Raw genomic sequence first — 57,671 nt, 5'->3', positions numbered from 1 at the left:
ACCAGCAATACATTCTGGCATGGTGATTTTCGCTTTTACTGCCTCTGTTTTCATACTGTCTTTCATCATAGAAAGTATGGTTCTTCGTTTTAAAAAGATAGCATCTTCTAACATAATTAAAATAAACGCTAACATTAGCATGATTATTGTTTGAATTAAAGCAGCTACTTCAAATCCTATAGATGCATGAATGTGTAAATGCATCAGTTTTATTAATATTGAAAGCAATAATTTTGAACCTAAAATACCAATAATAACGCCAATAATGCCTGTACTAATAAATAAAGTGATTTGTTCGATAGCAAGCATTCTAAGAATGTTACCACGTGTTAGTCCAATGAGTTCGAATAATGCAAATTCGCGTGTGCGACGTTTAATAAATAGATGGTTCGCATACATTAAGAAAATGATAATCGTAATGAATAAAAAAACTGAACCAACTTTTGCACCTTGATTGATTATTTTTGATGAACCATTATTTAAGCTATGTGTGTATTGTAATGTGACAAAACTAAAATATAAGATGATACTTAAGATTAATGAAAAAAGATATAATATATAATGTTTGATATTACCTTTTAAATTCTTTAATGTAATTTGATTAAACGTCATTTGCCACACCACCTAGGGCTGATTGTAATTGAATGATTTCATTATAAAATTTAGATTTTGTTTTACTTTGTTGATGAATGTCTGAATGAATATCGCCATCTTTTAACATAATGACACGTTGTGCAAAACTTGCTGCTGAAGGATCATGGGTAACCATAATAATCGTACTATTAAATTGTTTGTTCATATCTTCTAAGCGATGAAGTAAATCTTGTGCACTTTTTGAATCAAGTGCACCTGTTGGTTCGTCTGCAAAAATGATGGATGGTTGATGTACAAAAGCACGTGCAGCAGCTGTACGTTGTTGTTGACCTCCAGAAATTTCACTAGGATATTTATCACTTAAATCATAAATACCAAGTGCCTCTGTGACGTCTTGATAGTTTTTTTCCATTTCATCTTTTTTCATTTTTTGGACAGATAATGGCAACATAATATTTTCTTTAACTGTTAATGTAGGTAAAACGCTATAATCTTGGAAAATAAAACCAAGTTCTTTCTTACGAAATTGTGCTAATTTTTTATTAGATAACTGGTTTATCTCATTGCCACTGATTTCTACAGTACCGCCTGAAATGCTATCAATTGAACTGATAACATTAAGGAGGGTTGTCTTACCTGAACCAGATGGTCCCATAATTGCAACGAATTCTCCTTTATCGACTGAAAAGTTAATATCGTGTAGTGCTTTAAATTTTTGTTTCGTTCCATAAATTTTTGATACATGATTAACGTTTAAAATAGGCATGATTATCATACTCCTTGTAAGTTTTATAATTTTTCTTTCGCTTTAGTTGGAATGTCTGATTGTTTTACTTCTTTATATGATGTAATTGTGTGAGATTTTTCGCTTACAACTAAGTAATGATGTTGTTTTAATTTTTTAGACGCTGTATAATCAATGTTTTTAGCTTTACCATCTTTGGTGTAACCTGTTTGATTGTAATGGTAGATATAGAAGTCTTTTTCCTTATCAACGACTTCCACTTTTGATGGTTTTTGAGTCTTAACATAATACTCATGCGTTGGTGCTAAGGGATTTAGTTTATTCCAATCATTGATAGAACGATTGTTAGGATGTTGGTCTGAATATGCGTTTAATCCAAATAAACCACCTATAATGACTACAATAATGACAAGAATAGTTAATATGATTCTTAATAATAATTTCAATCTCATCACTCCTTATCTCTATTACACTTCTTATTTTAAAAGGGTGAATGAAGCGGTGCCTTTATCTAACCTTACAAAGTAAGAGGTGTATCTTACGAATGTGAAAGATTTAAATAAAAATCAGTCGTAAGAAGAATGAAACGTGTTTGAAAAGTATGTATGATAGAGTAGAAGTAATCGAGAATAAGAAAAGATGATAGGCGGGATGAAATGTGAAACGAGAAATCATGGAGTGGGTTATATCCATTGTAGTGGGGCTACTGGTTGTTATTGTAGTAACAAAGTTTATTGGCGAATCTTATACAGTATCTGGATCTTCAATGCATCCAACGTTTCAAGATCGCAATAAAGTGATTGTAAGTAAAATTTCTAAATCTATGAATCACATTGATAATGGTGATGTCGTTGTATTTCATGAAGATTCAAAACGTGATTTTATTAAACGTGTGATTGGCACACCAGGGGATACAGTAGAATATAAGGGAGACCAATTATATGTAAATAATAAAAAAGTGTCTGAACCGTATTTAGATTACAATAAGAAACATAAACAAGGTCAATATTTAACAGGCTCATTTAAATCAAGTCAAATTAAAGGTTCAAATGGTGAAATGAAACTTCCTAAAGATAAATATTTAGTTTTAGGAGATAATAGACAAAATAGTATAGATAGCCGATTTGATGTTGTAGGTCTAGTAGATAAAAAACAACTTGTAGGTAAAGTCGTTTGGAGATATTGGCCATTTAATGAATGGAAAACTAACTTCAATCCAGGAACATTTTAAAAATAAAGTCACAACGAATGTCTTCAATTCGCTGTGACCTTTTATTTTATAGTAGAGTTTTTATCCTATACAAACTACAAGAGTAAATAGAATTTATTTTGAATTTGTCGTCCCCAAAAAAGAGAACTAAGCTTGAAAAAAGCTTGCGACAAATGCATTTTTCAATTCAATCATCGACTACTAATATATATAAAACCGGAGACATTTAATGATGTCTCCGGTTCTGTCCTATTTCATTTTAGATTGTTGGTTTGTGTTATGTTTAATATAGTCCTTTTTACGTTGATGATCAGGTTGTAAGGTTAAACCTAAGAATTTTCTTTCTTGATTTGCATCTTTGAAAAATGAAATCATCATTAAAATAACAACAAAACTAAATGGTAATGCTGAAATAATAGCAGCTGATTGCAGAGCATCTAGACCTGTCGATCCACCAGATAGTAAAAGTACGTAGGCAATCGCTGATAACATGACGCCCCAAACAATCTTAACAAAACCGGATGGATTTAAACGACCAAATGATGTTTGCATACCTAATACAAATGTAGCTGAGTCTGCGGATGTAATAAAGAATGAGCCTACTAAGATAATAGCGATAAACGATAAAATTGCACCCATAGGCATCTCATTGAAAATACCAAATAATTGTGTTTCAGGTGGCATACTAAAGATATGTTTAGATTGCTTACCAATTTCAATACCAGTAATACCGAAGGCTGTAAACCATAGCATACTAATAATTGTAGGAACGCCTAATACTGCGATAACGAATTCACGAATCGAACGACCTTTTGAAATACGGGCAATGAAGATACCTACAAATGGTGACCAACTCATCCACCAGCCCCAATAATAAATCGTCCATGACTGTAACCATTCATGTTTTTGTGAGTTAAGTGGAGCAACATCAAAGCTATTAAAAATAAGTGTATTCAAATATTCACCAATTGAGGATGTAAACATATTCATAATTAAAATTGTAGGACCTACAATTAGAGTAATAATAAGTAACATCGCAGCTAAAAGCATATTTAAATTACTTAAATACTGAATACCTTTGCTTAAACCACTCCAAGCACTAATTAAGAATAAAACTGTAACAATAAGAATAATAATGCCTTGAATAAGTTTATTGTTTGGCACTCCAAATAAATAATTTAAACCACCGTTAATTTGCATGGCGCCAACACCAAGTGACACTGCAACCCCAATAATAGTAGCAAAAACGGCTAAAACATCTACAACAGTACCTAATGGACCTTCTACTTTATTTCCGAAAATAGGACGTAATGTACGAGAAATGAGTCCTAAGTCATTTTTTCTAAACTGTGTATATGCAAGAGCTAATGCAACAATACCGTAAACTGCCCAAGGATGTAGTCCATAATGTAAGAAACTTGAACGCATGGCTTCAGCTAGAGCAGCTTCTGTTTCTTTACTCGCTGTTGGTGGCGATAGATAATGTGAAATGGGCTCAGAAGATCCATAGAATACAAGTCCAATACCCATACCTGCACTAAATAGCATTGTTAACCATGAAATGGTATTAAATTCTGGTTTATCATCAGGTTTTCCTAACTTAAGCTTTCCAATTGGATGAAAAATAAGTGTGATACAAAATATCAGAATAATGCTAATAAGTAGCATATAGTACCAACCAAACGTTTCTGTAATAAAACTTCCGATTGCTCCAGAAATTGAACCAAATTGATTAGGGAAGATGGCTCCAATAATTACCAGTAACCCTACAATAACTGAAGCAAAAATAAATACATTTGAAAACTGTTTAGATTTGTTTTCCATGTATTTAACTCCTTTCAAATTTAATAAAACAGATGTATAAAAGCTTAACATATATCGTTAAAAGAATAATGAATAAGTTTAAAATTTTACAAATATTTAATAAGTTTATGTTTTTAATGTATGTAATTATGTTATTATACTTATAATTTATCGAATATTTTGAAAATATAGGAGGTTTTAATTATGTTTGGATATCAAATTAATGACCACTTAAAATTAAAAATATTAGAAGAACGAGAAGCGGATCAACTTTTTAAATTAGTAGATAGTAATCGTGAGTCTCTAGGGGAGTTCTTGCCATTTGTAGCGTACACAACTGAGGTTGAACACAGTAAGAAGTTTATTCATTCGGCCTTACAACAATTTGCGCGTGGAGATGGATTCCATTGTGGCATTTGGTATGACCAAAAACTTGTAGGAGTCATTGGCTTACATTATTTAGACTTGGTTAACAAACGCACGTCGATTGGTTATTATTTAGCTGAAGATTTCCAAAAGAAAGGCATCATGACTAGATGCACTAAAGCACTTATTCAATATGTATATGAAGAATATGATATTAATCGAATCGAAATACGAATGTCTACTAAAAATAAGAAAAGTCGAGCTATACCAATAAGACTTGGATTCACACAAGAAGGTATATTGAGAAGTGATGAACGTGTACAAGGGAAATTCTCAAATAGTTATGTGTATAGTTTGCTTAGAGAAGAATATGATGATTAATTCTATTGTAAATACACATTCAAATTTATCTTCAAGACGATTTTATAATTATTTTTTAAGTAATCAATAAACGTATGATATCCACTTATAGATTCATTCCGAACATAATAGAGAATAGAATCATCTCTTTCTATTTTAAGCTTATTGTTTAGTAAACCTATATATAATAAATTAAAAAAACCACTTTCAATTTACGCTCCAGAATAAATTGAAAGTGGTTAAAATTTTTATGTTAGATTAAGAGTAATACAAGCATAGGATAACACAATAAAACCTATTGTAAAGATAGAGTCAATTATAGGTTATAAATTATAATATTACAATATTTAAGTTTTAAAGTGATAATTTAATGAAGTTTTAGCTAATATGTGGACAATTATATTTAATAGATTAATAATGGAAGTGTAGAGAGAAATCAATTTTTTAAGCAACTTAATCTTTCTTTTGATTCTTATTTTTCGTATTGTAATGGTAAATACGCTAATATGTATTTTCTATATCATATATTTGTGAGCGTAATTTACTGAAGAGTTATTAAATGATGCAGTATAAATATTTATTATGGAGGGAAAGCTCTATGGCAAAAATTATTTATCAATCTCCAGGAAGATATGTACAAGGAAAAGGAGTTATCGAATCTATCGCAGATGAAACACAACGTTTAGGTTCACATGCATTAATAATCTCAGATGAAGTTGTTTGGAATATAACTAAAGATCAAATTGATCAAAGTTTTTCAAATAATTCAGAAGTTAATTATGATTACGAAACATTTAAAGGCGAATCTTCAGAAAATGAAATTAATCGTATCGTTGATGAAGCTAAGACAAAAGGCATAGATGTAGTCATTGGTTTAGGTGGTGGAAAGGCACTTGATACAGGTAAAGCAGTAGCCAATGCTTTAAATGCAAGTGTTATCGATTTCGCTTCTACTGCATCAATGGATGCACCTACGGCAGCCGTATCTGTTATTTATGATGATAATGGCGTATTTAGTGGTTATGAATTTTACCCTAAGAATCCTGATACAGTAATGGTGGATTCACAAATTGTTGCGCAAGCGCCTGTACGTTTATTTGCTTCAGGGATGAGTGATGGATTAGCTACTTTAGTTGAGGTAGAATCTACGTTACGTAGACAAGGAAAAAATATGTTTAGTGGAAAACCATCATTAGCTAGCTTAGCGATTGCGCAGAAATGTGAAGAAGTAATTTTTGAATATGGACATAGTGCATATGAAGCAATTAAAAATCATATTGTATCTCCACAAGTTGAAGCAGTGATTGAAGCGAACACATTACTTTCAGGTTTAGGATTTGAAAATGGAGGACTTGCAGCTGCTCATGCAATTCATAATGGTTTTACAGCACTTGAAGGCGATATTCATCATTTAACGCATGGTGAAAAAGTGGCCTATGGTATTTTAGTCCAATTAGTATTGGAAAATGCGCCAACAGAAAAATTTGTAAAATATCAACAATTTTTAAGTAGTATCCATATGCCAACGACTTTAGAAGAACTCCACATTGCCGATAAAAGTTATGAAGATTTGGTTCGCGTAGGTGAGCGTGCTTTAGAACCAAATGATACTTTTGCAAATTTAAGTGATAAGTTAAATGCAGATGACATTGCAGACGCTATTTTAACAGTAAGTGAATTATCTAAAAGTACGTTGAATTCCAAAGGTTAATTTTCGTAAAGAAGATAACTAAGAATAGATAAGTAATTAGAAGGATAAAGATAAAACTTATGTCTTTATCCTTTTTTGAAAGAGTATTTTTATATTTACTAATATGAAAATTCCAAGTTTAAATAAAGAAAATGATGTTGATATTTAATCTTAGATAAACTTACTTTGAATATGCCAAAAGGAGTCGCTTTTTGATGAAAAAATTAATTAAAGAAAAAAATAATATTTTAACAGACATGTTAGAGGGTCTCGCTTTAACGAATGATAATATTGAAATTATTTCAGAAACAGTTGTTGTTAAAAAAAATAAAAAAAATTCAGGAGTTGCCTTGGTATCAGGCGGTGGTAGTGGTCATGAACCAGCACATGCGGGTTATGTAGCTAATGGTATGCTTGATGCGGCAGTATGTGGTGAAGTTTTTACATCTCCGACTCCAGATAAAATTTTAGATGCTATTAAAGCAGTCAATACAGGCGACGGTGTATTATTAATCGTTAAAAATTATGCTGGAGACGTTATGAACTTTGAGATGGCTCAAGAAATGGCACAAATGGAAGATATTAAAGTTGAACGTGTCATTGTGAATGATGATATTGCTGTTTCAGATGTAGAAAAACGTCGTGGCGTGGCTGGTACGGTATTCGTTCATAAATATGCAGGTTATTTAGCGGACCAAGGCCTATCTTTAAAAGATATTAAAAACAAAATTGAAGCGTTTATTCCTAAAATTAAAAGTATTGGGATGGCGCTTACTTCACCAATGGTGCCAACAACTGGGAAATATAGTTTCGATATTGATGATAATGAAATGGAAATAGGTATCGGCATTCATGGTGAAAAAGGGTTACACCGTGAAGCGATTCAATCGGTTGATGTTATTATTGAGCGTTTACTAGATGAGTTGTTAAAAGAAGTGAAAGATCAATCATTAATTGTTATGGTAAATGGTATGGGAGGCACGCCTTTATCTGAATTAAGTATTGTGGCGAAGTATTTAAATCAACAATTCCAAGAACATGACATAGCTGCTAAACAATGGTTTGTTGGTGATTATATGACATCACTTGATATGCAAGGTTTCTCCATTACAGTGGTTCCTTATAGTGAAGAAATAGAAAAAGGTCTTTTAGCTCCAACAACAAGTCGTTATTTTTAAATAAAAATAGAGATAATGAGGTGACTTTTCAATGAATGTACAAGACATGAAAACAAGACTACTTAGTTTAGTTGAAACTTTTAAAGAAAAAGAAAGTGAATTAACTGATTTAGATCGTGCCATTGGTGATGGCGACCATGGAGTGAATATGGTCAGAGGATTTGAAGCGTTAGAACAAGGTCTGGATGACACAGATATGAAGTCATTATTTAAATCAACAGGAATGACATTAATGTCTAAAGTGGGCGGTGCCTCAGGTCCTTTATACGGTTTTAGCTTTGTTAAAATGGCAAATGTCGTTAAAGATGATATTGACAAAGAAAATTTAAAAGAGATGATTGCTGCTTTTTCAGAAGCCGTTAAACAACGTGGAAAAGTAGAATTAAATGAAAAAACGATGTATGACGTAATTGAACGTACAAGAGAAGCATTAGATAATGATGAAAACATTGATTTTAACACATTACAATCATATGCTGATGAAACTAAAAACATGATAGCTACGAAAGGACGAGCATCATATTTTAAAGAAGATTCAAAAGGTTATATCGATCCAGGTGCTCAAAGTAGTGTTTACATTTTAAATGCGATGATAGGAGGAGAGGTAGAATGACTTCAATAGTAATTGTGAGTCACAGTTATAAAATTGCTGAAGGTGTCAAAGATTTAAATTTACAAATGACAGATAATGACGTCAATATTATTGATGTTGGTGGCTTAGATGATAAAGGGATTGGCACATCTTTCGATCGTATTCTTTCAGTCATAAATGAATTAGATGATGATGCAATATGTTTTTATGATATAGGGTCTGCTGGGATGAACCTTGATATGGCAATCGAAATGTATGAAGGCTCTCATCGTATTGAAAAAATGGAGGCGCCCGTCGTAGAAGGTAGTTTTATCGCGAGTGTGGCACTTAAATCGAATATGACGATGGATGAAACTATCGCAGAAGTCAAAGAACAATTAAAAAATGATTAAGTGAATATATTATGAGGTCAAAGATGTGTAGAGGTCTTTGTCCTCTTTTTTTATTAATTTAAACTGCAGTGATTGAATGTCAATGTTCATAGTGGTTTTATATAATAAATAAATTATCTTTCAAGTTTTTTGAAATACACATTATAAATGAAAACTAAAATAAAAATTACTATAATATAGCAATAGAAAGGATTAAAAAGATGGCTAGAAAATATAATGCGATTAAATACGTCATTAAGAAAAATAATGACGATCTTGAATTATATGGATTAAGATTGTATGAGTTTAATATAAAGGATGGAAAAGCTATAAATATTAGCCAACCGATTTTTGTGAATAGAGATATTTTAATTGATAAAATACAAGATGGTGAAGCATTTACTCGTGCCTTTAGAGTAAGTCAAAATGATTATTATGCAGGCCAATCGATTGCTCTATCGGTTAATAAGCATGGATATATTAATAATAATTTTGAGGTTTCGCGAGATGTGATTAGAAACGTTGAAGAAAGTATCTTAGATTATAAATAAAGTCATCAGTTATAGAAAAGCGTTAAATTAAAAAGGAAGTATAGTACTCCCTTTTTAATTTAATATATAAGTGACTTATTTTTTTAATAAAATTTTAATTCCTCTGATAATGTTGAGGATATATAATATTAAAGCAATTAAAAAGAACACAATAGCAATGATTAAAGCAATAACAAATATTAATAATTGATGATCGAATGGTTTATCAAAGACCTCTTTTGAAAAAATAAATGCCGCTCTACCTATAAAAAAACTGATCCACGTTATAACATGGTTCCCTAATGCTTTTTTACCATGCTCAGACGTTGGCTCTTCCGCAAGTATCCATACCAATAAAGGTAAAATGATAGGTGCAAAAAAGATACTTAAATAACTCAATGCTGATAAAACATAACTATTGTCATTTTTATGCATTTTACTATTTGTATTTTCCACTTTTTTCACCTTCTTTCTCTTTACTTATTATAAAAACATCAATAATAAAATATTACAACAATTAATAGATAAACTTACAACACTGTAAGTATTGAGAAAAGAAAAATATCGTTTGTATACTTTTTCTAAATAAATAACTAATAAGTTTGTATTTAGGATTTTATATAACTAAAAGTATCAATTGTGTATTTATAAATATTAAAATTAATAAAATATTATATTTGAAAATTACTTGTTTGCTATATAAAGTTTTGATAGCATTAAATAAGTAAGCGTTTTCACTAATTTTATAGGGAGGTGCATAAAATGAATAATTCCTCAATAAAACAATTTATTGAAGCGGGTAATTTAACAATTGGTATTGAATTTGGTTCAACTAGAATTAAAACGGTAGCAATTGATGACAACTGTAAAACATTAGCTACAGGAACGTTTGGATGGGAAAATACATATCAAGACGGATATTGGACATATTCTATGAACGATGCATGGATAGGTCTACAAAAAAGTTATAGTGAAATGACTAAAGTTATAAAAGAACAGTATGGGACTACAGTGAAAAAAATTAAATCATTAGGCATTAGTGGGATGATGCATGGTTATTTAGTATTTGATCAACAAGAAGATTTGCTCGTTCCATTTCGAACTTGGCGTAATAACAATGCTAATCAGGCGGCTAAGATTTTAAGAGAATCATTTCAAGTAAATATTCCAGAAAGATGGAGCATAGCTCAATTATATCAATCAGCTATAAATAATGAGTCTCATGTTGCTAAAGTAGATTACATGACAACACTTGCTGGTTATATTCATTGGTACTTAACAGATGAAAAAGTATTAGGTATAGGCGATGCCTCAGGCATGTTTCCCGTTGATGTAGAAACTAAAGAGTATCGAAAAGATATGGCTAAAAAATTTAATCAGCTTTTTTCTGAAATGGGATATCATCAAGATATTTTAGAAGTATTACCAAAAGTTGTGGTAGCAGGTGAAAATGCAGGTTATTTAACAGAAACAGGAGCAAAACTTATTGATCCAAATGGTCAATTAGAAGCAGGCTGTCCTATGTGTGCTCCAGAAGCTGATGCTGCAACTGGAATGGTAGCTACAAATAGCGTAGCACCAAAGACTGGTAATATATCTGCAGGAACAAGTATCTTTTCAATGATTGTATTAGACAAATCTTTAAAAAATATTTATCCAGAAGTGGATATTGTCACAACACCAGATGGCTATGAAGTAGCCATGATACATGCGAATAATTGCACATCTGATATTAATGCATGGGTTGATTTATTTGGAGAAGTATTAGAAGTAATGGGTGTCAAATATGAAAAAAGTGAACTTTTTACAAAATTATTCGAAAACGCTTTAAATGGTGATGATAAACTTGGGAAATTACTTTCATATGGATATATATCTGGAGAATTTATTACAGAGGTTCAACAGGGTTACCCTATGTTAGTACGATCGATAGATAGTTCATTCAATTTAGCTAATGTAATGAAGACTCATATATATAGTGCATTTAGTACATTAAAAATTGGTATTGATTTATTAAAAGAAAATGAAGATATTGAAATTCATTCAATATATGGGCACGGAGGTATATTCAAAACCAAAAAAGTTGCTCAAACATTTTTAGCAGCAGCAATGCAAAGTCCTGTTAGTGTTATGCAAACAGCTGGTGAAGGTGGAGCATGGGGGATTGCTGTTTTAGCTAGGTATCTTATAGCAGAAAACGATGTAAATTTATCTAGTTATCTTAATGAAATTGCTTTTAAAGATACTGAGTCCATCAAAATTGAACCAAATGAAAAAGAAATAGAAAGCTTTAATCGTTATATTGAACGTTTTAAAAAAGGTCTTCCTATAGAACGTCTTGCTAATGAACAACTTTAAAGAAATCACAAATAAGCAAAGGGAGAAAGTGGAATTATTGTGACTAATGATTTAACTAAACAAAATCGTCAGCTTTTAGGATTACCTAGAGTATTAATTGGGGTTATGTAGCGGTAGCTATATTTATGACAGGTGATAGATTTGAACAAGCGTTTTTGTCTAAGTATATTATCGATCTTGGATATAGTGATTCACAAGCAGGTAGAGTGATAGCTATATATGGATTAATAGTAGCACTGGCTTCATGGATGTCTGGAGTACTAGCAGAAGTATTTAGTCCACGTCGACTGATGACTTTAGCATTTATAATATGGATTATTTTTCATGTTGGATTTTTAACTTTAGGTTTAGCTCAACAAAATTAAGCAATGATGATAATTATGTATGGTATTCGTGGATTCACACAAGAGGGTATATTGAGAAGTGATGAACGTGTAGAAGGGAAATCCTCAGATAGTTATGTGTATAGTGTGTTGAGAGAAGAATATGAAAATGAATATAAATAACAACACATCCTGATACTTCGTCTTGCTCAAGTACTTTAGTATCAGGATGTTATATATTATATAGGAAAGTGATAAATTTGATCGCTCATTATCAACATATCACTTATATTTAAGATGGTTTGATAGCAAATGCACGGACAGGGAAACCTGGCGCATCTTTCGGTTTGGGACTAATTGCATAAATGACTGCGCCACGCGTAGGCAATTGGTCTAGGTTTGTTAAGAGTTCAAGTTGGAAGGTATCTTGTCCAAGTATATAACGTTCTCCAACAATATCGCCATTTTTAGCTGTATCTACTGATGCATCTGTATCGAATGTTTCATGACCAATCGATTTTACACCGCGTTCTTCAATTAAGAATTTTAAAGCATCTAGTCCCCAACCTGGTAAATGTTGGTTACCATCAGCATCTCTATTTTCGAATTGTTCAATATCTGGCCAACGTTTTGACCAATCTGTACGTAAAGCAACAAAGGTACCTTCTTCAATGCGCCCATTCTCCGCTTCCCACTGTTCTAAATGTTGGCGTGTCACGATAAAGTCATCATTATTTTTTACTTCTTTTGAATAATCTAACACGATAAGTGGTAAGACTAATTCTTTTAAATCAAGATCCTCAAGATAACGTTTATTCTCTACAAAATGTATCGGTGCGTCAATGTGTGTGCCGTATTGTGTAACGATATTCCAACGTTGTACATAAAAGCCATGTTCTTTGACTGTAAATAATGTGGATACTTGGCCTTTTTCAAATTCACTAAATCGTGGAATGTCTGGATCGAAAGTATGGGTTAAATCTACCCACTCTGCTGTTTTTAATTGTTGTAATTGGTCCCACAATGGATAATTTGTCATATGTTTCACCTCGAAAGTCTAATATAAGAATAAAAGAGGGAGAAAACTCAATTTCTCCCTCACATGTTTATCTGTATCTTATGCGACAGGTTTATTTTTTTCTTCACGTTTTTTACGAACAGTATTTACAAGTACTGTTAAGGCATCTTTCACTTCGTCTTCTTTACGTGTTTTTAGACCACAGTCAGGGTTAACCCAGAATAAAGAACGGTCGATTTGTTGTAAAGAACGATCAATTGCTGTTGCAATTTCTTCTTCAGTAGGGATACGTGGACTATGAATATCATATACACCTAATCCAATACCTAAATCATAGTTAATATCTTCAAAGTCTTTGATTAAATCACCATGGCTACGTGATGTTTCAATTGAAATAACATCTGCATCTAAGTCATGAATTGCATGGATAATTTGACCAAATTGAGAATAACACATATGCGTATGAATTTGTGTTTCATCTTGGACTGAAGAGGTTGCAAGTTTAAATGAATTTACCGCATCAGCAAGGTATTGTTCATGGTATTCAGAACGTAATGGTAAGCCTTCACGTAATGCGGGTTCATCTACTTGAATGACTCTAATACCTGCTTCTTCAAGTGCTAATACTTCTTCGTCAATAGCTAAGGCAATTTGATCTTGAACGACTTTACGAGGAACGTCTACACGTTCGAATGACCAGTTTAAGATAGTGACTGGACCAGTTAACATACCTTTCACAGGTTTATCAGTTAAGCTTTGTGCATAAACAGTTTCTTTAACTGTTAAAGGTGCAGTCCATTTTACATCTCCATAAATAACTGGTGGTTTTACAGCACGTGAACCATAAGATTGAACCCATCCAAATTTTGTGACTAAGAAACCTTGAAGTTTTTCACCGAAGAATTCAACCATGTCATTACGTTCGAATTCACCGTGTACAAGTACATCTAAGCCAATCTCTTCTTGGATTTTAATCCAACGTGCGATTTCATTTTCTAAGAAGTTGTTATATTCTTCGTCTGAAATTCGATTATTTTTCCAGTCTGCACGGTATTTACGTACTTCTCTTGTTTGAGGGAATGAGCCGATCGTTGTTGTTGGTAAATCTGGTAAATGTAAACGAGCGTCTTGTGCTTTTTTACGGTCTTTAAAAGCAGATTTACGACTGGTTGGTACGCTATCAAAATCATATTCAAGGTTTTTGAATGATTGACTTTGGAATCGTTCATAGCGTGCTTTTAACTCATCATATTTTTTACTATCATTATTATTAAATAATCGACGTAATGCATCTAACTCATCTAATTTTTCAGTAGCAAAGCTTAAGCCTTCTTCAATTGATGTATCTAATGTTTCATCATCTAATGATACCGGAACGTGTAATAATGAAGAGGAAGGTTGAATTGCAATTGCTTTAGTATAAGGTTGTAAAGTTTCGATTAATTCTTTTTTCGCTTCAATATCTGCAGCCCAAACATTACGACCGTCAATAATACCAGCATATAATGTTTTAGATTTATCGAAATCTCCTGCTTTAATTTGTTCTAAGTTATAACCGTGATCATGAACAAAATCTAAACCAAGACCAGCCACTGGTAAACGGCTTAAGAATTTTACATTAACACGTTCAAAATAGGTTTGTATGACTAATTTTTCTCCTAAACCAGCATCAGCAAAGTAGTCATAAGCCTCTTTAGTAATATTTTCATAATTTTCACTTTCATCTGTTACAAGAACAGGTTCATCGACTTGAATGTATTCAGCACCTGCATCTACTAAAGATTGTAATACTTCTTTATATAGTGGAAGTAATGTTTGAACTTTTTCTTCAAAAGATTGATTACCACCTTTAGAAAGTTTCACAAAAGTGATTGGACCAACAATGACAGGATGTGCATTTACATTAATTGATTTAGCATAGTTAAAACGGTCTAATAATACATTGCGATTCACCTTAGGTTCAACATTATCCCATTCAGGAACAATATAGTGATAGTTTGTGTTAAACCATTTAATTAATGCACTTGCAACATGTTCTTTATTACCACGTGCAATATCAAACAATAAATCATCATCTACTGTACGTCCTTGGAAACGTTCAGGAATAATGTTGAAAAGTAATGATGTATCAAGAATATGGTCATATAATGAGAAATCACCAACAGGTACACTGTCTAAATTATAATTCTTTTGAAGTAATAAATTTTCTTTATGTAAGTCTGTTAATGTTTGATCTAATTCAGTTTTATCGATTTTTTTAGCCCAATAGCTTTCGATTGCTTTTTTCCATTCTCTTTTTCTACCTAATCTTGGGAATCCTAAGTTTGAAGTTTTAATTGTTGTCATAATATTGCCTCCTTGTTTTGGGTAATTGCTTTAGAATATGCTGCGAGCTCTAATGAATAATCAATACGTTGGAAAGGTGTAATGAGATATAAACCATTAAAGTATTCATGTACCGTATCGATTAATTCTTTAGACAGTCTCAAACTTAATTCTTTTGTTTTTTCTTTATCATCTTTTACTGCTTTAAATTGATTTAATACATCTTCTGACATTTTAATTCCAGGCACTTCGTTATGTAAGAAAAGTGCGTTATTGTAGCTTGCAATAGGCATGATACCGATAAAAAGTGGGGTATCAAGATGTTTGGTTGCTTCATATACCTCTTTGATTTTTTCTTTACTATATACAGGTTGGGTAATAAAGTAACTCATACCTGCCGCTACTTTTTTCTCAAGGCGTTTAACTGCCCCGTCTAATTTACGAACGTTTGGATCGAACGCCCCGGCGATGTTAAAGTTGGTATGTTTCTTCAGCGCATCACCATCAACATTAATACCTTGATTAAATCGTAGCGCAAGTTCTGTTAAGCCTTTTGAATTAACATCATAAACATTCGTTGCGCCTGGTAGATGACCTACTTTTGAAGGGTCTCCTGTAATGGCTAAAATTTCACTAACACCGATGAGTGAAAGGCCAAGTAGATGAGATTGTAAACCAATTAGATTACGATCGCGACATGTGATATGAACAAGAGGTTCGATATCATATCGTTGTTTGATTAAACTTGCAGCAGCGATATTGCTGACTCTTACAGTAGCGAGAGAGTTATCTGCAAGTGTAACTGCATCAATATTTGCTTCATCTAGCTTACCTATATTCTCAAAGAACAATTCCGTATCGAGATGTTTTGGAGTGTCTAATTCAACAATCACAGTAGGTCTCTGTTTTACTTTTGATGTTAAATTTTGTTTTAATGTACGTTTTGCATTTGTATTAATTGTTCGATGAATTGGAATAACTTTTTTAGTTTTAACTGGTTTTAAATCTTTTACAGATTCTTTAATGTAAGAGATATGTTCCGGTGTAGTACCACAACAACCACCAATTAAACGAATGCCTTCGTTAATTAATTCTTGTGCAACATCACCAAAATATTTAGCATTGTCGCTATATTTAAACTCACTATTTTCAATATCGAGTAGGCTCGCATTAGGATAACATGAGAGATAGGCATGTTCTGGTAGTTCGATATGTGAAAATGAGCGTTGCATGTGATGTGGGCCATGGTGACAATTTAAGCCCACCACATTTGCGCCACATTCAATGAGATGTTTTAACGCCTCGTTAATTTCTGTACCGTCAACGAGATAATTCGTATTGGAAGCGGTCAGTTGTGCGATAATTGGAATATCGTACTTTTGACGTGTCGCTGTTATCACACTCGTTAATTCATCTAAATCGTAGTAGGTTTCAAATAGTAAACCATCTACACCTTCTTCAATTAAAGTATCAATTTGATTGTCTGTATGATATTGAATAGTAGAAAGCGATAAGTCTTCTTGTTTTATTCCCCTGAAGCCACCCACCGTTCCTAAGATAAATGTCTCTTTATTGGCTGCGCGTTTTGCAATTTGTACAGCGGCTTTATGAATTTCTTTTACTTTATGCTCTAAGCCAAATACTTTTAATTTTTCAAAGTTAGCGCCATACGTATTTGTCTGAATGACATCAGCTCCTGCTTCTATATATGAACGATGAATACGTTCAACTTTATTGGGATGTGTAAGATTATATGCTTCAGGACAAGTATCTAGGCCCTCGGAATAGAGGATTGTTCCCATTGCGCCATCAGCTACTAAAACGTTGTTCTTCAAATGATTCAATAATCGACTCATTAAATGCCTCCTTCAATGCGTAGTCAATATCAGCTATGAGTTCTTCAGGTTGTTCAAGACCTACGCTTAGACGGAATAGACCAAATGTAATGCCACGTTCGTTTCTCACTTCTTCTGGAACAGCTGCATGAGACATTGTGGCTGGATGTGAGAGAATCGTTTCTACTCCTCCTAAACTTACCGATACAAGTGGTAAAGTTAGCGCATCTACAAAGGCTTGAGCTTTTGTTTCATCTTTTAGACGAAAGCCAATGACTGCACCGCCACTTTTAGCTTGTGATAAATGTAAATCACTATTTCCCGGATAATATACTTCAGCAACTTCATTTCTTTGACTTAAAAAGTCTACAAGTTTTTCAGCATTCGATGTAGATTGTCTAAAACGAACAGGTAATGTTTTTAAATGTTTGGCTAAAGTCCAACTATCATGTGCAGATAGGGCAGTTCCTGTTCCATTTTGGAGTAGATAAAGTGCCTCAGCGACGTCTTTGCGATTTGTAATAGCAGCGCCAGCAATAATATCACTATGTCCACCTAAGAATTTTGTTGCAGAATGAACCACTATATCAGCACCAAGTGAAAGTGGAGATTGACCTAATGGAGTCATAAATGTATTATCTACTGCTAAAAGTAGATCATGCTTTTTAGCGATATGAGCAACTGCTTTAATATCAGTGATTTTAAAGCATGGGTTCGATGGTGTTTCTATATAAATTAATTTTGTATTAGGTTGAATGGCTTGTTCAATTTCTTCAGGATGAGTCGCATTTACCGTCGTAAATTTAATATTAAAACGATTTAAAATACGTTCAGTTAGTCTAAATGTTCCGCCATACACATCATCTGGTAAAATGACATGATCTTCAGCTTGTAATGTGAGTAATACGGCTGATATTGCTGCAATACCTGAAGCATAAGCAAATCCATATTGGCCGCCTTCAAGTTTAGCTAATTTTTCTTCTAATAATTGACGATTAGGATTACCACTTCTGGCATAATCAAATTTTGCGTTACCACCAAGTACTTTTTGATGGAAAGTTGAAGAATCATATAATGGTGGGTTTGCTGAATCGTAATCTACACCTCTATGTTCATCAAATATCACTTCTGTTTCTTTAGATAAGCTCATGAAATCACTCCTACTTTAGAATTTTCTAATGCTTGAATAATATCTGCTTCAACATCCTTATAATCTTCAATACCAATGGATAAGCGAATTAAATGTTCATCAATACCGCGTTTGTCTTTTTCATCATCTGGCATGTCGACGTGTGTTTGTGTATATGGGAAAGTAATAAAGGTTTCAGTTCCTCCTAAACTTTCTGCAAAAATACAAATTTCTAAATTTTCTAAAAATTTAGCTACGCTATAAGCCTTATTAAGACGTAAACTTAGCATACCTGTTTTTCCACTATAGAGTACTTCATCAATAGAATCGGATGTTTCACAACGTTTTGCGAGACGACGTGCATTGTCTTGAGATCGTTCTATTCTGAGATGTAGTGTTTTCAAACCTCTTTGAAGTAAGTAACAATCAAGTGGAGACAATGTGGCGCCAATCATATTGTGAAATTGACCTAATTGTTCAGCAAGTGTGTCATCTTTAACTGTCACTACACCTGCAAGTACATCATTATGACCACCTATATACTTTGTAGCTGAGTGTAAAACAATGTCAGCACCTTGTTCTAAAGGTGTTGATAAGTATGGAGTTAAAAACGTGTTGTCGATAATGGTTAATAGATGATGTTTTTTACTTAGAACATAATATGGTTCTACATCAATTTGAATCATTTGAGGATTCGAAATTGGTTCGATAAAGAGTGCTTTCGTGTGTTTATTTATACTATTTTCGACTTCTTCATAATTTAAAAAATCAACGTATTTAAAATGAATACCATATTGTTGTTCATAATAATCAAATAATCTAAATGTTCCTCCATATAAATCAAAAGCTACTAAAATTTCATCACCAGGTTTAAATAAGTTACAAATAAGTTGAACTGCTGCCATACCACTTGAAGTTGCAAATGAAGCTGTACCACCTTCTAATTTGGCAAATGCTTCTTCAAATGAAGAGCGCGTTGGATTTTTCGTTCGTGTGTAATCATATCCTGTAGACTGACCTAGGTGAGGATGTTGATATGCCGTCGATAAGTAAATTGGATTAGCAATTGCGCCAGTCAAATCCTTTGTTAATGAAATTTGTGCTAATTGAGTATCTTTCATTTCAAATCCTCCTATCATTTTCTAAATAAAAAAAGCTTCCGTCCTTTAAACCCGATATGTATCGGATGTAAAGGACGAAAGCTTGTTTCGTGGTACCACCTTTGTTTGCTACTTTATTGCTAAAGTAACCTCAAACAGTACGCCATCATGTTTTAGGAGTACTTGAAAAAGTGACACACATTATCGTAAAATATCAGATATATCTGTAATAAAAAAACTCATTTAACTTTTAATGATAAATGAGTATTAACGATAATTTAGTGACGTCGGTGATTCCAGTACGCCATTAAACAATAAATGTTAATACTGTATCGCTATAACGGGCGAACCCGTTGATACCTCATATTGGCATCAACACTCAAAGGCCATTTTCAAACTTTCTTTCAATGTCTCTTCTCAGCTTACAAGACTCTCTGTATCTGCAGTGTAAGTTTTACTTTCCTTATTACCGTGTGTAATTTGTGTTTTTTTAAGTTAATTCATAGCTTACAGACATAAATTACATTTGTCAACAACTTTTCTGAAAATTATGATTAAATAATAAATTCAGAAAGCGGTTGAATGATTGATATATATACTTTCTACCTAGTAAAATTTTTCTTAAAAAAGTTTATAAGACTTGTAGATATAACACGCTTTTTTTAAAATTAAGTAATGACTTTAAAGATAAGGGAGGACTATGAGTGGACCATATTGAAGATCAACGTATTCAATTAAATAATGATGAACACGTACAACATATTAAAATTTCAAGTATTAAAGTTAATCCCTATCAACCTAGAAAAACATTTGATGAGGAGAAACTTCAAGATTTAGCAGATTCTATAACAACTCATGGTATACTTCAACCTATTGTTTTAAGAAAAACGATCAATGGATATTATATCGTTGTAGGAGAACGACGTTTTCGAGCTTCTAAATTAGCTGGGTTAGAGGAAGTTCCTGCAATTGTAAAATCCCTTTCTGATTCTGACATGATGGAATTAGCCATTATAGAAAACTTACAAAGAGAAGATTTGAATGCAATTGAAGAAGCTGAAAGTTATCAACGATTAATGAACGATCTTGGTCTGACACAACAAAAAGTTGCTGAAAGGTTAGGAAAATCACGTCCTTACATTGCTAATATGCTAAGATTACTAAATTTACCCTCTGATATTGCTAAGCTTGTAAGAGAGCATCGCATGTCAGGTGCCCATGGACGTACTTTACTTGCATTAAAAGATGTAAATACGATGAAACGTATAGGTAAACAAGCAATCAAAGAGGGGTGGAGTGTACGTTATTTAGAGAAAGTTGTTTCTGAAATTCAAGACGGTGGGCAGTCTAAAAAAGAAAAATTAAATACTCCAAGTAAACCCAAATTCATACAGAAACAAGAACGTGCGCTTAAGGAAAAATTTGGAACTCATATAGATATATCTGTATCTAAAAATGTTGGGAAAATTGTGTTTGAGTTTAAATCCGAGGCTGAGTTTAGACGTATTATAGATAAACTTAATAAATAGTATCCTATTAATAAAATAAAAAAGAAAATGATAAATCAAAAGACTGATACAATTTTAGAAGAATTTTTGTATAATAAATAAATTGGAATACAAATTTAATGTGGACTAAATGGAAAAGGAGGGGGCTATATGAATCAGTTGAAGAACGTGTTAACATCGCTATTTCAACCATTAACAGAACCCGAAGTATATACAAATTTAGCAACTAAATTAGCAATGGTTATTATTTATATTTTAGTAGGCTTAATTGTAATTGGAATTATTAATAAAGCGATAGAAGAAGCATTTAAATTTCAAAATAAAAGTAATAGAGGAAATAAAAAACGCTCTAAAACGCTCGTGTCCCTTATCAAAAATGTTGTAAGATACATTGTGTGGTTTATCGTGCTCACAACAGTATTAAGTAAATTTGGAATTAGCGTAAACGGAATTATCGCCAGCGCCGGTGTTGTAGGTATCGCTGTTGGTTTTGGAGCCCAGACTATAGTCAAAGATATTATTACTGGATTTTTCATTATTTTTGAAAATCAGTTTGATGTAGGTGATTATGTTAAAATTAATAGCGGTGGTACTACAGTTGCTGAAGGAACAGTAAAATCTATAGGATTGAGATCAACGCGTATTAATACCATCACTGGGGAGTTAACTATTTTACCAAATGGTAGTATGGGTGAGATTACTAACTATTCTATTACTAATGGTACGTCAATTGTAGAAATTCCAGTCTCAGTTGATGAAAATTTAGATAAAGTTGAAAAGAAATTAAATAAATTATTTACAGCAATGCGTAGTAAATACTACTTATTCATTACTGATCCAGTTGTTTTAGGAATTGATGGGTTAGATGAAACAAAAGTTATCATAAGAATATCAGCAGAAACTATTCCTGGAGAAGGTGCTTCAGGTTCTAGAATTTTACGCAAAGAAATTCAAAAAATGTTTGTACAAGAAGGTATTAAATTGCCACAACCCATGTACGTAAGAAATACCGATAAACAAGACGCTTAATAAATGTTGGGGGTAATGTTGTGACACCAAAATATGGTATAAATGATATAGTAGAAATGAAAAAACAACATGCTTGTGGAACAAATCGATTTAAAATTATTCGCATGGGTGCAGATATACGAATTAAATGTGAAAATTGTCAAAGAAGTATTATGATTCCACGACAAGTGTTTGATAAAAAAATAAAAAAAATATTAGTATCTCATCAAGATACAGAAAGTTAGGAGAATGATTCATGGCTTTAACAGCAGGTATCGTAGGTTTGCCTAATGTTGGTAAATCTACTCTATTTAATGCAATTACAAAAGCAGGTGCGCTCGCTGCGAACTATCCCTTCGCTACGATTGACCCGAATGTCGGGATTGTAGAAGTACCAGATACACGTTTAAATAAATTAACAGAAATGGTAGAACCTAAGAAAACGATTCCTACCACTTTCGAATTCACAGATATTGCAGGTATTGTTAAAGGTGCTTCAAAAGGTGAAGGTTTAGGAAATAAATTCTTATCACATATTCGTGAAGTAGACGCTATTTGTCAGGTAGTACGTGCTTTCGATGATGAAAATGTGACACACGTCGCTGGCCGTGTAAATCCATTAGATGATATTGAAGTCATTAATATGGAACTTGTTTTAGCTGATTTAGAATCAGTAGAGAAACGTTTGCCTCGAATTGAAAAAATGGCACGTCAAAAAGATAAAACAGCCGAAATGGAGTTCCGCATTTTATCTAGAATAAAAGAAGCGTTAGAAGAAGGAAATCCAGTTCGTAGTTTAGATTTTAACGAAGAAGATCAAAAATATGTAAATCAAGCTCAATTATTAACATCTAAAAAAATGTTATATATTGCAAACGTTGGCGAAGATGAAATTGGTGACGATGAAAATGATAAAGTGAAAACCATTCGTGAGTACGCAGCAAAAGAAGATTCTGAAGTTATCGTCATTAGCGCAAAAATCGAGGAAGAAATTGCAACACTTGATGATGAAGATAAAGAAATGTTTTTAGAAGACTTAGGTATTGAAGAACCAGGCCTCGATCGTCTTATCAGAACAACATATGATTTGTTAGGATTATCTACTTACTTTACAGCAGGTGTTCAAGAAGTACGTGCTTGGACATTTAGACAAGGGATGACGGCACCACAATGTGCAGGTATCATTCATACAGACTTCGAACGTGGTTTCATTCGTGCCGAAGTAACAAGTTATGACGACTATGTTGAGCATGGTGGTGAGCAAGGTGCGAAAGAAGCAGGTAAACAACGTTTAGAAGGTAAAGATTATATTATGCAAGACGGAGATATTGTTCACTTCCGATTTAATGTATAGGAATATAAAAAAGCGCGACATCTATTTATTATAGACGTCGCGCTTTAGTTATATCATTATGGTTATATCTTAAAAAAACGGTATAACTTTACTTGCTTTAACAATATCTTTGGTGCTAAAAAACTGTTTACCTTCTCCAGTATAAGCTGGCTCAAGAATCATATTGGCTTTTGCACAGTATAGCCACTCTGGAGTGATACCGCAATTTAAGATTTCTTGAAACTCTTGAAAATCTTTATTCCAATCTAAATCTAATTGCATAGTTACACCTCAAGGATATTATAGAATATCAGTTCTCTTTTGAAAAGATATGTTTAAAGTTTGAATATAAATTTATAGGCCAATACGATAAATCTTATCCACTTTCAGACAAAATATTTCAAATAATATTTATTGTAAAAAGTAATCACCTATGCTATAATTCTTGATTGTGAGTAATGAAAATTATTCCTTGCCTATGGATAGGATTCGATAGGCCGCATAGACCACAAGGAGGTGCAATTATAAAATGAGAACATATGAAATTATGTATGTCGTACGTCCTAACATTGAAGAAGATGCTAAAAAAGCAGTTGTTGAACGCTTTAACGGTATCTTAGCTTCAGAAGGATCAGAAGTTTTAGAAGAAAAAGACTGGGGTAAACGCCGTCTTGCTTACGAAATTGAAGATTTCAAAGAAGGCTTCTACTTCATCGTACGCATTAAAACAGATAATAACAAAGCTACAGACGAATTCCAACGTTTAGCTAAAATCAATGACGATATTATCCGTTATATCGTTATCCGTGAAGACCAAGATAAGTAATAATTAAATGGGGGCGTTGAAATGATAAATCGAGTTGTATTAGTAGGTCGTTTAACTAAGGATCCAGAATACAGAAGTACTCCCTCAGGCGTAAGTGTAGCGACATTTACTCTAGCAGTTAATCGTACTTTCACGAATGCTCAAGGGGAACGCGAAGCTGACTTTATTAACGTTGTTGTATTTAGAAGACAAGCAGAAAACGTAAATAACTATCTTTCAAAAGGTAGTTTAGCTGGCGTTGATGGTCGCATACAATCACGCAGTTATGAAAATCAAGAAGGTCGTCGTATATTTGTCACTGAAGTTGTAGCGGATAGTGTTCAATTCCTTGAACCTAAAAATGCACAAGGTGGACAACGTCATCAAGGAAATAATGATTTCCAAGATTATGGCCAAGGATTTGGTGGTTCACAATCAGGACAAAATACATCTTATAATAATAACAATCGTGCATCAAACAATAATCAATCAGATAACCCATTTGCAAATGCGAATGGTCCAATTGATATTAGTGATGATGACTTACCATTCTAACGAAAGAATGAGATTAAAAATATAAAAGGAGGTAATTAACCATGGCAGGTGGACCAAGAAGAGGCGGACGTCGTCGTAAAAAAGTATGCTATTTCACAGCAAATGGTATTACACATATTGATTATAAAGACACTGAATTATTAAAACGTTTTATCTCAGAACGCGGTAAAATTTTACCACGTCGTGTAACTGGTACTTCAGCTAAATATCAACGTATGTTGACTACAGCTATTAAACGTGCTCGTCATATGGCTTTATTACCATATGTTAAAGACGAAAACTAATATATAATTAGTGTTAAACCCCGTAAGCTCAAGGCTTGCGGGGTTATTTTTATGTCGAGTAATAAAAAATGAGCAGATTATACATATTAAGTTGATTTTAAAATGTATTGGGTAATATCTTTAAGGGATGCAATATAAAATGTTATCATTAAAAGAGATATACATAAGGAGTTTTGATGATAATGAGAGGAAAATATTTATTAGCAGGTATTGTTGCATCTACTTTACTTTTGGGTGCTTGTGATTTAAATATTCATTTACCAGGCGAAAATAATGATAGTTCAGAGGATAAACAAAAAACTGAGAAGAGTGATAATAATAACAAAACGCCTAATAGTTCAAATAAAAATAATAATACTAATAATGAGAAGAATATAGATTCATCAGATACACAACAAAATGATAATGATGAAAATACTAATTATAATCAAACTGAAGATATTCAACCAAATGATAATAATAGTATTCAGTCATCCGAACAGAATACTCAAAACCAATCTGAAAACGGAATCAATGGAAATAATGAAACGACTACAAATGAAAGTCATTCAACTAGTGACAATCAATCAAACGATTCTTCGAATAAAGAACTTACACCTCAGCAAGCAGAGGATGTTGTCTATGATTGGTATAAAAATCAAGGATTTGGACATCGTTTAAGAAATGAATTTAATTACAATCCTAGTAAAAGTACTGACGATATGTATTATATAGATTATGCAGCAAGTGACGCTTATGGTACTGGTACACCTTATGTAGCTATTGTAGATAAACATACAGGTAGTATTGTTGATAATTATAATAATATGACAGATGAAGAAAAAGCTAAAAGAAAACAAATGAATGAAAGTAAATTAGAACAAAGTAACCGACAACGAAATAATGATGTACAAAATAATGAAACAAAGAATAATAATGAAACGCAACATACATCATCTAATGAAGAAAATCAAAATAGCGCGCAATCTGAAACTCAAAATGATGTCCAGACATCGAATCAATCCGAGAACAATCATTCAACTTCAACAGACGCTTCTACACAAACTAAAGAAGAACCCACAACTTCTCAAATGGATCGTAATGAACAAGCACAACCAAATCATCAAAGTACAAATACCGAAGAATAAAAACAAAGGAACAAGACATTATATTCAACATGAATATGTTTTGTTCCTTTAAAGTTGTTTATAGTCGAATATCAACATCATCAAATTGTTGTTGATATTCTTTATATTTACTTTCAACTAGAACTTGATAAGATGTATTGAAATAATCTGCCAGAATCATTGCATCTTTGAACTTTGGTTCATGTTGATGATTTTCCCATTCGTATAATTGATGTGGTTCGTAATGTGTGCCATACTTTTTGTTTAGGATTTCAGTTAATTCATTAATTTCAAGATGTCTTTTTTTTCTTAAGTTATACAGTGCATGTGAACTCATAATACATAACCTCCTAAGTATCAATTTTGTATATAAACAAAATTTTATTATATGAAAATTTATTAAGTCTTTTATATATTTTATTATAATATGCTTGTTCATAATGTTTAGCAAGTATTTTATATAAAAATAGTTGCTATTTTTAGGAGCCTTATATTTTTAATCATTAATTGAATAAATACTAATAAAATATGTGGGTGTTATTATTTAGTTGTTTTTGTTATAAAAAATAAATTATTTTAATAATGATGTTTATAAAATTGAAATAGGTGGTATGAATAAGAAGTAAATAAAATAAAACTATAAGGAGTAATCTAACTATGGGCTTTATTATTATGATAATAGTTGGTGGATTAATCGGTTGGATTGCTGGCATGATCATGGGTAAAGATATCCCTGGTGGTATCTTAGGTAATATCATTGCTGGTTTAATCGGTTCATTCATCGGAAGTAAATTGTTAGGTACTTGGGGTCCTGTTTGGGGCGGAGTACCAATCTTCCCAGCATTAATCGGTGCAATTATTCTTATTTTTATTGTTTCTTTAATTTTAAAAGCAATCAAAAAATAAGTATAGTATTTAAAGAGGACTACGTTATGTAGTGCTCTTTTTTTATTTATTAAACTAAAAAAAGAGGATGACGTCGGGTTAAGACGTCATCCAGGAGTATTATGTTCATGAATATAAAAGACTTGTAGTTATTAAATAACTACAAGTTAATAGTATCATGCAATATAAATATTGACAATCATAAAAACTTATATTATTTAAAAATATATAATTTGTATTATTAGTAGACTTCATTCAATTATTATTTAATATAATAAATTGAAATAGGAGGTAAAACATGAATTTATATCTTATTCGACATGGTGAATCACAGTCTAATTACGATAATAAGTACAATCGAGCATATTATTGTGGTCAGTTAGACGTTCCTTTAACTGAAAGGGGCATTGAAAGTGCAAAAAACTTAAAGACGTATTTTTATAATATAAAAATTGATGATGTGTATGTATCTGATTTAACAAGAACAAAAGAAACATATCAATATATCTTCCCTTACGATATCCCAACTACAGTTACCTCATTATTACGTGAACGTTCATTGGGTCTATTTGAAGGTCAATTTAAGGATAAACTTATGAAAAATAATAAGTATCATCGCTATTTTCATGATTCAAATTATAAAGATTTTCGACATAGCTTTATTCAAAAAGCGCCTGAGGGGGAAAGTTATAATGATGTTTATCATAGAGTGAAACAGTTTTTCGAAACGATCCATATTCAAGATAATCACACGATAGTCATTATTGCACATCAAGTTGTGATACGTTGTATTATGGTTTACTTTGGCTATATAAATAAAGAAGAAGCATTAACTAAAGTAATTGAAAATTGTAAGCCATATCTTATTGAGTTATAAAAAAATCTGAGACATCATTCATCGTCTCAGATTTTTTATATATTGGACATCACCATTAATGGATTGAATAACATATTCAAACGGATACTACCTATTCTATTTATCAAAAACATCTGTTTTGATATCTTTCTTATTTAAGAAAGATTTGATTTTATTTTGTTGGTTTCCATTTACATCTCCAGCATAATGAGTAGGAACATCTACAACGTTAATTGTATTTTGAGGTTGGTAATTCAGTTGTTCGATACTTTCATCAACATTTGCAATTGTACTATTCAAAGCATGAAAGTATTTAATAATACGATTTACATGATCTTTATAGCCGTCTGGCAATGTGTTATTTTCAACATATTTTTTAAAGTGTAAGTCATTTTTAACAGCAATATTAGATAAATTACTAAGTTTTGTAGCTTGTTTATCAGTGATTTTTGTTTGTCCTGAACTTTGACGGTCGATTTGACTTTGCATTATATATTTATTATCTAAAATATCACTATTAACATCTAGATATTTTTTGATTGCTTGGTTCATTTCATCTTCAGTAAGCTTTTGATGTGATTTATTCGATGTAAAAATATCATTTTCAGTTAAGTTTTTAGCATGTTTCGGTGCATTAACACCGTTACTTTGATTATGATTGTCTTCGTTATTATCATTATTAGGTGCACAAGCACTTAATATTAATAACAATGCTAAAAAACTACTAATAATCATACTCTTTTTCATAGATTTCAATAATCTCCTTTATTAGTAAACGTTTCTATTTAAGCATAATAATAGAGTATCATTTATAGAAACAGAATTGAATGTTTAAGACTTAAAATTAATATAAATCTATGAACAAATTGTGGCAATATCAGTAAAAAAATAAATTAAAAAAGCAGAGCCATTAATAAAATGACTCTGCTTAAAATGAAGATATTTGATAGGTTAAGTTCTAAGTCTTACTTTCATGTAGAAAGTTAAACTGTAAATTAATTTCTAATAATATAATCAAATGCACTCAATGCTGCGTTAGCACCTGAACCCATTGATATAATGATTTGTTTATATTTTTGGTCAGTAACGTCACCAGCAGCAAAAATACCAGGAACGTTTGTGTTATTTTCACGATCCACAACGACTTCTCCACGGCTATTTAACTCTACTGCGTCACCAATCCATTTTGTATTTGGCACAAGGCCAATTTGTACAAAGATACCATCTAAGCTTAATTCTTTCATTTCACCAGATGACATATCTTCATAGCTTAAACCAGTAACATGATCTTCACCTAGAACTTCGGCAGTTCTAGCATTTGTGTGAATATCAACATTAGGGAAAGAACGTAAACGTTCTTGTAACACTGTATCCGCTTTTAGTTCTGGAGCGAATTCAAATAGCGTCACATGTTTAACTATTCCTGCTAAATCGATAGCTGCTTCAACACCAGAGTTACCACCACCAATAACTGCAACGTTTTTATTTTCAAATAAAGGTCCGTCACAGTGAGGGCAGAAGGCAACACCTTTATTGATTAAGCGATCTTCACCAGGAATATTTAATTTACGCCAGCTTGCACCAGTTGAAATAATAGCAGTTTTACTTTCAAGAACTGCATCATTTTCTAAAGTTACTCGGATAGCTTTATCAGTTTTTTCAATTTTAGTTGCACGAATACCAGTCATAGCATCAATATCATACTCTTCGATATGTGCAGCTAAATTAGAAGAGAATTCTGATCCAGTGGTTTGTTTAACAGTAATAAAGTTTTCAATACCAGCTGTATCGTTAACTTGACCACCAATTCTATCTGCAACAATACCAGTGCGTAAACCTTTACGCGCAGTATAAATTGCAGCACTACCACTTGCTGGCCCACCACCGATGATTAATACATCGTATGGATCTTTATCTTCGTATTCTGAAGCATCTTGTGTACTGCCAAGTTTAGATAAAATATCAGAAATTGTCATACGACCATTACCGAATTCTTCACCATCTAAAAATACAGCAGGGACTGCCATGATATCCTTAGATTCTTCACGGAATACAGCACCATCAATCATTGTATGAGTGATATTTGGATTAATTACACTCATTAAGTTTAATGCTTGAACTACATCTGGACATTTTTGACAAGTTAAACTTACATAAGTTTCAAAATTGTAGTTACCTTCAAGACCTTTAATTTGATCAATGATTGATTGTTTTTCTTTAGGCGCACGACCACTTACTTGTAAAATGGCAAGCACAAGTGAATTAAACTCATGACCTAAAGGAATACCAGCAAATGTGATACCAGTATCTTCTTCAGGTTTACTTACTTGAAAACTTGGTGTGCGTTTTAATTCTTTTTCAACGATTGTAATATGATCTGTCATCTCAGCGATTTCATCTAATAAATCTTTTAATTCTTTAGATTTATCATCAGAGCCGATACTTGCTCTAAATTCTACATCGCCTTCCATAAGTTGTAATAATTGTTGTAATTGTTGTTTTAAATCAGCATTAAGCATACTTAAATGCCTCCTTAAATTTTACCTACTAAGTCTAATCCTGGTTGTAATGATTCAGAACCTTCTTCCCATTTTGCTGGGCAAACTTCACCTGGATGTTGACGTACGTATTGTGCAGCTTTGATTTTATTTACTAATGTACTTGCATCACGGCCAATACCATCTGCATTAATTTCTGCTGCTTGAACTACACCATCAGGGTCAACGATAAATGTACCACGTTGTGCCAAACCTGCTTCTTCATCTAATACATCGAAGTTACGAGTGATGATTTGAGAAGGGTCACCAATCATAGTGTATTGGATTTTGCTGATTGCGTCTGAATGATCGTGCCAAGCTTTGTGTACGAAATGAGTATCAGTTGAAACTGAGAATACATTAACACCTAAATCTTGTAATTGGCTATATTGGTTTTGTAAATCTTCTAATTCAGTTGGACATACGAAAGAGAAGTCAGCTGGATAGAAGCAAACAACGCTCCAAGAACCTTTTAAATCATCTTGGCTTACTTCTTTGAATTCATCATTTTTAGGATCATATGCTTGAGCTGTGAAAGGTAAGATTTCTTTATTAATTAAAGACATAACTTAAATTCCTCCTGATTTATCGAATATTAATTAGAACTACATAATAATTATTGCTTATTTATAATAATTCTAATCTCTTGATTAATATTATTACATGTAGATTTTATTTCGTCAACATAATATACTTAAAAGTAAGAAAAACATTATAAAGCACTGATATAATAAGGTTTATATAAAAAATATTAACTTTTTTAAGATATTGTGAGGTTTATTTTTCCTAATTAAAAAATGTAAATTGTAAATACAAATACATCTTTTCGCTTAAATCTATTCTCAACTAAAGGAAAGTATTTGATAATGGAAATCAAAAATAATAGATGAAAACTCTCTTCAAGTTACGCTATGAAACATATAAATCTGAAGAGAGTATCAAGTATTTTCAATATTATTTTATTAAAATCAGTCTTTGACTTCTACTTTTACGCTTCCTACTTTCTCGTATTCAGCAATATAAATACCTTTTTCTAAATGTAGTGGTGAAATAAATGTACCTGAAGAAATAAATTGACCTTTTTCTAAACGTTTTCCATGTGAATGTAATTTTTTATTTAACCATTTTATAGATTCAATAGGATTTCCTAGTACGTCACTAGAATGTCCTGTTTCAATTTCTTGATCGTTTTTAAATAACTTTAAGTTAATATCAGCAAACGATTTGTAATCAAGAGGTGTTACTCTTTTTCCAACCACAATTAAACCTGTTGCAGTATTATCTGAAATTAAATCTGATAAAGCAAAGTTAGGGAACCAATCTTTATAACGTGCGTCAGGAATTTCAATACCTGGAGCTACTTTTACACTTTCTAAGATGGTTTGAACATCTGCATTCTCTGGTAAATCTGCAGTTAATTCAAAGATAAGTTCAGGTTCAAGTAATGGATCAAATAATGTTGATAATGAGATAGAGTTACCACCTTCGACTACTTGAGTAGATAAAATAGTACCGTACGCAGGCTCATTTGTATTGGCAATGGCTTGAGTGGCGGCACTTGTCATACTTACTTTGTAACCTTTAATTTCTGATTTTTGCTTATTTTTTAATTGATTAATGAGATCATCTTGTGTGTGATAGGCTTCTAACTCATTTAGTTCAAAAGAGGAACTGATAAAATCAATCGGTTTTTTTGATGTAAAAGCTTGATATAAGGCTGTTGAAACTTCTTTGTTAGCGTGAGTCATAGTATCTCTCCTTTGATATCTGAAAATTGTCATTATTATGATAACTTTAATTAGTTTAGCATGCAAATCTTAATTTAAAATAAAGGGCAATTTAGAAGAAAAATAAAATATAAATTGTTAACATATATTCAGTAATTAAAAAAGGAGTGGACTTAATGTCAGATTATGTTTACGAATTAGCTAAAAAACATCATTCAGTTCGAAAATTTAAAGATCAACCTTTAAGTGAAGACGTTGTTAGAAAGTTAGTTGAAGCTGGGCAAAGTGCTTCAACATCTAGTTATTTACAAACGTATTCAATTATTGGAGTAGAAGACCCAGAAATTAAAGCAGAACTCAAAGAAGTATCAGGACAACATTATGTGGTAGATAATGGCTATTTATTCGTATTTGTTTTAGATTATTATCGTCATAGTCTTATTAATGAAGATGTAGAACAACACATGGAGACGTCATTTGAGTCAGCTGAGGGCTTATTAGTTGGTGCCATTGATGTTGCATTAGTATCAGAAAATATTGCTTTAGCAGCTGAAGATATGGGCTATGGCATTGTATACTTAGGTTCGCTTCGCAATGATGTCGGACGTGTACGTGAGATTTTAGACTTACCTGAATATGCCTTCCCTCTATTTGGTATGGCTATAGGGGAGCCAGCTGAGGATGAAAATGGATCACCAAAACCACGTTTACCTTTTGGACATGTCTTCCATAAAAATGTCTATAATAGTAATAAAGCACAACAAAAAGAAACATTAAACGCTTATGATCAAATGGTTAGTAAATACTATCAAGACCGTACAAATGGTGTGAGAAATGAAACCTGGTCTCAACAAGTTGCTGGATTTTTAAGTGGAAAAGCACGATTGGATATGTTAGAGCAATTAAATAAATCTGGATTAATGAAAAGATAAAATAAAACCGAAAAAAGAGAGGCAGAATTTGTTCGAAATTCTGCCTCTCTTTTTATTTATGATTCTGTGGATAATTCTCCATAATGATTAGAATTAAATTTTTCTTTATCTAAGTTACCTGTTAAACGTGCTGTACCAGTACCTGCTAATATAGAATCATTGACATTTAGAGCGGTACGACCCATATCAATAATTGGTTCGATAGAAATTAATACACCCGCTAATGCAACTGGTAAGTTTAAAGTTGATAATACAAGAATTGAAGCGAAAGTTGCACCGCCACCAACGCCAGCTACACCAAATGAACTAATAACTACAACAGCAATTAGTGTAAGAATGAATGGTATATCTATGTCAACATGAGCAACAGGAGCAACCATAATAGCAAGCATTGCTGGATAAATACCAGCACATCCATTTTGGCCAATAGACAAGCCGAATGAAGCTGAGAAGTTTGCAATACCTTCAGGTACTCCTAAACGTTGCGTTTGAGTTTGCACATTTAAAGGAAGCGCTCCTGCACTTGAACGTGATGTAAATGCAAAAATCAGTACTTCAAGTGTTTTTTTGACATAACGAATAGGGTTGATTCCCATAATCGCTAAAATAATTAAATGAATAACATACATTGTAAGTAAAGCTGCATAAGATGCAATCATGAATTTACCTAATGTCCAAATTGCTGCAAAATCACTTGTAGCAATTGTAGAAGCCATAATTGCGATAATTCCATAAGGAGTTAATCTTAAAACAAAGGTAACAATTGACATGATGAGAGCATAAACAGCATCAATACCACGTTTTAATAAGCTACCATTATCAGGTTGTTTACGTGCAACACGTAAGTATGCAAATCCTACAAAAATGGCAAATATTACTACTGCAATAGTTGAAGTTGTTCTCTGACCAGTAAAATCTAAGAACGGATTGTTTGGTAATAATTCAAGAATTTGTTGTGGTAGTGTATTCGCTGTAAGTTGCTTCGCCTCACTACTAATTTCATTTCCTCGTGCATATTCTGCACTACCTAAATCGATACTTGAAGCATCAAGGCCAAATACAATGGCATAAAAAATACCTACAACGGCTGCAATAGCGACAGTACCAATTAAAAACATAAAAATATAAGAACCTATCTTAGCAAATTTATCGCCAATTTGTATCTTACTAAATGCTGAAACAATAGAAATAAAAATAAGAGGCATAACAATCATTTGTAATAATGTCACATAGCCATCTCCAACGATGCTAAACCAATCAGTTGTAGTTTCAAGCACTTTAGAATTAACACCATAAATAAGGTGTAAAATAATACCATATACAATTCCTAATCCTAGAGCGGTAAAGACTCGTTTAGGGAATGATACATGTTTTTTAGCCATAATGAATAAGCCGATAATGAAAATCAACATTATGACAATATTAATAATTGAAAATAATGTTCCCATATAATGATTCTCCTTTTATTAGTTAAATCCGACACATTTCATAAGAATAGTATTAAATATATAATAATTCAATACTTTAAATAACATAAATTACTAAATATTTTTACAAATTAATTATAAATAGACATTAAATGAGTATTAAAACAAAAAAACAGGATCGAAATCTTTTTAATTTCAATCCTGTTTTAGTAAATAGCACTATATACAATTGTTACATTAAAGATTAAATAGTCTAGCTAAGAATCCTTTTTTCTCATTTGAAGATGAAACATAAGTTTGATGTTCTTTTAAATTATCAATCGCTTGTTGATTGTTATCATTAATTTCTTTAACTAAATTATTTTTAGTATAATCAGATTGTTCTTTTTGAGCAGTTTGAATGGCTTGTTGTGATGTTTGGATGGCAGCTAATGACTCATTATTTGCTTTCAATTTTTCAGTAATTTGACTTTGTAATTCTTTAAGTTCATTTTGCTGTTGATGAACTTGAGTAATCATCTGACCTAACATTTGACGTTCTTCACGCATTTTTTGTATTTCCGTACGTAAGTCTTCTACCAATTGTGTGACGCCTTGATCAGCTGGTAACTGTTGTTGGTCTTCTTTAACGATAACTTGTAAAAAATCTTTTTCTTTTTCTAATTCTTCGAAAGCTAAATCATAGCTATTTGTTTGTTTTACCTTTTCTGCAATATCTTGGAAAAGTTCAATATCTTCTTCTTTAAAGTCTGTAGCCTCACGACCACGATATTCAGTCTTACTAAGTTGATATCCTCGTTCTTCTAAATGTTGGACGATTTTGCGGACTTGTTTTTCACTTAGTTTGACACGTTGAGCGAATTCTTTAGTTAACATAATTTGAAGTCCTTTCGTATCTATAGAATATTGTTCATTTACACTGACGTTTGTCTTCGGTTAGTGACACGTCAGTCTAACCTCGCATATTAGTTTAACCTTTTATATCGCGCTTTTCAAGTGTTCTATCAAGGTAAACGTAAATTCATCTTTTCTAAAAGGGGGTATATAATATCTCTAGAAATTCCATTCGCAAATACATATTTGAGAATATAATTAGATTTCACACTAGCAGGATAGATGTCTTTTGTAAGTTCAATGTTAGATTTAATAAATAAGTCAGTACGTATAGGTGTTTCTTCAAACGTATAGTTAGGATGCAAATAATCAATGTCATATTGTTGTTCAAAGTCATTTTCTAATAAGGTATGATGACGTCGTTTAATTAATTGATTATCTAATATACTATTATCAAGTTTCGGGACTTCAATCATTAAAAAGTTAATATCTCTAGCATGTACTTTATTAGATAATATATTTAGGTGAGTTTCAACTTCATTTAAAGTTTGAGATATGATTTCATCATAGTTTGAATCAACTACAGCTAATAAGTGGACTAAAAAGGCTGAATTTGTTGTTGCCTCGTAGTGCGCTGTAGCCAAACTGATTATATTTTCTTTCTCAATACCAACAATAAAAACATAATCATTTTCTGTTTTATTATTCTGTAAGGACCGTTTTGTGATAATGCTGTCTTCAAAAAAATCAACATCTAATTGTTTATTATAAAACTCGACGGCTTTTTGATAATAAGCGTCTTCTAAAGAATGAATAGTGTGAAATTTCATAGCGATCTCCCCGCATCATATTTTTTTAAGTATAGCACATTTGTAAAGTAGCACATCATAATACAAAATATATTAAAAAACTTCTTTCAAAGTTATAAATGATTCACACTTTACTTTGAAAGAAGCATATATTAATTTTTGACTGTTAATTTGTAAGAAATTATATTCATTTAACAATCGACATGAATAAATACAATGAATGGTTAAACTTATTTTTAAGATTTTGGACCCTTAGACTCATTAGCGTAATGAGTGATATCAACTTCTTCATAAGCTGCGTTGTTTTTTTCAACTTCATTATGTGAAGAAGCGTCTTTTCTAGCGATTACTAAAAATTTGCCATCAAGCATATCTTTTTTATATTGTTCTGCTTGGTTATCAGATAGTTTGAAATTATTCAATACAGCTTCTTCACCATCTTCACCGGTTAATAAGCGTGACATGCGATCACTGAATGAACCACTTGTTGCTATAAGTGTTACTTGAGAATTATGTAAATCATCTAAATGTAATTTAGATTTACTGATAACAAATATCTCATTTTCTGAATATCCTTCTGCTTTTTTCTTTTCAATCACATTGTAAATTTGATTTTCATTATCTATAACTGTAATATCTGGCATATTCATCGTCCTCCATCATTTCATGCTACTTTTAAATATTTATACCCTAATGAATAGATATAAAACGTTTCTATATAATTATATAATTAAACATATGTGTTTTACAAATACAGTTTTTTTATATGATATTAAACGCTTACATTTATAAGTAGTGTGATTACAAGGATAAACTCTCCATCAGTTATTGAAAATAAGCTTAAAATTTGCTATTATCATTAAATAATTTATATTGCTCATATAATCTGAAGAATATGGCTTTAGAAGTTTCTACCGTGTTGCCATAAACAACGCGACTATGAGTTCAAGTACAAAGGTAAGGAAGTTAATGAGAAGTTTGAGGATTGGCTAAGATGTCTTATACTATATTATCATTTGTATAATGTAAAGTAGTGTTTATCATCTATAAATCTAAATTATTTACTTCTAAGTTACAAATGAATGTGTATCGTACTTGTTCACTTATAGATCCTGAAACTAGATAAAAGTTTCGGGTTTTTTTATATAAAGTTTAGGAGGTTTTGAAGTGGAAGCGCTCGAACAAAAAGTCAAGGAAGATGGCGTAGTCATTGATGAAAAAATATTAAAAGTTGATGGATTTTTAAATCATCAAATTGATGCCAAATTAATGTATGAAGTGGGTCAAACATTTTATAAACAATTTAAGGATAAAGGGATTACGAAAATTTTAACTATTGAGGCTTCCGGTATTGCTCCTGCAATCATGGCTGCATTACATTTCGATGTGCCATGCTTATTTGCAAAAAAAGCAAAGCCAAGTACTTTAAAAGATGGATTTTACAGTACTGATATCCATTCATTTACTAAAAATAAAACAAGTACAGTGATTGTATCAGAAGAATTTTTAGGGTCTGAAGATAAAGTATTAATTATTGATGATTTCTTAGCAAATGGTGATGCTTCACTTGGATTGTACGACATTGCACAACAAGCTAAAGCAGAAACAGTAGGCATAGGAATTGTTGTAGAAAAAAGTTTCCAAGATGGACGACAAAGATTGGAAGAGGCTGGTTTAACTGTTTCTTCATTATGTAAAGTTGCTTCCTTAACAGGGAATAAAGTGACTTTACTAGGTGAAGATGAATGAAAAATTTAATTTTAAGTGTACAACATTTATTAGCAATGTATGCAGGTGCTATTTTAGTACCTATCATTGTAGGAACAAGTTTAAAATTCTCACCTGAAGAGATTGCTTATTTAATTACAGTAGATATTTTTATGTGTGGAGTAGCTACATTTTTACAAGCAAATAAGATTACTGGTACAGGGCTACCTATTGTTTTAGGATGTACATTTACTGCTGTAGCACCTATGATTTTAATTGGACAGACTAAAGGTTTAGACGTGTTATATGGATCATTGTTCCTATCAGGTATCTTAGTTGTGATCATTGCTCCATTCTTTTCTTATTTAGTTAAATTTTTCCCACCTGTTGTTACAGGTAGTGTAGTTACAATTATCGGAATTAACTTAATGCCCGTTGCTATGAATTATCTTGCTGGTGGTCAAGGCGCTAAAGATTATGGTAACCCTAAAAATCTAATTTTAGGTGGAGTGACACTTATTGTTATCTTACTATTACAACGATTTACAACGGGATTCTTAAAATCTATTGCAATTTTGATTGGTTTAGTTATAGGCACTATATTGGCTAGTATCTTTGGATTAGTTAATATTAGCCAAGTTGGTGACGCACATTGGCTCGGTATTCCACGACCATTCCGTTTCTCAGGATTTGGCTTTGATTTCGGTGCAACATTAGTGTTTACAATTGTAGCAATTGTAAGTCTGATTGAATCAACTGGTGTATATCATGCATTAAGTGAAATCACTGGTCGTAAGCTAGAACGTAAAGATTTTCGTAAAGGTTACACTGCGGAAGGTCTAGCCATCATTTTAGGATCAATCTTTAATTCTTTCCCTTATACAGCTTATTCGCAAAATGTAGGACTTGTTTCACTTTCTGGAGCTAAGAAAAATAAAGTCATATACGGAATGGTAGTCTTACTTTTAATAAGTGGTTGTATACCTAAACTAGGTGCTCTGGCTAATATTATTCCTTTACCTGTATTAGGCGGTGCAATGATTGCTATGTTTGGTATGGTAATGGCTTATGGGGTAAGTATTTTAGGAAATATTGATTTCAAAAATCAAAATAATTTATTAATTATTGCTGTATCAGTCGGACTTGGTACAGGAATTAGTGCTGTACCTCAAGCATTTAAAGCTTTAGGAGAACAGTTCGCTTGGTTAACTCAAAATGGTATTGTTTTAGGAGCAATCTCTGCTATTATTCTTAATTTCTTTTTTAACGGTATAAAGTATAAACAAAACGACGAAAATGTGAAATAATAAGATTAACTATATAAAAAATGGAGGCTGTGTTATAAATGTGGGAAAATAAGTTTGCTAAAGAATCATTAACTTTTGACGATGTTTTGTTAATTCCAGCTGCATCAGACGTATTACCAAATGATGTTGATTTAAGCGTAGAATTATCAGATAAAATTAAATTAAATATTCCAGTTATTTCTGCTGGTATGGATACAGTAACTGAATCTAAAATGGCTATTGCTATGGCACGTCAAGGTGGTTTAGGTGTCATCCATAAAAACATGGGCATTGAAGAGCAAGCTGATGAAGTACAAAAAGTAAAACGTTCAGAAAATGGTGTTATTACGAATCCATTCTTCTTAACACCAGATGAAAGTGTTTATGAAGCAGAAGCATTAATGGGTAAATATCGTATTTCAGGTGTGCCTATTGTAAAAGATGAAGAATCAAGAACACTCGTTGGTATTATTACAAACCGTGACTTACGTTTTATTGAAGATTTCTCAATTAAAATTTCAGATGTGATGACTAAAGAAAATTTAATTACAGCTCCAGTTGGTACAACATTAGATGAAGCAGAAGCAATCCTTCAAAAGCATAAAATTGAAAAATTACCATTAGTAGAAAATGGTCGTTTAGAAGGTCTCATCACAATTAAAGATATAGAAAAAGTACTTGAATTCCCTCATGCAGCGAAAGATGAGCATGGCCGTTTACTTGCAGCAGCAGCTATCGGTACATCTAAAGATACTGAAATTCGTGCACAAAAACTTGTAGAAGCAGGAGTAGATGCGTTAATTATTGATACAGCGCATGGACATTCTAAAGGTGTGATTGAGCAAGTCAAAAAAATGAAAGATAAATATCCTGACCTTACAATTATTGCAGGAAATGTTGCAACTGCTGAAGCGACACGCGCTTTATTTGAAGCAGGTGCAGACGTGGTTAAAGTAGGTATTGGACCAGGATCAATCTGTACAACACGTGTCGTTGCAGGTGTAGGTGTACCACAAATTACTGCAGTATATGACTGTGCTACTGAAGCACGTAAACATGGTAAAGCGATTATTGCTGACGGTGGTATTAAATTCTCTGGTGATATTATTAAAGCATTAGCGGCTGGTGGTCATGCTGTTATGTTAGGTAGCTTATTAGCTGGTACTGAAGAAAGCCCAGGCGCTACTGAAGTCTTCCAAGGTAGACAATATAAAGTATATCGTGGAATGGGTTCTCTTGGAGCCATGGAAAAAGGGTCAAATGATCGTTACTTCCAAGAAGATAAATCTCCTAGAAAATTTGTTCCAGAAGGTATTGAAGGTCGCACAGCTTATAAAGGACCATTACAAGATACCATTTATCAACTTATGGGTGGAGTAAGAGCTGGTATGGGTTATACTGGTTCACCAAACTTAAAAGTATTGCGTGAAGAAGCACAATTCACACGTATGGGCCCTGCAGGTTTAGCGGAAAGTCATCCACATAACATACAAATTACTAAAGAATCACCAAACTATTCATTTTAATGTAAGGTGAGCAAGAAGCGATTAAATTAAGAAAGTACGCTTTTCTATAAATTGTTTATAGAGGTTGAAATTATTTATTGTCTTTATAAATATGAAAAGCGTCTTTCTATTGTTTACATAAATTAATTTAAAGGAGATTTACTATTATGGAAATGGCTAAAGAACAAGAGTTAATTCTTGTCTTAGATTTCGGTAGTCAATATAACCAGTTAATTACACGTCGTATTCGTGAAATGGGCGTTTACAGTGAATTACACGATCATGAAATTTCTATAGATGAAATTAAACGTATGAATCCTAAAGGTATTATTCTTTCAGGAGGTCCAAATTCTGTTTATGAAGAAGGTTCATTTACGATTGATCCTGAAATTTATAATTTAGGTATTCCAGTGTTAGGTATTTGTTACGGTATGCAACTTACAACCAAACTATTAGGCGGTAAAGTTGAACGTGCAAATGAACGTGAATATGGTAAAGCAATTATTAAAGCAAAATCTGATGAGTTATTCTTTGGTTTACCAGAAGAACAAACAGTGTGGATGAGTCATTCAGATAAAGTCATTGAAATTCCTGAAGGTTTTGAAGTTATTGCTGATAGCCCAAGTACAAATTATGCTGCTATCGAAGATAAAAAACGTCGTATTTATGGTGTGCAATTCCACCCAGAAGTACGTCATACAGAATACGGTAATGATTTACTAAGAAATTTTGTCCGTCGTGTATGTAATTGTACAGGTGAATGGACAATGGAAAACTTCATTGAAATTGAAATCGAAAAAATTCGTGAACGTGTAGGCAATCGTAAAGTATTATGTGCCATGAGCGGTGGTGTAGATTCATCAGTTGTTGCAGTATTATTGCATAAGGCCATTGGTGATCAATTAACATGTATTTTTGTAGACCATGGTTTACTTCGTAAAGGCGAAGGCGATATGGTAATGGAACAATTCGGTGAAGGCTTTGATATGAATATTATTCGTGTAAATGCCAAAGAACGTTTTATGGAAAAACTAAAAGGCGTTTCTGATCCAGAAAAAAAACGTAAAATCATTGGTAATGAATTTGTATATGTGTTTGATGATGAAGCGGCTAAATTAACAGATGTTGATTTCTTAGCACAAGGTACACTTTACACAGATGTGATTGAATCAGGTACAAAAACAGCGCAAACAATTAAATCTCACCATAATGTAGGTGGATTACCTGAAGACATGGAATTTGAATTGATTGAACCTATTAATACATTATTTAAAGATGAAGTTCGTGCCTTAGGTATTGAATTAGGTATCCCTGAACATTTAGTATGGAGACAACCATTCCCAGGTCCTGGTTTAGGTATTCGTGTGTTAGGTGAAATTACGGAAGATAAATTAGAAATCGTTCGTGAATCTGATGCGATTTTACGTGAAGTGATTCGAGAAGAAGGTCTTGAAAGAGAGATTTGGCAATACTTCACAGTACTACCAGGTATTCAATCTGTAGGTGTTATGGGTGATTATCGTACGTATGATCATACAGTAGGTATTCGTGCTGTAACATCAATTGATGGTATGACAAGTGATTTTGCACGTATCGATTGGGAAGTATTACAAAAAATTTCTAGTCGTATAGTTAATGAAGTAGACCATGTAAACCGTGTCGTCTATGACATTACTTCTAAGCCACCAAGCACTATAGAATGGGAGTAGCCCATTAAAAAAAGCGAGCATTTTCGTGAGAAATGCTCGCTTTTTTTTATTAAATTCAATAATTTGGACGTTTATGCTAATTTCTTTTTGATTGAAATGATTATCGTCTTTGTTGTAATGATGTTCTATGGTGTACTTTTTGAAGAATATATTGATACACCATCAATGATATGAATAACCATGAAAAACTAAAAAATATGCCGCCAACTACGTCAGTGAGATAGTGAGCATGGAAGTATAATCTTGAAAATAAAATACCTAACCATACTACAATTAACACCGTATTTATTATGCGTTTTACCCAGATAGTTCCTAATTTAGGGATAAGTACAAAAATAAGAGCAAAAATAACAATCGTACTTGTTAAAGCATGTCCGCTTGGGAATGAAAATCCTGCATCAATTGTTAAGTGATCATAAGGTCTTGAATGATGAATGATGTCTTTTAACGCAATACCTATGATACCTGCTGAAGCTACTGTTGTCGGTAACCATATTGCTAATAAGAAGCGTCGCTTAATTAAAACAATAGTTGCGATGATAAGGGTCAGGGTAATAAAGGTTGCAATATCACCGTATGATGCTAGAAACGTCATAAAGTCATTGAACCAATTACCTTTGAAATTCATTTTTGGTTCGCCAAATGTGTTTAAGAACCAATAGAATGATTGTAAATCTAATATATGTGTCCATAACGACTTAGTAAAAACCGAAAAAATAGTTATTAAAAAAATGAGACTACTTATTATAAATGAAATGGTTAATGTATATTGTTTATTTTGCATCAGTACTATACCTTTCTTTATTTTAATCTAGTTTAACTTGTTAAAGCGCTAAAGTTATCGATACAAAGAATGATTTAATATTAAAATAAATTTAAAGACAAAAAAGCTAAGGTAATCACAAAAATATGATAGTCATCCTTCATTATTCAAAAAAAGCAAATAAAATATTAAAAAACTTTACAAAAAAATTAAGCGTTTTCACAGAATTGTTACATGAATATTGAACAAAATATGTTATTTTATAAGTAATGAAGTAAATTCATTTTATCCGTGAGAGTTTGGGACATACTTTATCGTCTCAAACTCTTTTTATATATTAGAAATTTGACTTTTAGTTGATATTTTCATATATTGTATTTAATATGCATTAAATTATACATAGGTTTATATCAAGCAATGAGGCAAAAAGTATCATTTACTTTATTGTTTAATTGAAGGGTAAAACTAATGTACTTAAATCTAAATTATAGGTTGCTTAAAGAGCATTAATAAATATATTGAATGAGCATAAAAGAAGCCTACAATAGATAGTCGTCCTTTTTAATAGGATAAAACTAAACTATTGTAGGTGTTTTATTATATTATAAGCAATAGTTATATATAGGTTACAGTTTAAAAGTGGAGGAATGATAATGTTAAGTATGAGTAGTTTACTTATATTATTTTTTATAACGCTTATTATGGCAGCGTTAAGTGGGTTGATTGTTTTAATCCCCTCAGTTCCAGTTAAATACATAAGATTTCACTTAGCTTTACTTCTATTGCCAGTTATTGTAGGTATTGTAGGGTTAGTGACTATAAATGAAAGAGAAGTTATTGGCATATTTGCCTTAGATAAACTTGCTTGGTTAGTAGGTGCTTTTGTTTTAGCGTTAGGTTTTATTATTCAAAAGTTTTCAACGCGTTATTTATTAGGAGATCACAATTATCGTAAGTATTTTCCTTTATATACATTTATAACTGTTTTTGCTTCACTAGGATGGTTAAGCAATGACTTACGTTTAATGACTTTATGCTGGGGATTAACGTTATTTTGTTTAACGCAACTAATTAGATTGAATAAAACTTGGAAAGTTCCAGCGGAGGCAGCAAAAGTTTCTGCACGTTCCTTTATTATTGGATGGTTAGCGCTATTAATTGCGGTTATTTTGCTATACATAGGAACAGGAGAATGGACAATCGATCCTTCTCAAAATTATGACTATGCTCTAAATCATGGTTTAAAATTAGTTATTGATTTATTGCTTGTTGTTGCTGTTATTATTCCAGCTGCGCAATATCCATTTCAGAGTTGGTTAATTGAATCAGTTGTTGCGCCTACACCTGTATCAGCTATTATGCATGCCGGTATAGTTAATGCGGGGGGCATTATTTTAACGCGTTTTTCACCGATATTTGATAATTCTATTGCTCTTACAATATTATTAATTATTTCTAGTATTTCAGTATTGATTGGTTCGGGCATTAGTTTAGTACATGTTGATTATAAACGACAACTTGTTGGATCAACGATGAGTCAAATGGGTTTTATGCTCGTTCAATGTGCAATGGGTGTTTATTCAGCTGCGATTATCCATTTAATATTGCATGGTATATTTAAAGCTACATTATTCTTACAATCAGGCTCAGTTGTCAGACGATTTAATATACCAACTCCACCTAATATTAAGAAATCATATGGATGGATAATACTTGGAAGAGCTCTTGCATTGATTATTGCAATTGTATTTTTTATGACAAGTAACCATAGCCCATATATTTTGATTAGTGCATTTATCTTAGCTTGGTCTATCTCTGTATCATGGAATCAACTTGTAGCATTAAATAAAGGAGTAATGGGACGCTTTATAGGTATTACAATGATTGTAGTTGTTGCAATGGTTTATATTGTGACTCATCAAGTATTTGTTAATATACTCCATCATGTATATATGGCTCCTGCCCATCCACCGTTAATTAGTATTATCATTAGTATTGCAATTTTAATGCTAGGTAGTATTTTTAGTATTTGGGTCGCTCGCCATCGTACATCTACAGCCTTTGCTAAAGTTTACTTATGGTTAATTAAAATTGGAGAAGCTAAATTTAAATCTGTAGAAAGCCATCCAAATTATTTAAAGAAATATTTATAAGAGGTGAACATTTACATGACTATTAATATAGAAGACGTTGTTCAATCTGCACGTCGTGTGATTACGCCACTTTCACCAATTTCAATCTTTGCAGCACGTAATCCATGGGAAGAACTTGAGTATCAAACCTTTGATCAAGTTGCACAATGGTTTAAACATGTGCGTGATATTGATTTATATCCAAGCCATGCTTCTGTAATGACAGCGCTTGAAAATGGTGAGATTGATAAACATATCGTTGAAGAAGAAGTACAACAAGCTATTCAATCTTATAAGACGGATATTCCTAAGACTCATGTGGATACGTACTGCAAAAATGCTATGAATATTAAAGATATTCCGAGAGATTTAATTACTAAAGAAGCCTATCTGAAATTAGAAGTCTCAAAACTCAAAAAAGTATTCGAAAATGAGTCATTTGCTTATGCACGTTCAAAAAGTGCAAATGCATTTAATGCTAAAGGCGAATCTTTAATGGATGAGTTAAATACTCATATTATTAAATGGTCAAAATTATATTTAGATACTTTCCAATCAAGTTGGACAATGCCTAAACGCGAAGAAGGGTTCTATGTAGCCTGGTTACATTTAGCGAAATATGATCCAATGTTGACTAAAACTCAACGTAAAATGATTAAGATGTTGCCACACAACTATGAAGACGCATTAATCATGGCACTTAATCATCTAGATATTGCTGAAAATGAATATGAATTTTATTTAACTGGACATCTTTTATCGTTACCAGGTTGGGCAGGTATGATGTATTATCGTGCTGAAAAACATGAACATGAAAAAGACTTATTAACTCAATATCTTGCAATACGCCTTACAATGGAATGTATTCTATTAGATACTGAAAAAATGAGCCGTCCGGCAGTCTTAAATGTTGAAAAAAGAATAAAAGAACTTGTGAGTAAATGGTTATATTATGGTGAAATGACGATTGATGAATGGGCTGAGATGTCTATTGAGGGTCAAATTGAACACTTGAAGTTTGCTCATGATTTTAATCCATTATACTTCAAGAAATTATGGTTAGAGGCTTGGGAAGAAACTCATGAACGCAAACTTGTTGAGATGATTTACGATAAATCGGTCAAGCGTGACAAACAACCTACAAAAGTACAACTTGCATTTTGTATCGATGTACGTTCTGAACCATTTCGTCGTCATTTAGAAAATCAAGGGCCATTTGAAACTATAGGAATTGCAGGTTTCTTTGGTTTACCTATACGAAAAAAAGCATTAGATGAACAGTTTAGTCATGATTCTTTACCAGTGATGGTACCTCCTGCATATACTATTAAAGAATATGCAGAGCGACATGCATTAAATACGTATAATCAACAGCAACATTCCATTACATCCATGTTTTATACTTTTAAATTAATGAAGAATAATGTGCTACCTAGTTTATTATTGCCAGAATTAAGTGGGCCATTTTTAAGTTTAAATACACTTGCAAGTACATTAATGCCAAAGAAAACAGGCGTATTTATTCGTAAATTGACTAAAAATTGGTTAAAAAAACCGAATGCTAAGCTAACGATTGATAGAGATCATCATGTACATAGTGATTTGCCTGTTGGATTTACTGAAGAAGAACAAATTGCTTTTACGAAACAAGCGTTACAATTAATGGATTTAACTACAAATTTTGCGCCATTAGTAGTACTTGGAGGGCATGGAAGCGAAACAAATAATAATCCCTACCATGCATCATTAGAATGTGGTGCTTGTGGAGGAGCTTCAAGTGGATTTAATGCGAAATTACTTGCCATGATGTGCAATTTACCTTTAGTACGTCAAGGGTTAGCCGCTGAAGGCATTCATATTCCGGATGAGACAGTATTTGTTGCTGCAGAACATAAAACATCAATTGATGAATTAGAATGGATTTACGTTCCCTCATTAACATCAGAAGCAAAGAAAGCATTTGATATTTTAGAAGAAGCCATGCCACGTGTAAGTTATCATGCAAATTTAGAACGTCTTGCTCAATTACCTCGTTTAAGCGATAGAGAATTGAAACATCCAATTGCGGAAGCACATCGCTTTGCAAATGATTGGAGCGAAATCCGTCCAGAATGGGGCTTAGCACGTAATGCAGAATTTATTATTGGGCAACGAAGTATTACAGAAGGTAGTAATTTAGAAGGACGTGCATTTTTACATAATTATGATTATGCGAAAGATCCTGATGGTCAATTACTAAATACAATTATTTCTGGTCCAGCACTCGTTGCACAGTGGATTAACCTACAGTATTATGCCTCTACAGTGGCACCACATTTTTATGGTAGCGGTAATAAAACAACACAGTCTGTCACTTCTGGTGTTGGCGTTATGCAAGGGAACTCAAGTGATTTATTAGCTGGATTGCCATGGCAGTCTGTGATGGCAGGAGACAATAAAATTTATCACGCTCCAATTCGATTATTAGTCGTGATTCAAGCACCAGATCGTTATATACAACGTTTACTTAATGATAATATTAAGTTTAAACAAAAAGTCGATCATCAATGGGTACGTCTTGCAAGTATTGATGAAAAGGGTAGTTTTAAAGATTGGTAAGCTATTCGATTTTAATTTAAAAAATGATACACTAATGTTAATTAAACATTAGGAGATTTGTTATAGCAATGACGAAATCGAAAGGTATGTATGAAGCAGAAATTAGTAAAGCAATTACGCAATGGGAAAAAGATTTTCTTGGACGTGGTTCGTTGTCAGTAAAGACAGATATTCTACGAGATATGATTATCGTCAACTTACAAGGTATTTTGACGCCTGCGGAGTATCGTGTATGTGAAACTCAAGAGGGATTACTTAACATTAAACGTACACGCTCAGAACTGGTGGAATCTGGACAAGATGATTTAATGCAACTTGTTTTCAAAATCACAGGTACTGAAGTTAAAAGCTTCCATAGTGATTTAAGTACAATTACTGGTGAACGTATTATTGTTTTTAAATTAGATAAGAACCTTGAAAAATCACTTTAAAATAAAATGTTATAAGTACGAGAAGAGATTAGGAAATGTTATATAAAATACTTCCTAATCTCTTTTTTTACAAGCGAATTTTTATCATTTATTGTAAAATCTAACTAACATTAAAAGAGAGATAGAGATGCGAACGAATCAATTCAATCAGAACCTCTTACTCATTATCATTTGTCCGACTATTCTGATGCTAGAGGTATAAAAGGGCAATACGATCAATGAGTTAAGTTAAGTAGTCAACATATTGATGAATGAATTGTGTGATACATCTTCAAACTTTAATGAATATGAAGAACGGATATATTATTTGAAAGAGTTTTCATAAAATATTAGGATCAAATGTAGTAAAGGAAAAACAAATATGAAAAATAAATTAGAAGTATCGCCAACTAAAACTATTTCTATATTTGTTGTTGGATTAATTATTTTTATAATAACGGCAATGAATGTCATTTATCATACCACACTAATGCAAAAATTAGATTTAAACTCATTACATGAGTTGACCAACTATTTTGGTAAACCTAGAAGACACTATGACGGTACAATTTGGCATAAAATGATGACGTTTTGTGCTAATTTTGGAGAAGTAAAATCCATTCTCTACATAACGTTATTTTTAGCACTTATCTTAATCTTTAAAAATTATAAACTTTCATTGTGGTTATTAGTTACGATTTATACAGGAACTTATGTTAATTTTTTAATTAAACAAATAATAGCTCGTCCTCGTCCGTATAACCATCTTTTAGTAGACCATGGATATTCATTTCCAAGTGGTCATTCAAATGCCAGTACATTATTTGCTTTAGCTATACTCTTAGTTGTTATTCCACTTATTAAAAACAAAGCGATACGATATAGTATTGCTATAGTTGTCGTTATATTTTGGATAGGCGTATTAAGTTGTAGGTTATATTTCCACGCTCACTATCTAACTGATGTCATTGGTGGTTTTTCGTTAGGAATGATTTGGGTTGCTTTATTTTCAATGACGTTACCACTCTTTAATATTAAATTAAGAAAGAAGTAAAGCTTAAGTTTCATAACATAAGTATTTTAAAAAGGGGAGAATACTATGAAAATCAAATCACCACATCCGATTTATTTAGAAGGTTCAAGAAAAGAAGCGATATTATTACTTCATTCATTTACAGGAACTGTTCGTGATGTAAAACCATTAGCTAAGGCGCTTAATGAAGAAAACTTCACATGCTTTGCACCAAATTATCAGGGACATGGCTTACCTTTAGACCAATTTACTCAATTTACGATTCAGGATTGGTGGAATGATGTATTAGAAGGGTATCAATTTTTAAAAAATAAAGGGTTTGACACTATTTTTGTAACGGGGATCTCACTAGGGGGACTATTTACATTAAAGTTAGCTGAGTTATTTGATGTTTCTAAAATAGTAGTGATGTCTGCACCAAGTGAAAAAGAAGAAAAAAGTATTGCATGGCGTATGGAACGTTATGGTCAGCGCATGAATCAATTATTGAAATTTGATGAAATTACTTCACAACAACAACTTGGAACAATTCAAGACTATCAACCACATATCGCAGAATTTAAAGCATTTATTGAGATAATTTCTAATAAATTAAAACGTATACATGTTCCCGCTCGTATTTTGTATGGCGGTAATGATGATGCCTTTTATCAAAATAGTGCCCATTATATTTTTAATCATATTGATAGTAATAACAAAGATTTAACATGTCATCCGTTAAGTCGTCATTTAATGACTTATGGAGATGGACATGAAGACGTTATCACTCAAGTTGTAACTTTTTTTAAATCTGAATAAAGGAGTAATAAGATGAAACGTACATTCTTACTTATATATACAACGGTTTCTGGAACTACTTATAAAGAATTTAAAACGTTCCAAGATGGTCCAGACTATGACACATGCATACAGCGTATTATTGATGAATTTGATGAATTGGCTTATTTATTTCTAAAAGATGACTCACAAGTTCATTACATTAATGTTGATCATATCGAAAGTTTGAATATTCAAGAAGTAGATGAAGGTCAATCCATAATATATGATTTTGAAAAATAAATGTAACAGTAAGTTTAAACGATAAGAATAGTTGAGAGATGTCATTTACATCTATTCTTATCTTTTTTAATACTCATTTATATGCATATTGCACTATTTGGTCAGACGTGTTAGAGTAGAACTTAATCGCACACACGCTTTAACGCGTTAAAGGGAGATAGAAAATGAGTAATCAATCGCAATGGAAAACATCAACCGGATTTATTCTAGCAAGTGCTGGTTCTGCTATAGGATTAGGCGCAATGTGGAAGTTTCCATATATGGCTGGCATTTATGGTGGCGGCGCTTTTTTATTTTTATTTTTAATCTTTACTATTTTTGTAGGATTACCGTTACTGATTATGGAATTTACGGTAGGAATAATGGGGCGCACTTATACGACTCGAATTTATAGTAAATTAACAGGAAAAAAATGGTTAAATATTATTGGGTGGAATGGAAATTTAGCTGTTTTTATTTTATTCGGCTTTTATAGTGTTATCGGTGGCTGGATTGTTATATATATTGGGAATGTGTTTTTACAATTATTATCTGTTGAACATACGTCATTAACTCAAATTAAATTTGAAAACATAATTAGTAACCCGTGGTTAACTGTGTTGGGACAGGGCATTTTTATTCTTTTAACAATGATCATCGTTATGCTAGGTGTAGAAAAAGGTTTAGAGAAAGCTTCTAAAATGATGATGCCCTTATTATTTGTTTTTCTAATTATTGTTGTTGCTAAATCATTGACATTAGACGGAGCATTAGAGGGCGTTCGCTATATATTACAACCGAGAATAGAAGATATTTCAGTTAAAGGTGTCTTATTTGCATTAGGTCAATCGTTCTTTACACTATCCTTAGGCACGACAGGTATGATTACATATGCGAGTTATGCGCCTAAGGAAATGACGATTAAATCTTCCGCCATTTCAATTGTTATTATGAATATTTTAGTTTCTGTATTAGCAGGACTTGCAATATTCCCAGCTTTAAAAACATTTGGTTATGCACCTCAAGAAGGACCAGGACTCTTATTTAAAGTGTTACCGTTAGTATTTAATCAAATGGGCTTTGGTATTGTATTTTATTTAATTTTCTTAATTCTATTTTTATTTGCGGCATTAACGTCTTCTATTTCTTTATTGGAATTAAATGTCTCAAATTTCACTAAAAATGATAATACTAAACGAAAAGCTATATCAGTTATTGCAAGTATATTAGTATTTATTATTAGTATCCCAGCAACACTATCATTTAGCAGTTTAAGTGGAATTAAGTTTGGAGCGGGTACAATTTTTGATAATATGGATTTTATCGTATCGAATATCTTGATGCCATTAGGAGCATTAGGAACGACATTAGTTGTAGGTCAATTACTAGATAAACAAGCATTAAAAGAGAGCTTTGGGAAAGATAAATTTAAACTTTTTGTTCCATGGTATATTTTAATTAAATATATTATGCCAGTTATTATTATATTAGTTTTTATTGTTCAATTATTTTAATATTAACAAGAATAAACAGAGTCTAGGATACAAATTGTTGTTCTAGACTCTGTTTAGCATAATGATAATTGAATTACATATTTTCAAACGTAACATCTTGTTTATGTAATTCTTTTAATAATTTTTCAGGAATTGAAGAATTATTAATAGTGACATGTTTAAATATACAATCTTTTATTTTTACATTTTCAAAATGACACAAATCCATAGTGACGTTTTCAAAAATCACTTTTTTAAACGTGACGTTATCAAATTTTACATTACGTATATTGCTATTTTTAAAAATGGAATGTTCAATCGTTAATGTATTAAAATGATTTTCATCAAATGAAGTAACGGTTAAATTTGATTTACTAATAAGCGTCTTGAAAAAATTTACATTTTCAAAGATACTTTTATCAAAATTACAATTGATCATTTTTGAATTTGAAATAGAGCTTACATTCTTAAAAATACCTTCACTAAAATCACAATGTTTAAAGTGACTTTTATTTACTTCAATTTCGTCGTACATTGAGTTTCTAAAAGTACTATTTTTATAATTTAAATTTTTATAGTCATCCTTAGTAAAGACGGATAAAGATAAGTCTGCTTTAGATGTCATCATCGAGTCTCCTTTGTACGTTGATTCATCGTAAAATTTAATTCATTTCCAGTGGTTCACTTTTATCATAACATGAGTATTTAAAAGCAATAACTAATTACATTTTACATAAAGAATCTAGCTTTTTGCAATAAGATATAAGTTAGCGTATAATTCATAGCGGTTGAGTAAGAATTAAAATTAAATATTGGAAATGAATATGATGATAGAAAGTAGGTATGTTCAGACATTACGTGAGTGTATTGAACGAAAGATATGATTACTTATGATTTAATAGGACAAACGCCACTAGTATTATTAGAAAGTTTTAGCGATGAACATGTACAAATTTATGCGAAGTTAGAACAATTTAATCCTGGTGGAAGTATTAAAGATCGACTAGGGAAATATCTTGTAGAAACTGCGCTAAAAGAAAAACGTGTTGTAAAAGGAGATACCATCGTTGAAGCTACAGCTGGTAATACAGGAATTGGATTAGCAATGGCCGCTAATCGTTATCATTTAAAATGTGTGATTTTTGCCCCAGAAGGATTTTCAGAAGAAAAAATTTCAATTATGCGAGTATTGGGTGCTGAAATCAAACGAACACCTAAAAACAAGGGAATGATTGGTGCACAAAAAGAAGCGCGTCATTATGCTGACAAATACGATGCAGTATATATGAACCAGTTTGAAACTGAACATAATCCAGAAGCCTATACGCATACACTTGGAAAAGAAATTACAGAGGCATTACCACACATTGATTATTTTGTAGCTGGTGCTGGATCTGGAGGAACGTTTACCGGTGTAGCTAAACATTTACAACAATTTAATGTTAAAAATATTATTGTTGAACCTGAAGGCTCAGTCTTGAATGGTGGCAAAGCACATGCTCATGATATTGAAGGTATTGGCTCTGAAAAATGGCCGGTATTTTTAGAAAAATCTATCGTTGATGATATTATTACAGTTAGTGATAATCAAGGATTTGAAAATGTAAAACGATTAGCTAAACAAGAAGGACTACTTGTTGGTAGCTCATCTGGTGCAGCATTACAAGGTGCTTTAGATATTAAACGTCGTATTGATAAAGGTATTATTGTAACAATTTTTCCAGATGGCAGTGATCGTTATATGTCAAAAAAAATATTTGAATACAAAGGAGAATAATAATGAAGAAAAAAACACAAATGATTCATGGTGGACATACGACGGATGATTTTACTGGAGCAGTAACGACACCAATTTATCAAACAAGTACTTATTTGCAAGATGATATTGGTGATTTAAGACAGGGTTATGAATATTCACGTACTGCAAACCCAACACGTGCTTCTATTGAAAGCGTCATTGCGAATTTAGAAAATGGTAAACATGGATTTGCATTTGGTTCAGGTATGGCTGCGATTAGCGCTGTTATAATGTTATTAGATAAAGGTGATCATTTAATTTTAAATTCTGATGTGTATGGTGGAACTTATCGTGCTTTAACAAAAGTCTTTACACGATTTGGTATTGATGTTGATTTCGTTGATACTACAAATATTGAAAACGTAAAAGATTATATTAAACCAGAAACAAAAATGTTATATATCGAAACGCCGTCTAATCCTTTATTACGTGTGACAGATATTCGACGTGCAGCAGAAATTGCGAAAGAAAATCAACTCATTTCTGTAGTCGATAACACATTTATGACACCGTACTATCAAAATCCGTTAGATTTTGGAATCGATATTGTATTACATTCAGCAACAAAATATATTGGTGGACACAGTGATGTTGTTGCAGGTTTAGTCGCTACATCTAATGATGAATTAGGTGAACGCTTAGCATTTATTTCTAACTCTACAGGTGGTGTATTAGGACCACAAGATAGTTATTTATTAATTCGAGGAATTAAAACACTGGGGTTACGTATGGAACAAATCAATCGTAACGTAGAAGGTATTGTGAAAATGTTACAAGAACATCCATCAGTACAACAAGTGTTCCATCCTAGTATTGAAAGTCATCTTAATCATGATATTCATATCGCTCAAGCAAGTGGTCATACTGGCGTTGTTGCATTTGAAGTCAAAGATACAGAAGCAGCTAAACAATTAATTCGTGAAACACACTATTTCACCCTTGCTGAAAGCTTAGGTGCGGTGGAAAGCTTAATTTCTGTACCTGCTTTGATGACACATGCATCTATTCCAGCAGATGTGCGTGCTAAAGAAGGAATTACAGATGGTTTAGTTCGATTATCAATCGGTATTGAAGACACTGAAGATTTAGTACAAGATTTAAAACAAGCCATAGATACGCTAAATAAATAGAATATAGTGAAAGTATTAATGCAAGAGTGCAATAGAAATTGAAACGATATTTATTGTACTCTTGTATTTTTATTATGATATTTGGAACTAAAAGAGTAATTCAATACTAAAAATATCTGAAATTTTCAATTTTTTAAAAAACTATATTGACGCATCCTTAACTTTTGCCTATACTTCATATCATACGAATTTAATCAGAATTAGATAAGGGTGAACATAGTGATTGAATTTCAGGGTGTAAATAAAGTATTTCGAAAGAAACGAGAAACCATCCACGCTTTAAAAGATGTTTCTTTTAAAATTGATGCGCGTGATGTGTTTGGTGTGATTGGTTATAGTGGTGCTGGTAAAAGTACACTAGTACGTTTAGTTAACCAATTAGAACAAGCTACAGAGGGCCATGTTATTGTAGATGGACATGATATTAATACATATAGTGAAAAAGAACTTCGCAACGTAAAAAAAGATATAGGAATGATTTTCCAACATTTTAATCTTTTAAATTCTAAAACCGTTTTTAAAAATGTAGCAATGCCATTGATACTGAGTCACAAAAGTAATTCTGAGATTAAAGAGAAAGTTGAAGAAATGCTAGAGTTTGTGGGACTTGCAGATAAGAAAAATCAATTTCCAGATGAGCTTTCCGGAGGACAAAAACAACGTGTTGCAATTGCAAGAGCACTTGTAACAAATCCTAAAATATTATTGTGCGATGAAGCGACAAGTGCATTAGACCCTGCGACAACAAGTTCTATTCTTCAATTACTTAAAAATGTGAATGAAACATTTGGGGTTACGATTATGATGATTACTCACGAAATGAGCGTGATTCAAAAAATCTGTAATCGTGTAGCTGTAATGGAACACGGGGAAGTTGTAGAAATTGGTACAGTAAAAGATGTGTTTAGTCATCCGAAAACGAAAACAGCACAAAATTTTGTATCAACAGTTATTAGTACAGAGCCTTCTAAAGCATTACGTGCCTCATTTGAAAGAGCAGATAATCATTATACAGATTACAGACTTTTCTTAGATAAAAAGCAAATTGATTATCCATTAATGAACGAGTTAATAAACCAATATGGTTTTAATGTAAATATTCTATTCTCGTCTATGTCAGATATTCAAGATGAAACGATTTGTTATTTATGGTTACGCTTTGAACACGATGCACAATTTAGTCGTGACACGGTAGAATCATATTTTAATGAGCGACATATTCATTATGAGGAGGTGCGTTAAATGTTTGGTTCAAGCATAGAGTCATCTCAATTAATGCAAGCATTGTATGAAACACTTTATATGGTAACAGTATCATTAATTATTGGTGCATTGATTGGTATCCCATTAGGTATTTTACTTGTAGTCACTCGAAAACATGGAATCTGGCCTAATGTCGTTATTCACCAAATTCTTAATCCAATTATTAATATTTTAAGATCTATTCCATTCATCATTTTATTAATCGCAATTGTACCTTTTACTAAATTAGTTGCAGGTACGTCAATCGGTACGACAGCTGCAATTGTTCCACTTACAGTATATGTAGCACCATATATTGCGCGTTTAGTAGAAAATTCACTTTTAGAAGTAGATGATGGCATTATTGAAGCAGCAAAAGCTATGGGAGCATCACCACTTCAAATTATTCGTCATTTTTTATTGCCTGAAGCATTAGGTTCACTTGTACTAGCTATTACTACAGCGATTATTGGTTTAATTGGTAGTACAGCTATGGCCGGTGCTGTAGGTGGCGGTGGTATTGGAGATTTAGCGCTTGTTTATGGTTACCAACGCTTTGATACATTGGTCATTATTATTACAGTTGTCGTTCTAGTTATTATCGTACAAATTATTCAGTCATTAGGTAACTTTATTTCTAGAATAATTCGCAGAAATTAGTTATTTAAATAAATTATTTTAATATTGGGAGGCAGTTTTTAATGAAGAGAATAATCGGTTTATTATTAGCATCTATTATTGTCCTTGCGGCATGTTCAGGCGGAGGAAATAGTAAGAAAGTAACAGTTGGCGTAGCATCAAATGATACTGCTGCTTGGGAAAAAGTAAAAGAATTAGCAAAAAAAGATGATATTGATTTAGAAATTAAGCACTTTTCAGATTATAACGTACCTAATAAAGCATTAAGTGATGGAGATATCGATATGAATGCATTCCAACACTTTGCTTTCTTAAATGAATATAAAAAAGCACATAAAGATGCAAAAATTGAAGCAATTAGTACAACCGTATTAGCACCTTTAGGCATCTATTCTAAAAAAGTAAAAGATATTAAAGATGTTAAAGATGGCGCGCAAGTGATGATTCCAAATGATGTTTCTAACCAAGCGCGTGCTTTAAAATTATTAGAATCAGCAGGACTTATTAAATTAAAAGATAACTTTGGTTTAAGTGGTACAACAAAAGATATTAAAGATAACCCTAAACATTTAAAAATTAAAGAAGTAGATGCTCAACAAACTGCACGTGCATTAGATGATGTTGATATTTCAGTTATCAACAATGGTGTAGCAACGAAAGCAGGCTTAGATGCTAAGAAAGATCCAATTTATTTAGAAAGTTCTACTTCAGATGCAGTTAAACCATACATTAATTTAATTGCCGTTAACTCAAAAGATAAAGATAATAAAACATACAAAAAAATTGTAGATCTATATCATAGTAAAGAAGCACAAGAAGCATTGAAAAAAGACACTAAAGATGGCGAAAAAGCAGTCGATTTATCTCAAAAAGAAATTAAAGACATTGAAGATAGCTTAAAATAGTAAGTTAAAAATTGTAGAATATCAATCGTTGTTTAGTCGTTTAGCATGTATCGTAGGTTAATGAATTAAAAATACACATATATCAAGCTTTTTTCGACTCTTGGAGTGGGACAGCTAATTCAAACATGAATTCTGTCTCGCTCTTTTTTT

The 57,671-nt window shown here is 32.1% G+C and carries 56 protein-coding genes, 3 pseudogenes, 1 riboswitch and 1 other annotated feature (1 of these 61 cut by a window edge); of the genes and pseudogenes, 37 read left to right on the top strand and 22 right to left on the bottom strand.

Features of this window, described 5'->3' with window-relative positions; translation table 11 throughout:
* The 3 genes in view from HMPREF2647_RS08860 to HMPREF2647_RS08850 are tightly spaced (at most 23 nt apart) and all read right to left on the bottom strand, a layout consistent with a single transcriptional unit that may run on beyond the window.
* Window positions 1-612, bottom strand: the start of a protein-coding gene (locus tag HMPREF2647_RS08860) for an FtsX-like permease family protein (protein ID WP_017175633.1). It extends 1,269 nt beyond the left edge of the window; 612 of the gene's 1,881 nt are visible here — the first part of the coding sequence; its start codon is at window positions 610-612; its stop codon lies beyond the left edge, outside the window.
* Window positions 602-1,360: an ABC transporter ATP-binding protein gene (locus HMPREF2647_RS08855; RefSeq protein ID WP_017175634.1), complete on the bottom strand. Its 759-nt coding sequence runs from the start codon at window positions 1,358-1,360 to the stop codon at window positions 602-604. Before HMPREF2647_RS08855 ends, HMPREF2647_RS08860 begins: the two co-directional genes overlap by 11 nt.
* Before the next feature lie 23 nt (window positions 1,361-1,383).
* On the bottom strand, window positions 1,384-1,791 hold the full coding sequence (locus HMPREF2647_RS08850; protein ID WP_037541632.1) for a YxeA family protein: 408 nt from the start codon (window positions 1,789-1,791) through the stop codon (window positions 1,384-1,386).
* A 206-nt stretch (window positions 1,792-1,997) separates the two neighbouring features.
* Between HMPREF2647_RS08850 and lepB the strand changes: the two genes are divergently transcribed.
* Window positions 1,998-2,570, top strand: a complete 573-nt coding sequence (gene lepB / locus HMPREF2647_RS08845) for a signal peptidase I (RefSeq protein WP_017175636.1) — start codon at window positions 1,998-2,000, stop codon at window positions 2,568-2,570.
* 228 nt (window positions 2,571-2,798) lie between these two features.
* Here the strand turns inward: lepB and HMPREF2647_RS08840 are convergent, their stop codons facing one another.
* A complete protein-coding gene (locus HMPREF2647_RS08840; RefSeq protein WP_049382452.1) occupies window positions 2,799-4,373 on the bottom strand; it encodes a BCCT family transporter in 1,575 nt (524 codons plus the stop codon).
* A 183-nt stretch (window positions 4,374-4,556) separates the two neighbouring features.
* Between HMPREF2647_RS08840 and HMPREF2647_RS08835 the strand changes: the two genes are divergently transcribed.
* From HMPREF2647_RS08835 to HMPREF2647_RS08810, 6 genes are all read left to right on the top strand, one after another.
* Window positions 4,557-5,099, top strand: coding sequence for a GNAT family N-acetyltransferase (locus HMPREF2647_RS08835; protein ID WP_070859960.1), 543 nt, complete (start codon window positions 4,557-4,559; stop codon window positions 5,097-5,099).
* 577 nt (window positions 5,100-5,676) lie between these two features.
* Window positions 5,677-6,789: a glycerol dehydrogenase gene (locus HMPREF2647_RS08830; RefSeq protein ID WP_017175656.1), complete on the top strand. Its 1,113-nt coding sequence runs from the start codon at window positions 5,677-5,679 to the stop codon at window positions 6,787-6,789.
* Between the two features lie 194 nt (window positions 6,790-6,983).
* A complete protein-coding gene (dhaK, locus tag HMPREF2647_RS08825; RefSeq protein WP_070859959.1) occupies window positions 6,984-7,946 on the top strand; it encodes a dihydroxyacetone kinase subunit DhaK in 963 nt (320 codons plus the stop codon).
* Window positions 7,947-7,977: 31 nt separating this feature from the next.
* On the top strand, window positions 7,978-8,559 hold the full coding sequence (gene dhaL, locus HMPREF2647_RS08820; protein ID WP_017175658.1) for a dihydroxyacetone kinase subunit DhaL: 582 nt from the start codon (window positions 7,978-7,980) through the stop codon (window positions 8,557-8,559).
* A complete protein-coding gene (gene dhaM / locus HMPREF2647_RS08815) occupies window positions 8,556-8,930 on the top strand; it encodes a dihydroxyacetone kinase phosphoryl donor subunit DhaM (RefSeq protein ID WP_017175659.1) in 375 nt (124 codons plus the stop codon). The genes dhaL and dhaM overlap by 4 nt, the downstream gene beginning before the upstream one ends.
* Before the next feature lie 200 nt (window positions 8,931-9,130).
* Complete coding sequence (locus HMPREF2647_RS08810; RefSeq protein ID WP_017175660.1) at window positions 9,131-9,460, top strand: hypothetical protein; 330 nt, start codon at window positions 9,131-9,133, stop codon at window positions 9,458-9,460.
* A 75-nt stretch (window positions 9,461-9,535) separates the two neighbouring features.
* Here the strand turns inward: HMPREF2647_RS08810 and HMPREF2647_RS08805 are convergent, their stop codons facing one another.
* The gene (locus HMPREF2647_RS08805; protein ID WP_029376801.1) at window positions 9,536-9,895 is read right to left on the bottom strand and encodes a magnetosome magnetite crystal formation protein family; all 360 of its coding nucleotides are present in this window, start codon (window positions 9,893-9,895) and stop codon (window positions 9,536-9,538) included.
* A gap of 306 nt (window positions 9,896-10,201) precedes the next feature.
* On the opposite strand from HMPREF2647_RS08805, the gene HMPREF2647_RS08800 reads away from it, so the two are divergent.
* The 3 genes and pseudogenes from HMPREF2647_RS08800 to HMPREF2647_RS11370 all read left to right on the top strand — a co-directional run.
* Window positions 10,202-11,797 (top strand): xylulokinase, encoded by a 1,596-nt coding sequence (locus HMPREF2647_RS08800; protein ID WP_070859958.1) that lies wholly within the window; start codon window positions 10,202-10,204, stop codon window positions 11,795-11,797.
* A gap of 39 nt (window positions 11,798-11,836) precedes the next feature.
* Window positions 11,837-12,159 (top strand): annotated as a pseudogene (locus HMPREF2647_RS08795) (MFS transporter); the annotation flags it as partial.
* 33 nt (window positions 12,160-12,192) lie between these two features.
* A pseudogene (locus HMPREF2647_RS11370) lies at window positions 12,193-12,303 on the top strand (RimJ/RimL family protein N-acetyltransferase); the annotation flags it as partial.
* Between the two features lie 109 nt (window positions 12,304-12,412).
* Here HMPREF2647_RS11370 and HMPREF2647_RS08790 read toward each other — a convergent pair.
* From HMPREF2647_RS08790 to HMPREF2647_RS08770, 5 genes are all read right to left on the bottom strand, one after another.
* Window positions 12,413-13,159, bottom strand: a complete 747-nt coding sequence (locus tag HMPREF2647_RS08790; RefSeq protein WP_017175665.1) for a cyclase family protein — start codon at window positions 13,157-13,159, stop codon at window positions 12,413-12,415.
* Window positions 13,160-13,237: 78 nt separating this feature from the next.
* Entirely contained in the window at window positions 13,238-15,484 is a 2,247-nt protein-coding gene (gene metE / locus HMPREF2647_RS08785) for a 5-methyltetrahydropteroyltriglutamate--homocysteine S-methyltransferase (protein WP_049382446.1), read from the bottom strand.
* Window positions 15,481-17,319: a bifunctional homocysteine S-methyltransferase/methylenetetrahydrofolate reductase gene (locus tag HMPREF2647_RS08780; protein WP_070859957.1), complete on the bottom strand. Its 1,839-nt coding sequence runs from the start codon at window positions 17,317-17,319 to the stop codon at window positions 15,481-15,483. Before HMPREF2647_RS08780 ends, metE begins: the two co-directional genes overlap by 4 nt.
* Window positions 17,273-18,448: a cystathionine beta-lyase MetC gene (gene metC / locus HMPREF2647_RS08775; RefSeq protein WP_070859956.1), complete on the bottom strand. Its 1,176-nt coding sequence runs from the start codon at window positions 18,446-18,448 to the stop codon at window positions 17,273-17,275. Before metC ends, HMPREF2647_RS08780 begins: the two co-directional genes overlap by 47 nt.
* Window positions 18,445-19,548 carry a PLP-dependent transferase gene (locus HMPREF2647_RS08770; protein WP_017175668.1) on the bottom strand — a complete coding sequence of 368 codons (1,104 nt, stop codon included), beginning with the start codon at window positions 19,546-19,548 and terminating at the stop codon, window positions 18,445-18,447. Before HMPREF2647_RS08770 ends, metC begins: the two co-directional genes overlap by 4 nt.
* 67 nt (window positions 19,549-19,615) lie before the next feature.
* Window positions 19,616-20,006 (bottom strand) — a binding site (T-box leader).
* Window positions 20,007-20,231: 225 nt separating this feature from the next.
* On the opposite strand from HMPREF2647_RS08770, the gene HMPREF2647_RS08765 reads away from it, so the two are divergent.
* The 4 genes from HMPREF2647_RS08765 to ychF all read left to right on the top strand — a co-directional run bounded on the left by HMPREF2647_RS08765 (window position 20,232) and on the right by ychF (window position 23,397).
* Window positions 20,232-21,056: a ParB/RepB/Spo0J family partition protein gene (locus HMPREF2647_RS08765; RefSeq protein WP_017175669.1), complete on the top strand. Its 825-nt coding sequence runs from the start codon at window positions 20,232-20,234 to the stop codon at window positions 21,054-21,056.
* A 129-nt stretch (window positions 21,057-21,185) separates the two neighbouring features.
* Window positions 21,186-22,064: a mechanosensitive ion channel family protein gene (locus HMPREF2647_RS08760; RefSeq protein ID WP_017175670.1), complete on the top strand. Its 879-nt coding sequence runs from the start codon at window positions 21,186-21,188 to the stop codon at window positions 22,062-22,064.
* 20 nt (window positions 22,065-22,084) lie between these two features.
* Window positions 22,085-22,288, top strand: a complete 204-nt coding sequence (locus tag HMPREF2647_RS08755) for a DUF951 domain-containing protein (protein WP_002448008.1) — start codon at window positions 22,085-22,087, stop codon at window positions 22,286-22,288.
* Window positions 22,289-22,299: 11 nt separating this feature from the next.
* Window positions 22,300-23,397 carry a redox-regulated ATPase YchF gene (gene ychF / locus HMPREF2647_RS08750; RefSeq protein ID WP_019834710.1) on the top strand — a complete coding sequence of 366 codons (1,098 nt, stop codon included), beginning with the start codon at window positions 22,300-22,302 and terminating at the stop codon, window positions 23,395-23,397.
* 69 nt (window positions 23,398-23,466) lie between these two features.
* On the opposite strand, the gene HMPREF2647_RS08745 is transcribed toward ychF, so the two are convergent.
* Window positions 23,467-23,658 (bottom strand): hypothetical protein, encoded by a 192-nt coding sequence (locus HMPREF2647_RS08745; protein ID WP_017175672.1) that lies wholly within the window; start codon window positions 23,656-23,658, stop codon window positions 23,467-23,469.
* 247 nt (window positions 23,659-23,905) lie between these two features.
* Between HMPREF2647_RS08745 and rpsF the strand changes: the two genes are divergently transcribed.
* The 4 genes from rpsF (at window position 23,906) to HMPREF2647_RS08725 (ending at window position 26,147) form a co-directional block, all read left to right on the top strand.
* Entirely contained in the window at window positions 23,906-24,202 is a 297-nt protein-coding gene (gene rpsF, locus HMPREF2647_RS08740) for a 30S ribosomal protein S6 (RefSeq protein WP_017175673.1), read from the top strand.
* Window positions 24,203-24,223: 21 nt separating this feature from the next.
* A complete protein-coding gene (gene ssb, locus HMPREF2647_RS08735; RefSeq protein ID WP_017175674.1) occupies window positions 24,224-24,736 on the top strand; it encodes a single-stranded DNA-binding protein in 513 nt (170 codons plus the stop codon).
* A 41-nt stretch (window positions 24,737-24,777) separates the two neighbouring features.
* Window positions 24,778-25,020 carry a 30S ribosomal protein S18 gene (gene rpsR / locus HMPREF2647_RS08730; RefSeq protein ID WP_002447994.1) on the top strand — a complete coding sequence of 81 codons (243 nt, stop codon included), beginning with the start codon at window positions 24,778-24,780 and terminating at the stop codon, window positions 25,018-25,020.
* 182 nt (window positions 25,021-25,202) lie between these two features.
* Window positions 25,203-26,147 carry a hypothetical protein gene (locus HMPREF2647_RS08725; RefSeq protein WP_049419741.1) on the top strand — a complete coding sequence of 315 codons (945 nt, stop codon included), beginning with the start codon at window positions 25,203-25,205 and terminating at the stop codon, window positions 26,145-26,147.
* 58 nt (window positions 26,148-26,205) lie between these two features.
* Here the strand turns inward: HMPREF2647_RS08725 and HMPREF2647_RS08720 are convergent, their stop codons facing one another.
* Complete coding sequence (locus HMPREF2647_RS08720; RefSeq protein ID WP_017175676.1) at window positions 26,206-26,463, bottom strand: helix-turn-helix domain-containing protein; 258 nt, start codon at window positions 26,461-26,463, stop codon at window positions 26,206-26,208.
* Window positions 26,464-26,783: 320 nt separating this feature from the next.
* Between HMPREF2647_RS08720 and HMPREF2647_RS08715 the strand changes: the two genes are divergently transcribed.
* Window positions 26,784-27,032 carry a GlsB/YeaQ/YmgE family stress response membrane protein gene (locus HMPREF2647_RS08715; protein WP_002447983.1) on the top strand — a complete coding sequence of 83 codons (249 nt, stop codon included), beginning with the start codon at window positions 26,784-26,786 and terminating at the stop codon, window positions 27,030-27,032.
* Between the two features lie 277 nt (window positions 27,033-27,309).
* Window positions 27,310-27,888 carry a histidine phosphatase family protein gene (locus HMPREF2647_RS08710; RefSeq protein ID WP_017175677.1) on the top strand — a complete coding sequence of 193 codons (579 nt, stop codon included), beginning with the start codon at window positions 27,310-27,312 and terminating at the stop codon, window positions 27,886-27,888.
* 96 nt (window positions 27,889-27,984) lie between these two features.
* Here the strand turns inward: HMPREF2647_RS08710 and HMPREF2647_RS08705 are convergent, their stop codons facing one another.
* The 4 genes from HMPREF2647_RS08705 to HMPREF2647_RS08690 all read right to left on the bottom strand — a co-directional run bounded on the left by HMPREF2647_RS08705 (window position 27,985) and on the right by HMPREF2647_RS08690 (window position 32,152).
* Window positions 27,985-28,614: an NDxxF motif lipoprotein gene (locus tag HMPREF2647_RS08705; protein WP_017175678.1), complete on the bottom strand. Its 630-nt coding sequence runs from the start codon at window positions 28,612-28,614 to the stop codon at window positions 27,985-27,987.
* A 248-nt stretch (window positions 28,615-28,862) separates the two neighbouring features.
* Window positions 28,863-30,386 (bottom strand): alkyl hydroperoxide reductase subunit F, encoded by a 1,524-nt coding sequence (gene ahpF / locus HMPREF2647_RS08700; RefSeq protein WP_049419743.1) that lies wholly within the window; start codon window positions 30,384-30,386, stop codon window positions 28,863-28,865.
* A 14-nt stretch (window positions 30,387-30,400) separates the two neighbouring features.
* Window positions 30,401-30,970: an alkyl hydroperoxide reductase subunit C gene (ahpC, locus tag HMPREF2647_RS08695; protein ID WP_002447989.1), complete on the bottom strand. Its 570-nt coding sequence runs from the start codon at window positions 30,968-30,970 to the stop codon at window positions 30,401-30,403.
* Window positions 30,971-31,372: 402 nt separating this feature from the next.
* On the bottom strand, window positions 31,373-32,152 hold the full coding sequence (locus HMPREF2647_RS08690) for a 2-keto-4-pentenoate hydratase (RefSeq protein ID WP_017175680.1): 780 nt from the start codon (window positions 32,150-32,152) through the stop codon (window positions 31,373-31,375).
* A gap of 155 nt (window positions 32,153-32,307) precedes the next feature.
* Here HMPREF2647_RS08690 and HMPREF2647_RS08685 point away from each other — a divergent pair, with 155 nt between their 5' ends.
* The gene (locus HMPREF2647_RS08685; RefSeq protein WP_048762491.1) at window positions 32,308-33,063 is read left to right on the top strand and encodes an NADPH-dependent oxidoreductase; all 756 of its coding nucleotides are present in this window, start codon (window positions 32,308-32,310) and stop codon (window positions 33,061-33,063) included.
* Window positions 33,064-33,119: 56 nt separating this feature from the next.
* Here HMPREF2647_RS08685 and HMPREF2647_RS08680 read toward each other — a convergent pair whose 3' ends face one another.
* The 4 genes and pseudogenes from HMPREF2647_RS08680 to HMPREF2647_RS08665 form a co-directional block, all read right to left on the bottom strand.
* Entirely contained in the window at window positions 33,120-34,511 is a 1,392-nt protein-coding gene (locus tag HMPREF2647_RS08680; protein WP_049419744.1) for an L-cystine transporter, read from the bottom strand.
* A gap of 356 nt (window positions 34,512-34,867) precedes the next feature.
* Window positions 34,868-35,366, bottom strand: a pseudogene (locus HMPREF2647_RS08675) (DNA-binding protein); the annotation flags it as partial.
* 128 nt (window positions 35,367-35,494) lie between these two features.
* A complete protein-coding gene (locus HMPREF2647_RS08670; RefSeq protein ID WP_019834714.1) occupies window positions 35,495-36,154 on the bottom strand; it encodes a hypothetical protein in 660 nt (219 codons plus the stop codon).
* 215 nt (window positions 36,155-36,369) lie between these two features.
* Window positions 36,370-36,777 carry a YflT domain-containing protein gene (locus HMPREF2647_RS08665; protein WP_017175179.1) on the bottom strand — a complete coding sequence of 136 codons (408 nt, stop codon included), beginning with the start codon at window positions 36,775-36,777 and terminating at the stop codon, window positions 36,370-36,372.
* A gap of 213 nt (window positions 36,778-36,990) precedes the next feature.
* Window positions 36,991-37,093: riboswitch (purine riboswitch) on the top strand.
* A 207-nt stretch (window positions 37,094-37,300) separates the two neighbouring features.
* Here HMPREF2647_RS08665 and xpt point away from each other — a divergent pair.
* The 4 genes from xpt to guaA all read left to right on the top strand — a co-directional run bounded on the left by xpt (window position 37,301) and on the right by guaA (window position 42,340).
* Window positions 37,301-37,882 carry a xanthine phosphoribosyltransferase gene (gene xpt, locus HMPREF2647_RS08660; protein WP_017175180.1) on the top strand — a complete coding sequence of 194 codons (582 nt, stop codon included), beginning with the start codon at window positions 37,301-37,303 and terminating at the stop codon, window positions 37,880-37,882.
* Window positions 37,879-39,147: a xanthine permease PbuX gene (gene pbuX, locus HMPREF2647_RS08655; RefSeq protein WP_017175181.1), complete on the top strand. Its 1,269-nt coding sequence runs from the start codon at window positions 37,879-37,881 to the stop codon at window positions 39,145-39,147. Before xpt ends, pbuX begins: the two co-directional genes overlap by 4 nt.
* A 38-nt stretch (window positions 39,148-39,185) precedes the next feature.
* Window positions 39,186-40,652, top strand: coding sequence for an IMP dehydrogenase (gene guaB, locus HMPREF2647_RS08650; protein WP_017175182.1), 1,467 nt, complete (start codon window positions 39,186-39,188; stop codon window positions 40,650-40,652).
* Between the two features lie 146 nt (window positions 40,653-40,798).
* The gene (gene guaA, locus HMPREF2647_RS08645; RefSeq protein ID WP_017175183.1) at window positions 40,799-42,340 is read left to right on the top strand and encodes a glutamine-hydrolyzing GMP synthase; all 1,542 of its coding nucleotides are present in this window, start codon (window positions 40,799-40,801) and stop codon (window positions 42,338-42,340) included.
* Window positions 42,341-42,440: 100 nt separating this feature from the next.
* Here the strand turns inward: guaA and HMPREF2647_RS08640 are convergent, their stop codons facing one another.
* Window positions 42,441-42,968, bottom strand: a complete 528-nt coding sequence (locus HMPREF2647_RS08640) for a phosphatase PAP2 family protein (RefSeq protein ID WP_228451900.1) — start codon at window positions 42,966-42,968, stop codon at window positions 42,441-42,443.
* A gap of 788 nt (window positions 42,969-43,756) precedes the next feature.
* Between HMPREF2647_RS08640 and HMPREF2647_RS08635 the strand changes: the two genes are divergently transcribed.
* From HMPREF2647_RS08635 to HMPREF2647_RS08605, 7 genes are all read left to right on the top strand, one after another.
* Complete coding sequence (locus HMPREF2647_RS08635; protein WP_070859955.1) at window positions 43,757-45,256, top strand: NADH dehydrogenase subunit 5; 1,500 nt, start codon at window positions 43,757-43,759, stop codon at window positions 45,254-45,256.
* Between the two features lie 15 nt (window positions 45,257-45,271).
* Window positions 45,272-47,833 carry a DUF2309 domain-containing protein gene (locus HMPREF2647_RS08630; RefSeq protein ID WP_070859953.1) on the top strand — a complete coding sequence of 854 codons (2,562 nt, stop codon included), beginning with the start codon at window positions 45,272-45,274 and terminating at the stop codon, window positions 47,831-47,833.
* Window positions 47,834-47,901: 68 nt separating this feature from the next.
* On the top strand, window positions 47,902-48,264 hold the full coding sequence (locus HMPREF2647_RS08625; protein WP_002447992.1) for a Na-translocating system protein MpsC family protein: 363 nt from the start codon (window positions 47,902-47,904) through the stop codon (window positions 48,262-48,264).
* Window positions 48,265-48,625: 361 nt separating this feature from the next.
* Window positions 48,626-49,297, top strand: a complete 672-nt coding sequence (locus tag HMPREF2647_RS08620) for a phosphatase PAP2 family protein (protein WP_070859951.1) — start codon at window positions 48,626-48,628, stop codon at window positions 49,295-49,297.
* A 45-nt stretch (window positions 49,298-49,342) separates the two neighbouring features.
* Window positions 49,343-50,074: an alpha/beta hydrolase gene (locus HMPREF2647_RS08615; RefSeq protein ID WP_070859950.1), complete on the top strand. Its 732-nt coding sequence runs from the start codon at window positions 49,343-49,345 to the stop codon at window positions 50,072-50,074.
* A 12-nt stretch (window positions 50,075-50,086) separates the two neighbouring features.
* Complete coding sequence (locus HMPREF2647_RS08610; RefSeq protein WP_017175189.1) at window positions 50,087-50,335, top strand: hypothetical protein; 249 nt, start codon at window positions 50,087-50,089, stop codon at window positions 50,333-50,335.
* A 164-nt stretch (window positions 50,336-50,499) separates the two neighbouring features.
* Window positions 50,500-51,828: a sodium-dependent transporter gene (locus HMPREF2647_RS08605; RefSeq protein ID WP_070859948.1), complete on the top strand. Its 1,329-nt coding sequence runs from the start codon at window positions 50,500-50,502 to the stop codon at window positions 51,826-51,828.
* 73 nt (window positions 51,829-51,901) lie between these two features.
* Here the strand turns inward: HMPREF2647_RS08605 and HMPREF2647_RS08600 are convergent, their stop codons facing one another.
* A complete protein-coding gene (locus tag HMPREF2647_RS08600; RefSeq protein WP_049414315.1) occupies window positions 51,902-52,432 on the bottom strand; it encodes a pentapeptide repeat-containing protein in 531 nt (176 codons plus the stop codon).
* A 255-nt stretch (window positions 52,433-52,687) separates the two neighbouring features.
* On the opposite strand from HMPREF2647_RS08600, the gene HMPREF2647_RS08595 reads away from it, so the two are divergent.
* From HMPREF2647_RS08595 to gmpC, 5 genes are all read left to right on the top strand, one after another.
* A complete protein-coding gene (locus HMPREF2647_RS08595; RefSeq protein ID WP_049414313.1) occupies window positions 52,688-53,584 on the top strand; it encodes a PLP-dependent cysteine synthase family protein in 897 nt (298 codons plus the stop codon).
* Window positions 53,585-53,586: 2 nt separating this feature from the next.
* Window positions 53,587-54,735, top strand: coding sequence for a bifunctional cystathionine gamma-lyase/homocysteine desulfhydrase (locus tag HMPREF2647_RS08590; RefSeq protein ID WP_017175193.1), 1,149 nt, complete (start codon window positions 53,587-53,589; stop codon window positions 54,733-54,735).
* A 219-nt stretch (window positions 54,736-54,954) separates the two neighbouring features.
* The gene (locus HMPREF2647_RS08585) at window positions 54,955-55,977 is read left to right on the top strand and encodes a methionine ABC transporter ATP-binding protein (RefSeq protein WP_002447973.1); all 1,023 of its coding nucleotides are present in this window, start codon (window positions 54,955-54,957) and stop codon (window positions 55,975-55,977) included.
* Complete coding sequence (locus HMPREF2647_RS08580) at window positions 55,978-56,637, top strand: methionine ABC transporter permease (RefSeq protein WP_017175194.1); 660 nt, start codon at window positions 55,978-55,980, stop codon at window positions 56,635-56,637. It abuts the gene before it with no gap.
* Between the two features lie 41 nt (window positions 56,638-56,678).
* On the top strand, window positions 56,679-57,521 hold the full coding sequence (gene gmpC, locus HMPREF2647_RS08575) for a dipeptide ABC transporter glycylmethionine-binding lipoprotein (protein ID WP_002448016.1): 843 nt from the start codon (window positions 56,679-56,681) through the stop codon (window positions 57,519-57,521).
* The last annotated feature ends 150 nt before the right edge of the window (window positions 57,522-57,671 follow it).

The organism is Staphylococcus sp. HMSC035D11, from assembly GCF_001836075.1.
Taxonomy (GTDB): domain Bacteria; phylum Bacillota; class Bacilli; order Staphylococcales; family Staphylococcaceae; genus Staphylococcus; species Staphylococcus hominis.
Note: the sequence above shows the minus strand (reverse complement) of the source record. Positions and strands in the feature narration are given on the sequence as shown.

Coding starts and splice junctions, on each gene's coding strand:
- HMPREF2647_RS08855 (WP_017175634.1), bottom strand. CDS start 1,360: ATGCCTATTTTAAACGTTAATCATGTATCAAAAATTTATGGAACGAAA.
- HMPREF2647_RS08850 (WP_037541632.1), bottom strand. CDS start 1,791: ATGAGATTGAAATTATTATTAAGAATCATATTAACTATTCTTGTCATT.
- HMPREF2647_RS08840 (WP_049382452.1), bottom strand. CDS start 4,373: ATGGAAAACAAATCTAAACAGTTTTCAAATGTATTTATTTTTGCTTCA.
- HMPREF2647_RS08835 (WP_070859960.1), top strand. CDS start 4,557: ATGTTTGGATATCAAATTAATGACCACTTAAAATTAAAAATATTAGAA.
- HMPREF2647_RS08830 (WP_017175656.1), top strand. CDS start 5,677: ATGGCAAAAATTATTTATCAATCTCCAGGAAGATATGTACAAGGAAAA.
- dhaK (WP_070859959.1), top strand. CDS start 6,984: ATGAAAAAATTAATTAAAGAAAAAAATAATATTTTAACAGACATGTTA.
- dhaL (WP_017175658.1), top strand. CDS start 7,978: ATGAATGTACAAGACATGAAAACAAGACTACTTAGTTTAGTTGAAACT.
- dhaM (WP_017175659.1), top strand. CDS start 8,556: ATGACTTCAATAGTAATTGTGAGTCACAGTTATAAAATTGCTGAAGGT.
- HMPREF2647_RS08810 (WP_017175660.1), top strand. CDS start 9,131: ATGGCTAGAAAATATAATGCGATTAAATACGTCATTAAGAAAAATAAT.
- HMPREF2647_RS08800 (WP_070859958.1), top strand. CDS start 10,202: ATGAATAATTCCTCAATAAAACAATTTATTGAAGCGGGTAATTTAACA.
- HMPREF2647_RS08790 (WP_017175665.1), bottom strand. CDS start 13,159: ATGACAAATTATCCATTGTGGGACCAATTACAACAATTAAAAACAGCA.
- metE (WP_049382446.1), bottom strand. CDS start 15,484: ATGACAACAATTAAAACTTCAAACTTAGGATTCCCAAGATTAGGTAGA.
- HMPREF2647_RS08780 (WP_070859957.1), bottom strand. CDS start 17,319: ATGAGTCGATTATTGAATCATTTGAAGAACAACGTTTTAGTAGCTGAT.
- metC (WP_070859956.1), bottom strand. CDS start 18,448: ATGAGCTTATCTAAAGAAACAGAAGTGATATTTGATGAACATAGAGGT.
- HMPREF2647_RS08770 (WP_017175668.1), bottom strand. CDS start 19,548: ATGAAAGATACTCAATTAGCACAAATTTCATTAACAAAGGATTTGACT.
- HMPREF2647_RS08760 (WP_017175670.1), top strand. CDS start 21,186: ATGAATCAGTTGAAGAACGTGTTAACATCGCTATTTCAACCATTAACA.
- ychF (WP_019834710.1), top strand. CDS start 22,300: ATGGCTTTAACAGCAGGTATCGTAGGTTTGCCTAATGTTGGTAAATCT.
- HMPREF2647_RS08745 (WP_017175672.1), bottom strand. CDS start 23,658: ATGCAATTAGATTTAGATTGGAATAAAGATTTTCAAGAGTTTCAAGAA.
- rpsF (WP_017175673.1), top strand. CDS start 23,906: ATGAGAACATATGAAATTATGTATGTCGTACGTCCTAACATTGAAGAA.
- ssb (WP_017175674.1), top strand. CDS start 24,224: ATGATAAATCGAGTTGTATTAGTAGGTCGTTTAACTAAGGATCCAGAA.
- rpsR (WP_002447994.1), top strand. CDS start 24,778: ATGGCAGGTGGACCAAGAAGAGGCGGACGTCGTCGTAAAAAAGTATGC.
- HMPREF2647_RS08725 (WP_049419741.1), top strand. CDS start 25,203: ATGAGAGGAAAATATTTATTAGCAGGTATTGTTGCATCTACTTTACTT.
- HMPREF2647_RS08720 (WP_017175676.1), bottom strand. CDS start 26,463: ATGAGTTCACATGCACTGTATAACTTAAGAAAAAAAAGACATCTTGAA.
- HMPREF2647_RS08715 (WP_002447983.1), top strand. CDS start 26,784: ATGGGCTTTATTATTATGATAATAGTTGGTGGATTAATCGGTTGGATT.
- HMPREF2647_RS08710 (WP_017175677.1), top strand. CDS start 27,310: ATGAATTTATATCTTATTCGACATGGTGAATCACAGTCTAATTACGAT.
- HMPREF2647_RS08705 (WP_017175678.1), bottom strand. CDS start 28,614: ATGAAAAAGAGTATGATTATTAGTAGTTTTTTAGCATTGTTATTAATA.
- ahpF (WP_049419743.1), bottom strand. CDS start 30,386: ATGCTTAATGCTGATTTAAAACAACAATTACAACAATTATTACAACTT.
- ahpC (WP_002447989.1), bottom strand. CDS start 30,970: ATGTCTTTAATTAATAAAGAAATCTTACCTTTCACAGCTCAAGCATAT.
- HMPREF2647_RS08690 (WP_017175680.1), bottom strand. CDS start 32,152: ATGACTCACGCTAACAAAGAAGTTTCAACAGCCTTATATCAAGCTTTT.
- HMPREF2647_RS08685 (WP_048762491.1), top strand. CDS start 32,308: ATGTCAGATTATGTTTACGAATTAGCTAAAAAACATCATTCAGTTCGA.
- HMPREF2647_RS08680 (WP_049419744.1), bottom strand. CDS start 34,511: ATGGGAACATTATTTTCAATTATTAATATTGTCATAATGTTGATTTTC.
- HMPREF2647_RS08670 (WP_019834714.1), bottom strand. CDS start 36,154: ATGAAATTTCACACTATTCATTCTTTAGAAGACGCTTATTATCAAAAA.
- HMPREF2647_RS08665 (WP_017175179.1), bottom strand. CDS start 36,777: ATGCCAGATATTACAGTTATAGATAATGAAAATCAAATTTACAATGTG.
- pbuX (WP_017175181.1), top strand. CDS start 37,879: ATGAAAAATTTAATTTTAAGTGTACAACATTTATTAGCAATGTATGCA.
- guaB (WP_017175182.1), top strand. CDS start 39,186: ATGTGGGAAAATAAGTTTGCTAAAGAATCATTAACTTTTGACGATGTT.
- guaA (WP_017175183.1), top strand. CDS start 40,799: ATGGAAATGGCTAAAGAACAAGAGTTAATTCTTGTCTTAGATTTCGGT.
- HMPREF2647_RS08640 (WP_228451900.1), bottom strand. CDS start 42,968: ATGAATTTCAAAGGTAATTGGTTCAATGACTTTATGACGTTTCTAGCA.
- HMPREF2647_RS08635 (WP_070859955.1), top strand. CDS start 43,757: ATGTTAAGTATGAGTAGTTTACTTATATTATTTTTTATAACGCTTATT.
- HMPREF2647_RS08630 (WP_070859953.1), top strand. CDS start 45,272: ATGACTATTAATATAGAAGACGTTGTTCAATCTGCACGTCGTGTGATT.
- HMPREF2647_RS08625 (WP_002447992.1), top strand. CDS start 47,902: ATGACGAAATCGAAAGGTATGTATGAAGCAGAAATTAGTAAAGCAATT.
- HMPREF2647_RS08620 (WP_070859951.1), top strand. CDS start 48,626: ATGAAAAATAAATTAGAAGTATCGCCAACTAAAACTATTTCTATATTT.
- HMPREF2647_RS08615 (WP_070859950.1), top strand. CDS start 49,343: ATGAAAATCAAATCACCACATCCGATTTATTTAGAAGGTTCAAGAAAA.
- HMPREF2647_RS08610 (WP_017175189.1), top strand. CDS start 50,087: ATGAAACGTACATTCTTACTTATATATACAACGGTTTCTGGAACTACT.
- HMPREF2647_RS08605 (WP_070859948.1), top strand. CDS start 50,500: ATGAGTAATCAATCGCAATGGAAAACATCAACCGGATTTATTCTAGCA.
- HMPREF2647_RS08600 (WP_049414315.1), bottom strand. CDS start 52,432: ATGACATCTAAAGCAGACTTATCTTTATCCGTCTTTACTAAGGATGAC.
- HMPREF2647_RS08595 (WP_049414313.1), top strand. CDS start 52,688: ATGATTACTTATGATTTAATAGGACAAACGCCACTAGTATTATTAGAA.
- HMPREF2647_RS08590 (WP_017175193.1), top strand. CDS start 53,587: ATGAAGAAAAAAACACAAATGATTCATGGTGGACATACGACGGATGAT.
- HMPREF2647_RS08580 (WP_017175194.1), top strand. CDS start 55,978: ATGTTTGGTTCAAGCATAGAGTCATCTCAATTAATGCAAGCATTGTAT.
- gmpC (WP_002448016.1), top strand. CDS start 56,679: ATGAAGAGAATAATCGGTTTATTATTAGCATCTATTATTGTCCTTGCG.